This window comes from Corynebacterium sp. AOP40-4SA-5 (assembly GCF_052377355.1).
Taxonomy (GTDB): domain Bacteria; phylum Actinomycetota; class Actinomycetes; order Mycobacteriales; family Mycobacteriaceae; genus Corynebacterium.
Genome location: NZ_JBQSWS010000002.1, coordinates 57,672 through 112,008, shown reverse-complemented (window position 1 = coordinate 112,008; position 54,337 = coordinate 57,672). Strand labels below are relative to the sequence as shown.

The following is a 54,337-nucleotide window of genomic DNA, read 5'->3' as shown; positions in this document are numbered from 1 at the left end:
CTCCATCGACCACCCTGATTCCAGGACGAGCTGGCGGTGGGCCTCCGGGGCCCACAGGAAGGACAGTTCGTCGGCGAGCTCGTCGAGCTCCTGCTCGTTGGCGCGCCAGGACACCAGCCCCCTGCTGATGAAGGAGGTCGCGAGGGCACGGTAGTCGTCACGGCGGCGGGCGAGCAGCGTGCTCACCGACTCGGCGATCCTGTCGTCCGAGTTGGCGGCGCTGAGGAGTTCGCCCCACAGCATGCTCGTGCGCGCATTCGCCGCGGCGACGAAGGAGGCTACGGCCTCAAGGTACCTGCCCTGGTCGGGGACCGCGGCGATACGGGGTGCATCCTCGTTGTCTGCGGGGGACTGCTGTCCCTCGGTGCCGGCGTAGGCCTGTTGGAAGGCGGCCACCAGGAGTTCCCGCTTGCGGCCGACGGTCAGCACGGTGTCGATGGAGACCCTGGCCTCCCTGGCGATGTGCGTCAGGGTGGTTCCGGGGTAGCCGTTCGTGGCGTAGCAGCTCGCTGCGGCGTCGAGGATGCGCCGACGGACCCTGGCTACGCGGTTGGCGCGGAGGGCCGAGCCGTAGCTGTGGATGCTGGGGGACATGTCGATTCACCTCAATGGACAAGGCTGCGTGTGGTTACTTCAGGCGGAGTTCCATTCGACGCTAGCACCGTGAAGGCCGTCACCTCGCCGCTCATCCTTTCCGCTACCCCCTCAACCACGGCCCATCCACCGGGACGCAGTAGCCGGGGAGTTCTGCTGGTACCTCCTTCGACAGGGCCCCCACGACAGGCCGAAAGAGGCGTTTACTGGAGAGGGCACTTGAGTTTCCCGACACGACAGGAGCTGACATGACCGACAACACCGAGAACACCGAGAGCTCAGCGAACGCCGGCTGGACCGGCGGGCAGAACGCCTTCGGCGACTTCGCTCCCGGCATGGTGCACTACACCGACAAGGTGCTGTTCGACGAGGTCTGGGAGCGCGAGGGCCTGTCCAAGCGCGACCGCAGCCTGGTCACCATCTCCGCTCTGACCGCCCTGGGCAAGATGGACCAGCTGCAGTTCCACCTCGACTTCGCCCGGCAGAACGGGGTCACCGACGAGGAGCTCAAGGAGGCGTTGCTGCAGCTGTCGTTCTACGCGGGCTGGCCCAACGGCATGGGCGCGACGGGCGTGCTGAAGAACATCGTCGAAGGGGACAGCTGACCGCGCCGCCGTGTTTCCGCGGGGTTAAAATTCGGCGGCCCCGTCCCCGCCGACGGCCCTCCGCCGCTACCGTTGGGTGGGCACGCAGCACGCACAAACCCCCGCACAAAAACCCCGCACAAACCCCAAGGACGCACCGTGGATCTCACCCCCCGGGAGCAGGACAAGCTCCTCATCTTCACCGCCGCCGAGGTCGCCCGCAGGCGCCGGGGCCGGGGGCTCACTCTCAACGTCCCGGAGGCGACGGCGCTGATCAGTGAGGCCGTCATCGAGGCCGCGCGCGACGGTCGGACCGTCGCCGAGGCGATGGAGGTCGGTACGCAGGTGCTCGGCCACGGGGACGTGCAGGACGGGGTGCGTGAGCGGCTGTCGTTGATCCAGGTCGAGGCCACGTTCCCGGACGGGACGAAGCTGGTCAGCGTCCACGACCCGATCGGCCTGTGAGCGTGGGGATGCAGTCTGTCACCGTCCTCTACGCCGGCGCCGAGGCACCGTCCCCGGCCGCCCTGCAGGACGCCACGGGCGTGCCGGTGGTCACCGGTCCGCGCGAGCTCGCGCGTCATGCCGAGCACGCCAAGACGCAGGACGCTGCGCTGGTCGTCGTCCCCGCGGGGACGGGCCGGGCGCTGACGTCGGTGACGCAGGCGGCGCAGGCGTTGGCGTGGGAACGGCGTTCCGGCACGACGGTGGTGCTCGGTCCGTCGTTGATCGACGGCACGCGGGCGATCGCGGAGATGCGCCGTCACCTGCGCGGGTCGGCAAAGGATCACGACGCGGTGCTGTTCATCGCCTCCACGGTCGACCCCTTCGCCGACGCCGAGCTGCTGCGCCGGGTGCGTCTGGCCCAGCAGTTCTCCGAGGACCTGCTGGTGGAGGTCGCCTTCGAGGGGTCGTGGCCGTCGGTGGACACCGCCCGTGAACGGCTGCGGCTGCTCGGGGCGACACGGGTGGCGCAGGTACGCGCTGACCTGGGGCAGGACGACGTGGCCATGCCGCTGTTCCGCCCCTCGTCGTTGGCCACGGCGGCGTCGCGGGCCTCGCACGCCGCGCTGCACCAGCTGGTCGACCACCACGACGACGGTGTCGCCGCCGGTCTGCTCGCCGACCACGCCACCGGTTTCGCCCACTCCCACGGCGACGAGGACGGCCATTCGCACGGCCATGACCACTCGCACGGCCACCATCACCACCACTAGGAGACCCACATGTCCGGATCCGCCAGCTACGGCCTGGCCCCCGACCAGCCGGCCACCGTCGAGCTGAACGCGGGGCGCCGCACGACCACCCTGCGGGTGTCCAACACCGGCGACCGGGCGGTGCAGGTCGGCTCGCACTACCATTTCCTCGAGGTCAACCCGGCCCTCGAGTTCGACAGGGAGGCCGCCTGGGGCATGCACCTGGCCGTACCGTCCGGCCTGGCGGTGCGTTTCGAGCCGGGCGACACCCGCGAGGTCGAGCTCGTCGACTTCGGCGGCCGGCGCGTCCTGCACGGTTTCGCCGGACTCGTCGAGGGACCGCTGGACGACCCGGCGGTGAAGGCCCGTGCCCTGGCGGACCTGCCGGGGTTCCTCGCCACCAACGACGAGCTGGAGACACACCCATGAGCAGCATCGACCGGTCCCGCTACACCGAGATCTACGGTCCCACCACAGGCGACACCGTGACCCTGGCGGACACCTGCCTCACCGTGCGCATCGAGCACGACCACCTGGCCGGCGCCTACGGCGACGAGTCGGTCTACGGCGGCGGCAAGGCCGTGCGCGACGGCATGGCGCAGGACCCCACCGCCACGGCGGCGTCCGGCGCACTCGACACCGTGATCACCGGCACCATCGTGCTGGACGCCGTCGCCGGGGTGGTCAAGGGCGACGTCGGCATCCGCGACGGCCGTATCGTGAAGATCGGCAAGGCCGGCAACCCGAACACCCAGGACGGGGTGGACCCGGAGCTGGTCATCGGCCCGGGCACCGAGGTCATCGCCGGCGAGCACCGCATCCTCACCGCCGGCGGGGTGGACACCCACATCCACTACATCACCCCGCAGCAGGCCGAGCACGGTCTGGCCAACGGCGTCACCACCTTCTTCGGCGGAGGCACCGGCCCGGCCGAGGGAACCCTGGGGACCACGTGCACGCCCGGGCCGTCCGGCGTGCAGTTCATGCTGCGTGCCGCCGAGGGGATGCCGGTCAACACCGGTTTCCTGGGCAAGGGGTCAGGCTCGCTGCCGGAGGCCCTGGCCGAGCAGGTCCGCGGCGGGGCGGCGGGCCTGAAGATTCACGAGGACTGGGGTGCGACCCCGGCGACGATCCGCAACGCCATGGACGTCTGCGACGAGTTCGACGTGCAGCTCGCCATCCACACCGACACCCTCAACGAGGGCGGCTTCTTCGAGTCCACCGCCCGGGCCTTCAAGGGCCGCCCGGTGCACACCTTCCACTCCGAGGGCGCCGGAGGCGGGCACGCCCCCGACATCCTCCGGGTCACCGGCATGGCCCACGTGCTGCCGGCGTCGACCAACCCCACGCTGCCGTACACGGTGAACTCGGTGGAGGAGCTGCTGGACATGGTGATGGTCTGCCACCACCTGTCCCACGACATCCCGGAGGACGTCGCCTTCGCCGACTCGCGCGTGCGCGCCGAGACCATCGCCGCCGAGACCGTGCTGCACGACCTCGGCATCATCAGCATCTTCAGCTCGGACTCGCAGGCCATGGGCCGGGTGGGGGAGTCGTGGATCCGTGCCTTCCAGACCGCCCACCACTGCCGTGAGCAGCTCGGCGAGCTGGCGGAGGACGCCGGCAGCGGCGCGGACAACGCACGCGTCCTGCGCTACCTGGCGAAGATGACCCTGAACCCGGCCATCGCCCAAGGGATCGGCCAGCACGTCGGCAGCATCGAACCGGGCAAGCTCGCCGACCTGGTGCTGTGGCCGGTGGACTCCTTCGCGGCAAAACCCCGCCTGGTGCTGCGGCAGGGACGTATCGCCTACGCGCAGATGGGTGACCCGAACGCCTCGCTGGCCACCCCGCAGCCGGTGGTCTACCGCCACCAGTTCGCCAACTACGGCACCGCCCTGCAGGCCAGCCGGGTGACGTTCATGTCCGCCGCCGCCATCGAGGCCGGCGTGCCCGAACAGCTCGGCCTGACCTCCACCGTCCTGCCGGTCGCGGGCACCCGCGACATCGGCAAGAAGGACATGGTGCGCAACGACCGGCTCGCCGACATCGCCGTGGACCCGGACACCTACGAGGTCACTGTGGACGGCGAGCCCGCCACGATCGCCCCGGCGACCGAGCTGCCGCTGGCGCAGCGGTTCTTCCTGTTCTGATGGTCGCGGTGCACCCGTTCCTGCAGGCGTTGACCTACGCCGACTCCGCCTACCCGTCGGGACGCTACACCCTGTCCCACGGGCTGGAGGGCCTGGTACAGGCCGGACGCGTCCGTGGGACGGCCCAGGTCACCGACGTGCTGGCCGAGCACCTGCGCCACACCGCCGCCCCGGGCGACGGGGTCGCCACCGCGGTGGCGGTGCTCACCGACGACCTGCCCACCCTGCTCACCGTCGACCGCGAGCTCTCCGCGACGAAGGTCACCGGCGAGCTGCGGCGGGCGTCCACCCGCGTGGGACGCCAGCTGCTGCTGGTCACCGGCCAGGTCGAGGAGCAGCTCGGTGGGGCGCAGCCGGACGTCCTGCGCGCCTACGCCGCGGCCGTCACGGCGAAGGAGACGCCCGGCAACCAGGCCGTCGCCGCCGGCGTGGTACATGCGTCCCACGGCATGGACGCGGTCACCGCCGTGGCCACCGAACTCACCGGTCTGGCGGTGGGGTGGGCCGGTGCCGCCCTGCGTTTGCGCCAGTGCGACCACGTGGGCGCGCAGGTCGCGATCACCGCCGCGCACCCGGTGATCGCCGAGCTCAGCGCACGCTGTGCCGACACCGCCGCCGAGCTGCTGGCGTCCGGTGACTGGCGGCTGCTGGGGCGCGCGAGCCCCGGCGGCGACCTCGCCTCCGCCGCGCACGAGTCCGCCCCCGCCCGACTGTTCATGAGTTAGAGAGGACCCCCTAATGAGTACACCAGACCCCGTCACCGGATCCGGTTCACCGCTGCGTATCGGCATCGGTGGCCCCGTCGGCTCCGGCAAGACCGCCCTGATCGAGGCGCTCGTCCCACGGTTCGTGGCGGCGGGGCGCAACGTCGGGGTGATCACCAACGACATCTACACCCAGGAGGACGCGATGCACGTCCGCCGGGAGCTGGCGGGCGTGATCGACCCGGACGTGGTCGTCGGCGTGGAGACCGGCTCCTGCCCGCACACCGCGGTGCGCGACGACCCGACGATGAACCTGATGACCGCCGCGGACCTGCTCGACGAGCACCCGGAGATCGACACCCTGTTCTTCGAGTCCGGCGGCGACAACCTCACGCTCACCTTCTCCCCGGCGCTGGTGGACGTGTTCGTGTTCGTGCTCGACACCGCCGAGGGGCAGAAGATGCCGAAGAAGCGTGGCCCGGGCATCACCGAGTCCGACATCCTGGTGATCAACAAGACCGACATCGCCCAGTACGTGCGCTGCGACCTGACGGTGATGAACGCCGACGCCGTCGACGTGCGCGACGGCAACCCCGTGGTGCTCACCGACTGCTTCTCCGGGCAGGGTGTGGAGGAACTCCAGCAGAAGCTCGAGGGCTTCAGGGCGTGACACGGGGCGTGAACAGGTCGCTGGACCCGGCCGACCTGACTCCTCCGGTGCCACACGAGGTGGCGGCGGTCGCCGGGGAGGTCAGCTCCGGCGGCGTGATGCCGGTGGGTCGCCCCGGAAAGGTCGGTGTGCTCGACGTGACCTTCGGCGTGCGGGGCGGCGGCGACTGTGTCACCGGCCTGACCTCACGGTTCGTCAAGGCGCCGATGCAGGTCACCCGCCCGCTCCACATCGACCCGCGCGACCCCGGTGAGGCGTTCCTCTACGTTCGTACCACCGGTGGTGGGCTGGCCCAGAACGACCGGATCCGACAGACCTTCCGGCTCGAACCCGGCGCCCGGGCCACGGTGACGACGCAGGCGGGCACGCCGGTGCACCGCATGAACGCCGGCATGGCGTCGCAGTGGGTCAGCCTGCACGTGGCCGACGGTGCAGTGTGCGAGTACCTGCCGGGCCAGACGATCCTCTTCGGCGGCTCCCGCCTGCTGCAGGTCACCGATGCCGACGTGGCGCCAGGGGGCACACTGCTGGCCGCGGAGGTGATGCTCACCGGACGCCTGGCGCGCGGCGAGCGCGACGGTTTCGACGTCCTCGCCCAGGGTTTCCGGGTGACGCGGGACGCCCGGCCGCTGCTCTCTGACACGTTGTGCACCACCGGCGCGACCGCGCGCTCGGAGATGCTGCTGTCACGCTGGCCGGTGTGGGGCACGGTGCTGGTGGTCCCGGCGCAGGGGGAGGACGTCGCGGGCCTGCTCGCGCAGATCCGCGACGACCTGCCGGCGGCCGGCGAGGAACTCACCGCCGCGGCGTCCACCATGGTCGGTGACGCGGGCATCACCGTGCGCGTGGCGGGGGAGGACCCCGTCAGCGTGCGTGCGCTGGTGGAGCGGGTGCACAGCCGGACGCGGGAGCGTCTGCTGGGGCGTCCGGCGGTGGACCTGCGACGGATGTGACGCCCGCCAGCGCCTCCAGCAGCGCGTCGATCTGGGCACCGGTGTGGGTGGCCATCACGGTGACGCGCAGGATCGCCTCGCCACGCGGGACGGTGGGGTAGCGGATCGCCGGTATGTGGAAACCCGCCTGCCGCAGCTCCGCCGCCACGGCCATGGCCGCCCGTTCGTCACCGACCGGCACCGGCACGATCGGTGTCCCCGGATGTCCGACGAGGCCGAGCCCGTCGGTGAGGCGTCGGACGTTGTCCTGCAGCCGCCGCACGAGCGACTCGTCGGCACGCACCAGGCGCACCGCCGCCAGCGCGGCGGCGACCGTCGGGACGGGGGAGGACGTGGAGTAGATGAACGGGCGGGCCTGGTTACGCAGCAGGTCGCAGGTGTCGCGGTCGGCGCAGATGAACCCGCCCTCCGCGCCGAGCGCCTTGCTCAGCGTGCCGACCAGCACGTCCGGAGCGTCCTGCGCACCCGGTGCGGCGCAGCCGCGCCCGTCGCCGACGGTGCCGATGCCGTGGGCATCGTCCACCATGACCGCGCATCCGTTGTCGTGGGCCAGGGAGACGATCTCGGCCACGGGTGCCAGGGTGCCGCCCATCGAGAACACCCCGTCGGTGACGACGAGTCCGTGTTCGGTGGTGCGCCGCTCCAGCAGCCGGGCCAGGGCGTCGGTGTCGCGGTGCGGGTAGACCTGCAGCCGGGCGCCGTTGGTGCGCGCGGCACGGCAGCCGTCGATGATGCTGGCGTGGTTGTGGGCGTCGGAGAACACCGTCACCGAAGCGTCCGCCAGTACCGTGAGCGCGGCGAGGTTCGCGGCGAACCCTGTGTTCAGCAGCACGCAGTCCGGGTAACCGAGCCAGTCGGCGAGCTCCTCCTCGAGTGCGCGGTGCACGGGTGTGGACCCGGTGGTGAGTCGGGACCCGCCCGAGCCGGTGCCGTAGGTGAACGTGGCCTCGACCGCGGCCTCCACCACGGCGGGGTGGTGGGACAGGCCGAGGTAGTTGCTGGAGGAGAAGAGCAGCCGCGCGCCGCCGTCGGTCTCGATCACGGGGTGCTGTCCGGTGGCGATGTCGGTGGTGTGGCGGCCGAGCCCGGCGTCGCGCCAGACCTGCAGGCGGGTGGCGGTGGGCAGGTACGGTGCGCTCACGGTTGTCCCTTCATTGAACGGTGTATAGCCTGGTGTGATGACTATCCTAGAGCACTCCCCGGACGTGTGGGACGCCAACCGGGTGGCCGACGCCGACCGTCGGCACGTGTGGCACCCCTACGCCCCACGCCACGGCGCGACCGGGAACCTCGTGGTCGAGTCTGCGTCCGGCACACGCCTGCGGCTGGCCGACGGGGACCGTGAGGTCATCGACGGCATGAGCTCCTGGTGGGCGGCGTGCCACGGCCACGGTCACCCGGCGCTGCGCGAGGCCGCCCACCGCCAGGTCGACCGGATGAGCCACGTGATGTTCGGCGGGCTCACCCACCGCCCCGCCGCGGAACTGGCCGAACGCCTCCTCGGCCTGATCAATAGCCCAGACCTCGCCGGCGATCCGCTGACCTCGGTGTTCTTCTCCGACTCCGGCTCGGTGTCGGTGGAGGTCGCGTTGAAGGCCGCGCTGCAGTACCAGCGGGGTGTGGGCCACCCGGAGCGCACCCGCTTCCTCACCTGGCGCGGCGGCTACCACGGGGACACGCAGGGGCCGATGGGGGTGTGCGACCCCGACGGCGGCATGCACTCGCTGTGGACCGGTGTGCTCACCCCGCAGGTCTTCGTGCCCGCCCCACCGCCGCGCGGCAGCACCCCGGAGGTGCTGGAGCGCTACCTCGCCGAACTGCGCGCGGCGGTGGAGTACAACGACGTGGCCGCCGTGATCGTGGAACCGGTGGTGCAGGGTGCCGGCGGCATGCGCTTCCACGACCACGCCCTGGTCACCGGGCTGCGTGAGGTCTGCGACGAGACCGGAGCGTTGCTCATCCTCGACGAGATCGCCACCGGCTTCGGACGCACCGGTGACGTGCTCGTCGGCGCCGCCGCCGGGGTCATACCCGACATCCTCTGCCTGGGAAAGGCCCTGACCGGCGGGTTCATGAGCTTCGCCGCCACGGTGACCACCGACCGTGTCGCCGCGGCCGTGGACTCGCCGGACGGCGGAGGGGCCTTGATGCACGGGCCCACGTTCATGGGCAACCCGCTGGCCTTCGCGGTGTCCCTGGCCGCACTGGACCTGGTGGAGTCCGGCTACTGGCGTCCGCGTGTGGCCCGCACCGAACAGCTGCTGCGCGAGGGGCTGGAACCCCTGCGCGGGCACCCCGGAGTGGCGGACGTGCGGGTGCTCGGCGCGATCGGCGTGGTCGAGACCGTCGTGCCGCTGGACTCCCCGGTGGTCACCGCGGCCCTGGTGGAGCGCGGCGTGTGGCTGCGCCCCTTCGGCCGGCTGCTCTACACCATGCCACCGTTCACCTGCACCGACGAGGAGATCGTGCGCATCACCGACGCGATGGTCGCGGCGGTGGACGCATGATCCTGATCGTCACCGGCACCGGCACGGACGTGGGCAAGACCGTCGCCACCGCGGCCTTGGCGGTGAACGGGCAGGGCACAGGACGTCATGTCACCGTGGTCAAACCCGTGCAGACCGGCGAAGAGCCCGGCAACGGCGACCTGCGTACGGTCACCGCCCTCACCGGCGTCACTGACACCCACTGCTTCACCTACTGCCCCGAACCCCTGGCACCGGTCGCCGCCGCACGGCGCGCGGGCATCGTCCTGCCCGGTCTGCAGGAGGCGGCCCGCCGGATCCTGGCGCTGGACGCCCCGGACCGTCTCGTGCTCGTCGAGGGCGCCGGCGGTGTACTCGTCGACCTCGGCGGATTCACCGTCGCCGACCTCGCCCGGCGCACCGACGCCCCGGTGGTCGTGGTGACCACCACCGGACTGGGCAGCCTCAACCACCACGACCTCACCCTCGAGGCGCTGGCCCACCGGGGCGTGACCTGCGCCGGTGTCATCGGCGGCTCTGTGCCGGTCGCGCCGGTCGTGCCGGACGCCGCGACGTCCACCACGCTCGACGTCCTGCGGGGCGGTCCCCGCTGGCTGGGTGGCATCCCGGCCGGCGCGGGTACCCTCGACACCGCTGCGTTCCGCGCCGCGGCGGGGCGCTGGATCGGCATGCCGCAACCGTAACCTCGACGAAACGCCACGGGGAGGGTGCCGGAAAAACGGCGACCGTAGCGTCCTGTCCCATGACCCAGACAGTGACCACACCCACCACCGCGGAGGCACCCGCCTCCCAGTCGGTACAGACCCCGTCGAGCCCCGTCGGCACCGAGGACTTCTCGCTGCGCTTCGCCCCGCGGCACTACCGCAAGTGGACGCCGGCCGCCGTCGCCGCCAGCGCCCTGGGCGGCATCGCCTACCTCGCGGACTTCTCCATCGGTGCCGCCATCGGCGTGGAGCACGGCACCACCAACGCCGTCGGCGGCATCCTCATCGCCGCCGTGCTGATCTTCGTGTCCAGCTTCCCGCTGGCCTACTACGCCGCGCGCTACAACGTGGACCTCGACCTGATCACCCGCGGCTCCGGCTTCGGCTACAAGGGTTCGATCATCACCAACCTCATCTTCGTGTCCTTCACCTTCATCCTCTTCGCCACCGAGGGCGCGATCATGGCGCAGGGACTCAAGGTCGGCCTCGGCATCCCGCTGTGGGCCGGCTACGCGGTCAGCTCGCTGATGATCATCCCGCTGGTCATCTTCGGCATGAAGCTGCTGTCCAAGCTGCACTCCTGGACCAACCCGCTCTGGCTGGTGATGATGTTCGTGCCGCTGGTGGTGCTCATCGTGCAGGAGCCCTCGTCGGTGGGCACCTTCCTGGAGTACACCGGTGAGAACGACTCGCCGGTGTCCTTCGCCGCGATGATGCTCGCCGCGGCCGTCTGCCTGTCGCTGACCGCGCAGATCGCCGAGAACATCGACTACCTGCGGTTCATGCCGCCGAAGACGGACGCCAACCGCCGCTCCTGGTGGGCCGCGGTGATCTGCGGCGGGCCCGGCTGGGTGGTGCTCGGTGCGACGAAGCAGATCATCGGCGTCTTCCTCGCTGTCTACATGATCTCGGTGGTGGGGCAGGGCTCCGACATCGCCGTGGAGCCGGTGAACCAGTTCATGACCGAGTACCGCCAGATGATGCCCGGTTGGCTCGCCGTGACCCTCGCGGTGGTGCTCGTGGTGATCTCGCAGATCAAGATCAACACCACCAACGCCTACTGCGGCTCCCTGGCCTGGACGAACATCTACTCGCGCACCACCAAGCGTTACCCGGGCCGGGTGTGGTTCGTGGTGCTCAACGTGTCGATCTCCCTGGCGTTGATGGAGTTCGACATGTTCAGCGTGCTCAGCTTCGTGCTGAGCTTCTACTCCAACCTCGCCATCGCCTGGATCTTCACCGTGGCCGCCGACATCGTGGTCAACAAGTACCTGCTGGGGATCTCGCCGAAGCGCCCGGAGTTCCGCCGCGGCATGCTCTTCGACTACAACCCGGTGGGCATCGTGTCGGTGCTGCTGTCCGGTGGGGTGTCGATCGCCATGTTCTTCGGTGCGTTCGGCGACGCCGTCGCCCCGTTCTCCCCGCTTTTCGCCGCGGTCATCGCCGTGGTCACCACCCCGCTCATGGCGGTCCTCACGAAGGGACGCTGGTACCTGCGCCGCGACTCCGACGGCATCGACCTGCCCATGGAGGACGCCGACGGCAACCCCTCGGACGCCCGGCTGACCTGTGCGGTCACCGGCGAGTCCTGTGAGCGTCCGGACATGCTCGCCTCCGCGGTGCCCGGCCCGGCCGGACGCACGCAGTACATCTCGTCGCTGGCGCTCACCCTGGACGCCTCCGGAGAACACGTCCTACCCTTGGAGCATGAGCCTGGCACAGACCGTCCGTGACGCCCGACGCATCGAGGTCTTCACCGGTGCCGGCATGAGTGCGGACTCCGGACTGGACACCTTCCGCGACGCCACCACCGGGCTGTGGAGCCACGTCGACCCGCAGGCCATGGCCAGTGTGGACTCCTGGTCGCGCGACCCGGACCCCATGTGGGCGTGGTACCTGTGGCGGGCGGCGAAGGCCCGCGCCGCCGCCCCGAACGCCGGACACCGGGCGGTGGCCGCCTGGCAGGACGTCCCGGGCGTGCACGTGCACGTCACCACCCAGAACATCGACGACCTGCACGAACGCGCCGGCAGCCGGGACGTCTCCCACCTGCACGGCAGCCTCGTCGACTTCCGCTGCGCCGGCTGCGGTGCCCCGGCCCCCGAGCCGGAACTGCCGTCACTTCAGGAAACCTCCACCGACCCCGCCACCCGCCTGCACCCGCCGCACTGCGCCACCTGCGGTGCCCTCGTGCGTCCCGGCGTCGTCTGGTTCGGCGAGGCACTGCCGCAGGACGCCTTCGCCGCCGCCGAGGAGTCCATGGAGGCCTGTGACCTCCTGGTCATCGTCGGCACCAGCGGGGTGGTCTACCCCGCGGCCGGACTGCCGCACATCGCCGCGGCACGCGGCGTACCCGTCGTCGAGATCAGCCCGGCGGACACCGACCTGACTCCGTTGGCCACCCGGTCGGTGCGCACCACCGCGGCGGTCGGGCTACCGGAGCTGCTGAGTCCGCTCAGCTGAAGCGCACCTCGTCGATGTCGACCGCCTGCCCCGGCGCCGCCTGGCCACGGGCGATCTCCACGTAGTGCCCGGCGTGGGTGACCAGGCCGGCGCGCTCCTCGTCGGTGAGCTCGCGGCGCACCTTCGCCGGCAGCCCGGCGGCGAGCACGCCGTCCGGCACGTCCTGCCCCTCCAGGACGGTCGCCCCGGCGCCGATCAGCGTTCCCGCACCCACCGTCGATCCGCTGAGCAGGGAGGACGACATTCCGATCAGGGTGCCGTCGCCCACGCTGGCGCCGTGCACCAGCGCCTGGTGGCCCACGGTGACGTCGTCGCCGAGCACGTTGGAGACCCCCGTGTCCACGTGCAGCACGGAGTTGTCCTGGATGTTCGTGCGCTCGCCGATGTGGATCGACCCGACGTCGCCGCGGATGACCACGCCGTAGAACACCGAGGAGTCTGCGCCGATCTCCACGTCGCCGATGATCACCGCCGTCGGTGCCACGTAGGCGGAGGCGTGGATGCGCGGCACCCGGCCGTTGAAGGGGAGGATCAGTGGTGAGTTCATGTTCCCCACTGTAATCAGTCGATCAGCCCCACGGTGCGTAACCAGCCCAGCACCATCCGGCGCGAGGGCTCGACCAGACCCGGGCCCTCCTGCGCCGTTGCCCTGCGCAGGTCGTCGACGTCCACGCCCTGTTCCTGCAGGTCGCCGTGGTGGCCGATGAGCCACCGCTCGAAGGTGTCCGGGTCGACCTCCGGGTGGAACTGCAGGCCGAGGGCGTGGTTGGAGCGGAAGGCCTGCACCGGGGTGTCCTCGTCGTGGGCGAGACGTTCCACGCCGGCCGCCACGGCCGCCCGCCCGACGGGAAGTTCGATGCGGTCGCCGTGCCAGTGCAGGACGGGGCGTCCCTCCAGGGCGCGCAACGGGCCGGACGCGCCGGCGTCGGTGAGCGTCACCGACGACCAGCCGATCTGCATCGGCACGCCCGCCGGGGCGGGGACGACCCGCCCGCCGAGCGCCAGCGCCAGCAGTTGCGCGCCGAGGCAGACGCCCAGCACGGGGCGTCCGGCGGCGTGACGGGCGCGGATGAGCTCGATCTCGTCGGCGAGGTACGGGTAGTCGGGGTCCTCGGCGTTGACCGGCCCGCCCATGACGACCAGCAGGTCGGCCTCCAGCGGGCCCGGCGGGAAGTCCACGCCGGCGTCGACGTGGCGGGGCTGCAGCAGCTCCTCCCACGTGCCGGCGTCCTCGAAGGAGACGTGCCGCAGGACCACGGTGCTCAGGGTGTCGTCTGTCGTGCCTGTCATGTCCCCGAGGATACGTGCATCATGGGGTCCATGGCCTACCTTCTGATCGTGCACCACAGTCCGACCGGGAAGCTGCGCACCATCGCCGACACCGTGCTCGCCGCCGCACGCGCGGCGGCGCGCGAGGCGTCCGGCGAACTCGACGAGGCGCTGGAGGTGCGCGAACGCGAGGCGCTGGAACCGGACGCCGGCGAACTCCACGACGCCGCCGCGGTGATCCTGGGCACCAGCGCCAACTTCGGCTACATCTCCGGCGCGCTGAAGCACTACCTCGACTCCACGTTCCTGGAGAACCAGGACCGCGAGAAGCCCTTCTCCTACTGGATCCGCGGCGGCTACGACACCACCGGTGCGGAGAACGCACTGGAGAAGATCGCCACCGGTTTCGGCTGGGCCACGGCCGCCGACCCGGTGACCTTCACCGGCGACGTGGAACCGTACCTCGACGAGCTACGCGCCCTCGCCGAGAACACGGTGGGTGCCTACTTGCTGTCCGACAGCAGGTAGGACGCACCGGCGACGCCGGCGGTGACGGTGAGCACGGCCGGCCAGGAGCCCATCTTCTTGGCCAGCGGGTGCGACAGGCCGAAGCCGGCGACGTAGGCGGTGCTCAGCCCGGCGGTCAGCGCGGGACCGCCCTTGGCCAGCCAGGTACGTCCGGCGTACACGCCTGCCGCGGCGAGCAGCACGCCGCCGAGCGGGCGGACACCTGTCTCGCGCGCGCTGACCCAGCCCCCGATCAGGCCGAGGGTGGTGACGGCGGCGGTGTTGACGTCCTTGGCGTTCTTCAGTGTCATGTCCATGGCCGCCAGGCTACCCTGGAGGGACCAACGCGACGTAAGGAAGGACCACCGTGACACAGCTACCGCACACGCTGCTGACCCGACTGTGGGGCATCGACCTGCCGGTCATCGGCGCACCCATGGCAGGACGTGCCGGTGGTGAGTTGGCTGCCGCCGTGAGCCGGGCCGGCGGGCTCGGCATGATCGGGGTGGGAGCCTCGACGTCGCCGGAGTGGATCCTGGAGCAGGCCGAGATCGCCGGGGAGGGCGGCAACTTCGGCATCGGCCTGATGGTGTGGGCGCTGACCGACGAGGTCTTCGACGCCGCGGTGGAGGCCAACCCCACCGTGATCTCCCTGGCCTTCGGCGACCCGTCGCCGTGGGTGGCGCGGGCGCACGCAGCGGGGATCAGCGTGGTCGCGCCGGTCAACGACATGCCGCAGGTGCGCCAGGCCCTGGAGTCCGAGGTGGACGTGCTCTGCGTGCAGGGCACCGACGCCGGCGGACACACCGGGCGCATCGGCACGATGCCGCTGATGCAGCAGGTGCTCAACCACACCGCCTCGCACGCCCCAGGCGTGCCCGTCGTCGTCGCCGGCGGGATCGGCACCGGACGCGGCCTGGCCGCCGTGCTCGCCGCGGGTGCGGACGCCGCCTGGATCGGCACGGCGCTGCTGGCGTCCCCCGAGTCGATGGGTTCGACGGACCTCAAGGCGGCCGCCGTGGCGGCCTCGGCGCGCAACACCGTGCTGACCGGCATCTACGACCGCGCCGAGCAGGTCGGCTGGGACACCACGACCTGGCCCACGCGCACCGTGCGCAACGACTTCGTCGACCGCTACGCCGACGACCGGACGGTGGACGACGCCGAACTCGTCGCCGCCCGCGCCCCGGGCGGGCGCCACGCCGACGACCTGAAGCTCCACGCGGGGCAGGCCGTGGGCCTGGTCCGGCAGCAGGAACCGGCGGGCGAGGTCATCGCCCGCATGGCGCAGGAAGCCTACGACCTGCTGAAACGGTTCTAGCCTGTTCTAGCCTGGCAGGTCGGCGACCATCGCGGCGACGGTGGCGCGCGCGGCGTCCTCGGTGACACGTCCGGCCATCAGCAGCGAGCCGAGGCCGTGGCCGAGGGCCATCGCCGTGTCGACGATGCTGCCGGCGGTGTCCTCCCCGAGCTCCGGGATGGCGGTCAGGCAGGCGTCGGTGAACTCCGTGCCCGTGGCCGCGAGGTGACGGCGGTACGCCGATGCCGCCGGTTCGGTGCCGGTCACGGCCATGAGCTCCATCGACACACTGATGCGGTGGAAGGCGCAGGTCTCCTCGTCGACGGGCAGGGTGGCGGCGAAGTAGCCCTCGATGACCGCGCGCAGGGAGTCGTCCGGGTGGCGTCGCTCGCGCCACCGTCGGATGCTGCGGTCGGAGAGACGCTGCAGGGAGGCGGCGACCAGTGTGTTCTTGTCGGTGCCGTAGTACTGCACCAGGCGCAGGGACACGCCGGCCTCGGCGGCCACGGTGCGCATGCTCACCGCCGTGATCCCCTCCCGGCCGATGAGCCGGTCCACGGCGTCGAAGATCTGGTCCCGGCGGGTCGTCGTACGCATGTACCAGATCGTATCCTGTGACTGGTGGGACGGGAGAGCAGGGTTGGCGTAGGGTGGAGGTTGTCATGACTGCTGCACCTGAGCACGCGCCCTGCCTCGACGTCGACCTGACCGCCACACCGTGGCTGTACCCCGGACCCTGGCCCACCACCTCCGGGACGCTGACCGCCGAGGGCTACTTCCCCGGTGAGGTCGGCATGGTCGGCATCGCCGACGACCTGGGACTCACCCCCGTGGTGGCGGTGGGGTCGAACGCCTCGCCGGGGGTGATGCTCACGAAACTGGAGTCGCACGGCGTCTCGCCGATGGTGCCCTTCATCCGGGCGTGCGTGCCGGACACCACCACCGCCTTCACCGCGCACGTCAGCCCGCGCGGCTACATCGCCGCCGCACCGTATCGGCAGCCCGGGGCGCAGACCACGATGTGGGTGAGCTTCCTCGACGAGGAGCAGCTCGCGTGCGTGGACGGGACGGAGTCGCCGAACTACGACCGGATCCACGTGGGCGACACGGTGACCCTCGACAACGGGGAGGAGCTCGAGGGCTACGACATCTACCGCAGCTGCTGGGGGCTGATCCCGGACGTGCAGCACCACACCGGGCGCGACGTGGAGCCGGTGCCGTTCGTGCACCGTGAGGCACAGTGCCGGGTGTTCCGCCATGTCCGCGAGGGACTCGTCGGCGGGGTGCCGTCACTGCCGGACGGCGACAGCGAGTCCGTGGTCCGGATGATGTGGGAGGACCGGAACCTGGCGGGGCGCGTGTCGGAGGAGTTGCACGACATCGCCATGGCCGATGGGTTCTCGGGGTAGCTCTTCGCTGCTCTCCGGGCCCGCGCGTCCGGCCCCTGCACCTTGGTGGTGCGGGGGTTTTCGTGTGCGCGGGGGTCAGTCCTCGTCGGCAGGGTCCTCAGTGTCGGCGTCTGTGTCGTCTGCGTCGTCGAAGCTGGGGGCAGGGCCGGTGTCCTTGACTTCCGGGCCGTAGACCTGGGCCAACGGGCCGGTCGCATGCGTGGTGTAGCGCACCCCGCCGGGGCCCTGCCAGTGGATCGTGAACCCACCATCAGGGGAGGAGCACCGCCAGGACCCCTCGGTCTTCAGCCGGTGGTGTGGACGGCACAGTTTCTGCCCATTGCTCGGGTGCGTCACCCCGTCACTGGTGGCGTCAGTATGCTGGGAGTTGATGATGTGGTCGTTGTCGCAGAGTGTGGCCGGCACGTCACAGTTGGGGAACCGGCAGGTCGCGTCCCGGCCCTCCAGGTAGGTGCGCTGCCCCAGCAGGAACGGATACCCCGGCGACTCGGGGTAAGCCTGCGGATCGATGGGGATCTCCTTGACCTTGCTCGGGTCACACGCGCCCTCGAAGCGCTGCGCGGTGGCGGGGTTGACCCACCCAACTCTGGCGACGTAGCCCGCCCCGGTGCCATGCACCCCGTCGATCGTCGCGCGGTAGAGATGCACCCGGATTTCCATCGAGGCCGGGTTGTCGCCGAGTTGTTCGAGCATGACCTGTGCTTTGAGTTGGGAGCGGGTCGGTAGCTCGGTGCGTTCGTCTTCGGGGAGGTTTTCTTGAAGGCGGCGGGCGTCGGCGAGCAGGACGCGGGCCTTCTTGTCGAGGTTGTCGTCGATGGCCGCCAGGGTGACGATGTCGCCGCCGGTGAGGATCATCTTGTTGCCCCGGCGCTTGAGGGTGACGGTGTCCTCCCGGGCCTGGGCGGTGTTGTCGGCCAGCACCGGTGCGACATCCAGGATCGCCGCGCGCACCCGGTCGCCGAGTTCGCGCAGGGTGACCAGGCGGGTGGTGTCACGCAGCCACGGGGTGACGTGGGTGTTGACTGCCGCATCCAGGCAGGCGGTGATCTCGTCGTGGCGACCTTTGGGCACGGTGGACAGTTGGGCGTGGATCATCCGGCGGATCAGGGCGAGGTGGTCGGCGGCGAGGATGCCGGTGGTCACCACGGCGCAGAACAGTTCGAGGTTGCGTGCGGCGAGTTCGCCTGCGTGAGCGAAGCGGGTCGCGTCGTTGCGGGAGCGTCCGCGTAGGGCCAGTGCTGCGCCGAGGCGGTCGGTGGTCGAGAGTTGGCGTAGGTGGATGATCAGGCCCATCTCGACGATGTTGATGTGGCGTTGCAGGGCGTCGATGTCGACGGTGGCTGGTTCGTCGGTGGTGGTCATGTCCCCGGTTCCCCCTTTTACGTTTGTACGGTGAAGTGTACACTGGGGTCCGGGCACGAGTCAACAGCATGTTCGAATGGGATGGCGGATGATGGGCAGAATCGAGATAGCCAGGGTCTACGACGTGCAGGGGGACGCGCCGCGTTTCCTTGTCGACCGGCTCTGGCCGCGCGGGGTGTCGAAGGACAGCCTCGGGCTCACCGGCTGGCCGAAGGAACTCACTCCGTCGACGCAGCTGCGCAAGGACTTCCACGACGGCACCCTGGGCTGGGAAAAGTTCAGTGACGCCTACCGTGCCGAACTCGATGACGCCGACAATGCAGACAACGGGGAAACAGAAACCGCCGTCGCTTCCATCGGCGAGGCGCTGGCACAGGGCGACGTCGTGCTCCTCTTCGCCGGCAAGGACACCGAGCACACCCACGCCGCCGTGCTGCGGGACTGGCTGGAGGAGCGGCTGGAGGAAAAGTTCAGCGCGACGGAAGGCGGGTGAGCAGGTCCGCCGCCACACTGACCGCGATCTCCGCGGGGTGGCTCCCGCCCAGGTCAGGTAGGCCTACGGGGCACTGGATCGCCGCGACCGACTCCGGGGAGTGACCGGCCTCGGCGAGCTTCGAGCGGAACCTGGCCCACTTCGCCGATGAACCGATCAGACCCACCGAACCCAGGTCGTCGCGGGCGAGCGCGGCGTCGCACAGGTGAAGGTCCTCGGCATGGTCGTGGGTCATCACCAGCACGTGCGCACCGGCCGGCAGCTCGTCGACCACCGCCTCGCCCAGCACCGCCAGGCGGGTGGTCACCGTCGCCGGAGCGTCCTGCGTCACGGTCTCCGCCTCGGTCAGCTGTGCCGGACGCGAGTCGCACAACCACAGGTCCAGGTCTTGGCGCGACAGGATCCGCGCCAACTCCAGACCCACGTGCCCGCACCCGAACACCGCCACGCACGGCGGCACGTCCAGCATCTCCAGCAGCACCGTCACCTCGCCGCCGCAGCACTGCCGCCCGTGCTCGTAGGGGACCTTGTCGTTCAGCGCGAAGTCCATCGTCTCCGGGGAGGACGCACCGGCGGCCAACATCTCGCGGGCGCGCCGCACCGCCCCGGCCTCCAGGTTTCCGCCGCCGACGGAGCCGGACGTGGCGTCGGCGGTGACCAGCATCTTCGCGCCCGCCTCCCGCGGGGCGTGGCCGCGACGTGCCACGACCGTCACCAGCACCGACGGCACACGACGGGCGCGAAGGTCCGCGGCGTCCGACAACCAGCTCATACCCGAACCCGGGACCGGGCCCGCTCGACCGCCCAGTACACCGCCTCCGGCGTCGCCGGGGACGGCAGCTCCACCTGCTCGGACAGGCCCGCGCCGAAGGCGGCGACAGCCTGGCGTAACGCCTCGCGCACGCTGAAGGCCAGCATGAACGGCGGCTCGCCCACCGCCTTCGAGCCGTACACCGCACCGGACTCGTGCGCCTTGTCCAGCAGCTCCACCCGGAAGTCGCCGGGCAGCTCGGAGAGCGAGGGCAGCTTGTACGTGGACGCCCCGGCCGTGGCCAGGCGTCCGGTGCCGCGGTCGCCGGGGCGCTCACCGGTGTCCCAGCGCAGGTCCTCCAGGGTCAGCCAGCCCAGGCCCTGCACGAACCCGCCCTCGATCTGGCCCAGGTCGATCAGTGGTGAGAGGGAGTCGCCCACGTCGTGGACGATGTCGACCCGGCGCACCTCGTAGGAGCCGTCGAAGCGGCTGACCTCGACCTCGGCGGCGGCGACCCCGTAGGCGAAGTACTTGAACGGCTCGCCCTGCATCACCGAGGCGTCCCAGTGCAGGCCCTCGGTGCGGTAGAAACCGCTGGCGGAGAGCTGCACGCGCTGCATGTACGCCGTGGACACCAGGGACTGCCAGGTCACGGACTCCTCGCTGCCGAGGGCGGTGACCAGGCCGCGGCTGAAGCGCACGTCGTCGGCGCTGACCCCCAGCACGGAGGCGGCGACGACGCGCAGGCGCGACACGATCTGCTCGCAGGCGTCCTTCACCGCACCGCCGTTGAGGTCCGCCCCGGAACTCGCCGCGGTGGCGGAGGTGTTCGGCACCTTGTCGGTGCGGGTGGGGGACTGACGGACCAGCGTCATCGGCACGCCCAGCGTGGTCGCGGCGACCTGCATCATCTTGGTGTGCAGGCCCTGGCCCATCTCCGTGCCACCGTGGTTGACCAGCACGGAACCGTCTTTGTACACCAGTACCAACGCCCCGCCCTGGTTGAAGGCGGTGAGGTTGAAGGAGATGCCGAACTTCACCGGCGTCATCGCCAGCGCCCGCCGGCGCGAGGGGTGCGTGGCGTTGAAGGAGGCGATCTCGGCCTCGCGGGCCTCCACGTCACCGTGTTCGAGCACCTGGTCCCACGCGGCGACGGCGCGCTCGGGGTGGCGCACCGGCATGGCGTAGGGCGTGGACTGCCCGGCGGAGTAGAAGTTGCGTCGGCGCACCTCACGGGCCGGCAGGCCCAGCACCTGGGCGATACGTCCCAGGATGTCCTCGATCACGAGCATGCCCTGCGGCCCGCCGAAACCGCGGAAGGCGGTCTGCGAGGTGCGGTGGCACTGCGCGATGCGCCCGTGCACGGCGATGTGCGGGATCCAGTAGGCGTTGTCCACGTGGCACACCGCGCGCGCCAGCACCGGCTCGGAGAGGTCCAGCGACCAGCCGCCGTCCGCGGTGAGGGTGGTGTCCAGCCCGGTGACCAGGCCCTCGTCGGTGAATCCGACGGTCCAGGTGGAGTGGAAGCCGTGTCGTTTGCCGGTCATCGTCATGTCCTGGGTGCGGTTGAGCCGGACGCGCACCGGACGCCCTGTCAGCGTGGCACCCAGGGCGGCGACCGCAGCGTAGCCGTGCGGTTGCATCTCCTTGCCGCCGAACCCGCCGCCCATGCGCAGCGACTGCACGGTGACCTCGTGCGCGGGCACGCCGAGGACGTGGGACACGATGTCCTGGGTCTCGGTGGGGTGCTGGGTGGAGCAGTGGACGAGCAGCTGGCCGTTCTCGTCGAGCAGCGCCAACGACGCCTGCGTCTCCAGGTAGAAGTGCTCCTGCCCGCCGAACTCGAAGGTGCCCTCGAGCACGTGCTCGGCGTCGGCCAGGGCCGCGGCGGCGTCGCCACGCAGCATCGTCGGTTGCGCGCCGTGGAAACTGCCGGCCCCGATGGCGTCGGTGAGGCTGAGCACGGCGGGCAGTTCCTCGTACTCCACCTCCACCGCGGCCGCGCCCAGCCGGGCGGCCTCGTGCGACTCGCCGAGCACCCAGCACACCGCGTGGCCGTGGAACATCACCTCGCCGCCGGACGCCTCGGGGAACAGCGGCTCGTCGTGCTTGGTGCCTGCGTCGTTGACGCCGGGCACGTCGGCGGAGGTGAGCACGCGCACCACACCGTCGAGCGCCAGGGCGGCCGTGGCGTCCAGCGAGACGATGCGTGCGTGCGCGTGCGGCGACTGCACCGGCTCGGCGTGCAGGACGCCGGGGTACCGGTTGACCAGGTCGTCGGTGTACAGGGCGGTGCCGGTGACGTGCAGGGACGCCGACTCGTGCGGGTGGGACTCGCCGACCACGGGGTCGGCGGGACGCTGCGAGAGGACACTCATCGCGACACCTCCGCTGTTTCTGCGTGCTCTTCGTAAAAGCGTTCCAGCGAGGTCGCCAGCATCGCCGAACGGTAGTCCGCACTCGCGCGGTGGTCGGACATCGGCGTGCCTTCGGCGCGCAGGACGTCCGACGCGGCGGCGACGGTCTGCGCTGTCCACGGCGCGCCGACCAACGCGTCCTCCGTCGCCAGCGCGCGCAGCGGGGTGGCCGCCACCCCGCCCAGGCCGATGCGGGCGCGCGTGACCGCACCGTCCTCCACGGTGAGCGCGAAGGCGACGGCGACGGAGGAGATGTCGTCGAAGCGTCGTTTCGCGATCTTGTGGAAGGCCGTCAGCGGTGCCAGCGGCAGCGGGATCCGCACGCGCGTGATCAGCTCACCGGGCCGGCGCACGGACTGGCGGTAGCCGGTGAAGTAGTCCGCCAACGCCACCTCGCGCACGCCGTCCGCACTGGTCAGGACCAGTGAGGCGTCGAGGGCGAGCAGGGCGGGTGCGGCGTCGCCGATGGGGGAGCCGGTGCCGAGGTTGCCGCCGAGGGTTGCGCTGTTGCGGATCAGGCGGGAGGCGAACTGCGGCAGCAGCTGGCCGAGCAGCGGCACCTCGTCACCGACCTGGCGTTCGATCTCGGTGAGTGTCTGCGCCGCGCCGATGTCCACGCAGGTGTCGGTGCGCAGAATGCCGCGCATCTCCGGAACGCGGTCCACGGCGATGACGTCCGCCGGACGCTCCCCGCGCAGGTTCACGCCCACTCCGTGGTCGGTGGAACCGGCGACGACGGTGATCGACGGATCCTCGGCGAGGATGCGACAGGCCTGATCCAGGGACTCCGGACGCCGGAAACGCGCCGTGCCGCCGGTGAGGTCGGTGCGCGCCGCGCAGGGCGCGGGGGTGTCGCGGCGCTGCGCGAGAGCGTCGGCGGAGCCGGGGGAGTCAGGCGTGCCGAGCGCGAGGGCGGCGTCGCGGATCGGACGGTAGCCGGTGCAACGGCACAGGTTGCCGGACAGCGAGTGCAGGTCGAAGGGCCTGTCGGACTCCGGGCGGTAGTACTCCGCGGTCATCGAGCAGATGAAGCCGGGCGTGCAGTAGCCGCACTGCGAACCGCCGCGCACCGCCATCTCGTGCTGGACGGGGTGCAGGTCACCGGCGGTGCCGATGCCCTCGGCGGTGACGACCTCCTGCCCGTCGAGGGCGGCCGCGGGCAGCAGGCAGGCGTTCACCGGCGTCCAGCGGGTGGTCCCGTCGGTGGCGGTGTCAGGGCGGGCGACCATCACCGCGCAGGCGCCGCACTCGCCCTCGGCGCAGCCCTCCTTGCAGCCGGTCAGACCGTTGTCGCGCAGCAGGTCGAGGAGGTTGACGTGGGGGTCGGTGCCGTGGAGAGTCGCTCCGTTCACCGTCACCGATATGGGTGCTGAAGTCTGGGCTGAAGTCACTGGTGGATCTCCTGGTGACTCGCGGTGGGCAGGTCGCCTGGGTCCGGACGCCCCGTCACGGGGCCGTATAGCGACCGGCTGTCCACCTGTTGTCGCACAGATTATTGCACCGGGAGATTTCGCGCAGGTTTCACGGATTCTCCGGCCACGGATGTTTCGGGTAGCGCCCCCGCATCTCGGCACGGACCTGCGCGTACGCCCCGGACCAGAAGCCGCCGGGGTCGTCGGTCACCGCCACGGGGCGTCCGGCCGGCGAAAGCAGTTCGAAGCGGACGCGACGTCCGGCGACCTCGGGGGAGACGTGCAGGCCGAAGCAGTCCTGCAGCCGGGTCGACACCACCGGCGGGGTGTCGGCGGCGTCGTCGACCTGCGGGTAGGTCAGCCGCACGGTGCGCCCGGACGGCAGGGTCAGCGTGGTCGGCGCGTACGTGTCGACGGGACGGTCCCAGGGGATCAGCCCGCGCAGCAGCCCGGCGAGGTCCGGGCGCCGGCCCGCCGCCAGGTCCGGCACCACGAAGTCGAGCAATTCACTCTCCCCGCCGCGCACGTCCGGGTAGCCGTCGATCCCGTTGACGTGCAGGTACTGGATGCGTTGGCGCAGACTGCGCGCATTGTCCGACCAGGTCAGCACGTCCATGCCGTGGGACGCCAGGCCACGTCGCACCGCCGCGGCACGGGTGGCCTCGGAAAGGTCCGCGGTGGCCACCGGGGTGGACGACAACTCGATCGCCCCGAGACCGCGCACGCGCCGGGCCTGCAGCTTCCCGGCGGGGCCACCGGGGGTCCAGGTGCAGGTCAGCTCGTCGGTGAGCAGCGGGGAGGCGGCCTGGAGGGCGAGCTCGCGCGACAACGGCACCGCCGTGTGCACCAGCGCCTCGGTACTGCTCGTGTTGCCGCTGTTGCGTCCCAGGTCGGCGATGGCGATCCACGCCGACGAGTGAGCCTTCGCGTCGCGCCACACCACCCCGGTGCCGGACGCGGTGAGGTAGCGGTTGGAGTCGCCCACCCGGTGCGCCACCAGGCCCGGGAACGCGCAGGCCACGGTGTACGCCACCGCGTCCTCACCACGCAGGTCCGGGGAGGACGTCCCGGCGTCCAGCAGCCGTTCGAGCCGGCGCGCGCCCTGGGAGCCACGCGCCTGACGCACCGCCGCCGGCAGGTCGCTCACGCGTGACCCCTCGTCGACGACGTGCAGCACCGCGGCGACGGTGCGCACGTCGACCCGTCGGGACGCCACCGTCGCCCCGCGCGCGAGCCGCGGGTCCGTCGGCACCGCGGCGAGGCGGCGTCCGACGTCGGTCACCCGGCCGTCGGCGTCCACCGCACCCAGGGAACGCAACGTGGCCTCGGCGGCGTCGGAGGCGGGGCCCGGGAAGGCGTCCGGCAACGGCAGGTCCGCCCCGCGCGGCGAACCCCAGCACGCCACGTCCAGCATCGCCGAGGTCAGGTCGCTCGTCGTCACCGCCGGCGGGGCGAACGCGGGGGCCTTCGCGAACTGCTCGGCGGTGATGCAGCGGTACACCGTGCCCGGCCCCTCACGTCCGGCACGTCCGCCGCGCTGCGTGCAGGACGCCTGGCTCGCCACCTCCGTCACCAGCACGGACAAGTCGCGGGAGGTGTCACGCCGGGCGGTGCGCGCCAGGCAGGAGTCCACCACGACCCGCACGCCGGGCACCGTCAGGGAGGACTCCGCGACGTCCGTGGCCACGACCACGCGCCGGGTGTCACCGCCGCCGCGCACCACGGCCGCCTGCTCGGCGGTGGACAACCGGCCGTGCAGTGCGAACGCCTCAACCCCGTCACCTGCCAGCCTGTCGGCCAGGGTTGTGGTGTCGCGGATCGTCGGCACGAAGACCAGCACGTCGCCGTGCGTCTCCGCCAGCGCCCGACGCACCGTGGCCAGCACCACGTCCTGCACGGCGGTGCGCGACCGCCGGTCCCGGTTCACCATCGAGGCGGCCGAGTCGGCGTAGCGCACGTCGAGGGCGTGGATGGGGGAGGGGACGTCCACCACCGGTGCCGGCGGGTCGGCGAGCAGCCCGGCGAAGCGGGCGCCGTCCACCGTCGCCGACATCGCCACGACCACCAGGTCATCGCGCAGTTCGCGCAGCTGGGCCAGCATCGCGAACACCAGGTCGGACTCCAGCGCACGCTCGTGCACCTCGTCGACGACGACCGCCGCCACCCCGTCGAGGTCCGGGTCGCGCAGCATCCGGCGCAGCAGCACCCCCGGCGTCACCATCTCGATCAGGGTCGACGCCCCGGCCCTCCGGTCCCCGCGCACCGTGTAGCCGACCTCGTCGCCGAGCCGGACGCCGCGTAGTTCGGCGACACGCGTCGCCGCCGCGCGGGCCGCCACCCGCCGCGGCTGGGTCACCACGACCTTGCCTGTGCTCCCCTGCGTCCCCTGCACCGCCTCGGCGACGTACTGCGGCGCCAACGTGGTCTTGCCGGTGCCCGGCGGGGCCTGGACCACGGCGGTGCCGCGGGTGCGTACCGCGTGGATCAGGGCGTCGCGTCCGGCGGCGAAGGGGAGGTCGGTCACCTCACCACCGTAACCCCTCGCGCAGTCCCTCCTGCAGGGTCACCGCCAGGTACGGCACCGCGACGGCGAGGTAGCAGACCGCGGACACCGCCGCGCCGGACAGCCACGTCCACGCGTCGCCGGCGGTGTCGGCATCCTGACCGGTGTGCAGCCTGTTCAGGCCGATGGCCGCCTGCACCAGCGCGCACAGCAGCAGCACGACCTGTACGAGGACCACGTAGCCGCGCGCCGACGGGGCGCGGGGTCCGTCGTCCAGCCACTCCGGTCGCACCAGGTGCGGACGCGAGCGCGTGGCGAACAGGAACACCAGGATGATCTGCCCGACGAGCGGGATGAAGCCGTACAGCAGGCATGCCGCGGGATAGCCCGCGTCGTGCAGGCGCCGACAGCTCAACGCCAGCACCGGGATCACCAGGAGCAGCCAGGTGAGGCCGGCGACGGTGGAGTAGACCTCGTCCGGCGGTGTCCGGAGGTTTTCGCGCAGCAGGCGGTAGGCCAGCGTGACCAGGACGTACGCCAGCATGATCCACCAGAAGCCGCTCCGGGAGGTCAGCCCGCTGAAGCGGTTCCAGCGCACGAAGAAGTCGACGAGAGCCTGAAGGAGGGTGTGGGGGTGGGACCGGTGAGGGAGGGGTTCCTGAGTCTTATCTTGGAGAGAGGAAGTCGAGGATGTCACGGTCGTCCATGCTAGGTCACGACCCCCGGGGCACGGCAGGGTTCCCACAGGAGGGCTACAGTGGCCTCCTATGGGACTGAAGGAGAAAGCGGTCTCCGTCGCCGGCAGGATCACCGACGCGGTACGCATAGGAAACGGACTTGACCAGCGAGACCTCGCCCCGGTGGGGTGGTTCGCCCACGAGCAGGCGGTGCAACGCCTGAAGGACAGCTTCGACGCCGTCCCACCCGGCAGCCGGGTACGGCTGGCGAAGAAGACGTCCAACCTCTTCCGGGGACGCTCCAGCGACGCCGTCGGGCTGGACGTCTCGGGCCTGCACGGCGTGATCGCCGTGGATCCGGTGGCGTGCACCGCCGACGTGCAGGGCATGTGCACCTACGAGGACCTCGTCGACGTGCTGCTGCCCTACGGGCTCGCACCGACGGTGGTGCCGCAGCTCAAGACCATCACCCTCGGCGGGGCGGTCACCGGCATGGGCGTGGAGTCCACGTCCTTCCGCAACGGGCTGCCGCACGAGGCCGTCCTGGAGATGGACGTGCTCACCGGCACCGGCGAGATCCTCACCTGCTCGCCCACGCAGAACACCGACCTGTACCGCGGCTTCCCCAACTCCTACGGGTCCCTGGGCTACAGCGTGCGGCTCACCGTGCGGTGCGAGCGGGTGGAACCCTACGTGGACCTGCGGCACGTGCGCTTCGACGACGTGACGTCGCTGACCGAGGCGCTCGACCGCATCGTGACCGACAAGGAGTACGACGGCGAGCGCGTCGACTACCTCGACGGCGTGGTCTTCAGCCTTCAGGAGAGCTACCTGGTGCTGGGCCGCGCCACCGACGAGCCCGGTCCGACCAGTGACTACACCCGGGAGCGCAGCTACTACCGCTCGCTGCAGCACCCGGCCGGCGTGCTGCGCGACAAGCTGACCGTGCGCGACTACCTGTGGCGCTGGGACGTCGACTGGTTCTGGTGCAACCGGGCCTTCGGTGCGCAGAACCCCACGGTCCGCACCCTGTGGCCCCGCGACCTGCTGCGCTCCAGCTTCTACTGGAAGATCATCGGCTGGGACCGTCGTTTCGATCTGGCCGACCGTATCGAGGCACACAACGGGCGTCCGCCGCGTGAGCGGGTGGTGCAGGACATCGAGGTCACCCCGGAAAACCTGCCGGAGTTCCTGACCTGGTTCTTCACCACCTGCGAGATCCAGCCGGTGTGGCTGTGCCCGATCCGCCTGTCGGACGATGCCTCCTGGCCGCTGTACCCCCTGTCACCGGGGGAGACGTGGGTGAACGTGGGTTTCTGGAGTTCGGTGCCGGCCGACCAGATGGGGCCGGACGCCCCGGAGGGCGCCTTCAACCGCGAGATCGAGCGCGTGGTCTCCGACCTTGGCGGGCACAAGTCCCTGTACTCCGAGGCGTTCTACACCGAGGAGAAGTTCGCCGAGCTGTACGGCGGTGAGCGTCCCGGGGAGCTCAAGGCGGTCTTCGACCCCGACGGGCGGTTCCCGGGACTGTACGAGAAGACCGTGCGCGGCGTGTGAGCGGCACGGAAGACAGATACACGAAGACGAAGAAGACGCAGATGACGCAGAGGACACAGAGGAGAGAAATGAACAGGGGTTTCACGCCGCTGACGGTGGGAGAGATCGTCGACAAGGTCATCACGCCGCCGGCGCCGTTCCGGGTGACCGCCTTCGACGGGTCGACTGCCGGGCCGGCGGACGCGGAGCTGGTGCTGGAGATCACCTCGCCGGACGCGTTGGCCTACATCGTCACCGCCCCCGGTGACCTGGGCCTGGCCCGGGCCTACATCACCGGCAGCCTGCGCATCAGCGGGGACGAGCCGGGACACCCGTACCTCGTCTTCGACCACCTCCAGCACCTCTACGACCAGATCCGCCGCCCCTCGGCGAAGGAACTGCTGGACATCGGCCGGTCGCTCAAGGCGATGGGTGCGATCAAGCTGCAGCCCGCCCCGGAGCAGGAGACGCTGCCCGGCTGGAAGCGCGCCATGCTGGAGGGGCTCTCCCGGCACTCCCCGGAGCGGGACAAGGAGGTCGTGAGCCGCCACTACGACGTGGGCAACGACTTCTACGAGCTCTTCCTCGGCGACTCCATGGCCTACACCTGCGCCTACTACCCGGAGTTCGAGGGCGAGGACCAGGTCACCGGCCCCGACGGCGGCTGGGGTTACGCCCAGTGGGAGAAGGGCGCTGTGGCCAACGGGCCGCTGACCCAGGCCCAGGACAACAAGCACCGGCTGGTCTTCGACAAGCTGCGGCTCAACCCGGGCGACCGGCTGCTGGACGTGGGCTGCGGCTGGGGCGGCATGGTCCGTCACGCCGCGCGCAACGGTGTGAAGGCCGTGGGCGTGACCCTCTCGCGCGAGCAGTACGAGTGGGGCAAGGCCAAGATCGAGGAGGAGGGCCTGCAGGACCTCGCCGAGGTGCGCTGCATGGACTACCGCGACGTGCCGGAGTCCGACTTCGACGCGGTCAGCGCGATCGGCATCCTGGAGCACATCGGTGTGCCCAACTACGAGGACTACTTCTCGCGCCTGTACGCCAAGCTGCGCCCGGGCGGCCGGATGCTCAACCACTGCATCACCCGCCCGCACAACCGGAAGACCAAGACCGGCCAGTTCATCGACCGCTACATCTTCCCCGACGGCGAGCTCACCGGCTCCGGCCGGATCATCACGATCATGCAGGACACCGGCTTCGACGTGGTCCACGAGGAGAACCTGCGCCCGCACTACCAGCGCACCCTGCACGACTGGTGCGAGCTGCTGGCGTTGAACTGGGACGACGCCGTCCACCTCGTCGGCGAGGAGACGGCCCGCCTGTTCGGCCTGTACATGGCCGGTTCGGAGTGGGGTTTCGAGCACAACGTGATCCAGCTCCACCAGGTCCTGGCGGTGCGCCCGGATGAGTCCGGCCACACCGGGGTGCCGGTCCGCCAGTGGTGGAGGTCCTGACGGTAACCTCGTCACGATGAGAACGATCACGCGAGGTGCCGTCCGGGCGGGTGCTGCGGTGGTGCTGTGCACGCCGCTGCTGCTGGGGGCCTGCACCATCGGAGACCCGGAGCCCGACGACGACGCCCCCGGCGGGTCCGTGGGCACCGAACCGCCGCCGGACAAGCCCGTTCCCGAGTCCGACGCCGCCGGCGAGGAGGACGGCGCAGAGGACGGCGACGAAGACGCCGTGCCGGACGACGAGGACCCGGACCAGCCGGACGTGGACCCGGTGGAGACCGACCCGGGCTCCCGGGGCGCCCGCGGTCTGGCCATCGGCGACTGCGTGGCGGACATGGGGCAGCTCGAGGGCACCGGCGACATCGACCTGGTCGACTGCGCCGAGCCCCACGCCGGTGAGGTGTTCGCGCAGGCGGACATCGCCGGCAAGACCCTCTTCCCCGGCAACGAGCAGCTCGGCGAGGAGGCCGGCGGCATCTGCGGCGGTGACGCCTTCACCACCTACGTCGGGGTGGGGTACGCGGACTCCGCGCTGGACGTGGTCACCATGATGCCGTCGAAGGAGAGCTGGGCGCAGGAGGACAGGACGGTGACCTGTGTGGTCACCGACCCGAACATGGACGGGATCGACGGCAGCCTGGAGCAGAGCTGGCGCTAGCGGGGACGAGGGAACAGAACCCGGGTACTGCAGATTTCGCACCTCATAAGCATCTGACTCTTGCAAAAGGCCAGGTCAGATTTAAAGAGGCTTCTTATGGGGTGCGAAATCTGCTGTGGGACGGGTGCTGTCGGGGGGCACCCCGTCCAGGAAAGCGCCCCTACCGCTCCAGTAGGGTCACCAGTTTCTGACGGTTGGACTCCACCAGGTGCGCGACGGTGAGCTCCCACGCCTGCGTGGACGGCAGCCGCAGCCGCCGCTCGACGTCCTCGAGGAGGGCGTCCACCAGGGCGGGGACGGCCGGGGCGGTCGTGCCATCCTGCGCGGGGATCATGGTCACCGCCTCCGGTGAGCCCCACACCGCCGGGTCGGCGATGAAGAGGTGGCCCTGCGCCGCGGCGTAGCCGAGGGCGGCGTCGCGCAGGTCGGAGAGCTGGTCGTCGGTGATCTCACCGGCCGTCCAGGCGTCCTCCACCAGCGGGACGCGGTCGACCGGCTGGTGGGCGTCCACGATGCCCTCGACGAGCTGCGTGGGCAGGGTGACCAGGGCGCGGGAGGCGGCGGAGTAGACGTCCGCGGCGTCGAGGTAGGGCCGTCCGACCACGATGGTGCGGGCCAGCTCGCGGCTGGCGGTCATGAAGGACAGCAGGGTGGTCAGCTGCTCCGCCGGGGCGGAGTTGAAGCTGCGGACGTCGCGCACGGCCGGCGAGGACGCCGGGCGGGTGGCGAACAACGGGGAGAAGGATGGCGTGTACATGACCCCATGCTGGACGCCCGGTGTTTCCGTGTAGTTACCGTTCCGGGAAGAACTCGGACGCCAGGGCGTCCAACGCCTGGACGACCACGTCGGTCTCCGCCTCGTCGGTGATCGTGATGCGCACGCCCTCCCCGTCGAAGCAGCGCACCGCCACGCCGAACTCACCGATGGCTTCCTCGAATGCGGCGGCACGGTCGTGCAGGTCCAGCCACACGAAGTTGCCCTGGGAGGGGATCCGCCAGGCCTCGGGGATGTGCTCCAGCACGCGCGTGCGCTGGGTCACCGTCTCCTCCGTGCGCTGGAGCAGCTCGTCCCGGGCGGCGATGCTCGCCACCGCGGCGGCCTGGGCGACGGCGCTGACGCTGAAGGGGATGCAGACCTTGTTGACCGCCTCGATGAACTCCGGGCGCCCCACCAGGTAGCCCACCCGCAGGCCGGCCAGCCCGTAGGCCTTGGAGAAGGTCCGCGCGATCGCCAGGTTCGGGAAGTCCGCGAGCAGGCCCAGGCCGTCGGGGAAGTCGTCCTCGCGGACGTACTCGATGTACGCCTCGTCCAGCAGCACCTGGACGTCCTCCGGCACCGCGCGCAGGAACGTGATGAGCTCCTCGCGCGACACCGTGGTGCCGGAGGGGTTGTTCGGGTTGCACACGATGACCAGCCGGGTGTGCTCGTTGATGGCCGCGGCCATCGCCGGCAGGTCGTTGCCGTGCCCGGCGGTGAGCGGCACCTCGACCGGCGTCGCGCCGGCGACGCGCACCAGGATCGGGTACGCCTCGAAGCTGCGCCACGGGTAGACGACCTCGTCCCCGGCGTCGCCGCCACGGCACGTCGCCAGCACGGCCTGCTCGATCAGGGAGGACGACCCGGCGCCGACGGCGACGTTGTCGGCGTCCAGCAGCAGCGAGGACGGCCCGGCGAGCCACTCGGAGATGGTGGTGCGCAGCTCGTGGGAGACGATGTCCGGGTACCTGTTGGCCGTGGCCAGTGCCTCGGCGGCGGCCCTGGTCACCCCGGGGAGCGGGCCCTGGGAGGACTCGTTGCTCGAGAGCTTCACGGGGTGGCCGTGGAGACTGCCGGGGACGTACGTGGGGAGGGAGGTGAGGTCGGCGCGGATCATGCGGTCAAGAATAGTCTCCGGCAGGTTTTGATCTGGTGCGGGGGGCTGATGTATGGTTCGAGTCGTCCGTCACGCACGTGGCGGCATGGAGGCGTGCCAGAGCGGCCGAATGGGACTCACTGCTAATGAGTTGTCTGCTTAACGGCGGACCGGAGGTTCAAATCCTCTCGCCTCCGCCACTTCAGTTTCCTCAGGCTTTTCGTGAGGACGTGTCGTCAGCCGTCCGGTTCTTGTGGTGAGTTACCGGACATTCAGGGCGTGGTCCCGCTATATGGGGTGTGTGGTGTACCCCGGGATCGCGTGACACGTCCCGTCTGGTGGTGTGCCGAGGAATCTGGAGTCGCTGGAAACAGCGTCGCGCCCGTAGCTCAACGGATAGAGCATCTGACTACGGATCAGAAGGTTGGGGGTTCGAATCCCTCCGGGCGCACGCTTTTCTTGGGTGAGCCCCCGCTCACGGTGTTCTTCACCGTCGGCGGGTGCTCACTCGTTTCCGCCATAAGAGTCGTGACGTGCTGATACGGTCGGCTCATGACCTTCACCACACTCATCACCGGCGCGAGCTCAGGCCTCGGCGCCGAACTCGCCCGCCAGTCCGCCGCCGCCGGCCACGACCTCGCGCTCTGCGCCCGCCGGACGGAGCGCCTGGCCGCCCTCGCCGCGGAGATCGCGGCGTCCTGCCCCGCGGTCACCGTGCGCACCTACGCGCTGGACGTGACCGACCCCGACGCGGTGCGCGAGGTCTTCCAACGCGCGGACGCCGAGGCGCCGCTGGACCGCGTGGTGGTCAACGCGGGGCTGGGCAAGGGGCGCAAGGTCGGTTCCGGCAAGCCGGAGGCCAACCGCGAGACCGCCACCACCAACGTGCTCGGCGCGCTGGCGCAGGCGGAGGCGGGCATGGAGATCTTCCGGGCCCGCGGTGCCGGGCACCTGGTGCTGGTGTCCTCGGTGACGGCGCTGCGCGGCAACCGCAAGGCGATGACCACCTACGGTGCCACCAAGGCCTTCGTGGCGAGCCTGGGAGAGGGGCTGCAGTCGGAGCTGATGGTGTCGGGGGCTGGTGGTATTGACGTGACGGTGCTGCTGCCCGGCTACATCCGCTCGGAGATGAACGAGAAGGTCGAGCAGAAGACCCGGTTCATGGTCGACACCGAGACCGGGGTCCGCTCGATGATGGCGGCGATCGAGGCGCGGAAGCGACGGGCGCTGGTGCCCGGGTGGCCGTGGCGGCTCATCGGCCCGCTGCTGAAGGTGCTGCCGTTGAAGGTGGTTTCGAAGCTGGTGTGATCGGCGATCTACCAGGCGCTTTGCTGCTTTCCGGGGTGGCGTGTAGGCTATGGTCTCGTTGCAGAGATGCAACGGCGCGCCCGTAGCTCAACGGATAGAGCATCTGACTACGGATCAGAAGGTTGGGGGTTCGAATCCCTCCGGGCGCACCATTCAAACGGCCCCGTCATCTTCCCGGATGGCGGGGTTTCGTGCTGCGCGGGTGATCCCGCGTCGCGTGCCGGATTCGTCCCGTCGTTGACAGGGGGTCGGACGGGGCGCGGGGTTCGCGGGAGTCGCGACAGGATGGCCCGCCGGGACCTCACCGCCGGAACTTGGCCGCGGTGTGGATGAACGCGCCGATCATGTCCGGCCAGCGCGCCACGTCCTGCGGGGAGTAGGCCGTGGCCAGCTGGGAGCCCGGCAGCAGCGAGTGCAGTTCCTCGGCCACCGCCACCGGGTGCGCGGGGTCGCCGACCCAGGCCAGGATCAGCGTGGGGATCCGGCGTTCCCCGAGGGCGGCGATACGCTCCCGGGAGGGCAGGTCGTTGCCCGCCGCCCCGCGGAACACCGTGGGCAGCAGATCCTCCGCCACGTCCGGCATGGTGAACGGCACCTCGGTGCTGCGCGCCGGCGGCGCGGGCTCCGCACGGGTCGTCTCGGCGAAGGCGGCCAGGCCGTGCTCCTCGACGAACTGTGCGGAACGCTCGTACATACCCGCCCGGTCCCCGCGCAGCTCCCAGGCCGTCGGCGGGATGCACAACGTCATGGACGCGTAGTCGTGCCCGGCCGCCGCGGAGGTCAGGATCGTCGCCGCCCCCATCGACTGGCCGACCACGTGCACCGGCGCGTCCGGGGAGAACTCGGTCGCAACGTCCTCCAGGTCGCGGGCCAGGGAGGTCCATCGGTAGGCCGCCGGGTGCTCGGGCCCGGACGACCGGCCGTGGCCACGGGCGTCGTAGCGAAGCACGCGCAGTGCGTCCTGACCTGCGGTGAGGTCGAGGCCGAGGGCCACGTCGCGGGCACGGCTGGAGGTCAGCCCGTGCAGCTGGACGACCGGGGTGCCGTCCACGGGACCCCAGATGTCGTGAGCGAGGGAGGAGAGGGCGTCTGTCTTGTCAGGTGTGCGACTCATGCAGGAAATCCGTGTGTAATCCCACGGCCCTATCGTCCGTGGGTATGAGACTGACAACTGTAGCCCGTATGGAGCTCGCCGCAGGACAGGTACACGTCTTCGACCAGACGGTGTCCCCTGTGTCTGCTGCGTCTCCCGGTGCGCCCGGCCACGCCCCGTCCTTCGACCAGGCGCGCCACGCCGCCGCGGGCTCGCGCCCGGGCAGCTGGATGGCTGTCGCCTTCGCCGTCCCGTCCGTCGGACGCGGACGCCTCGCCGCGGCGTGGGACCGGGTCGTGGCCCGTCACGGCACGCTGCGCACCGTGCTCACGCAGGACGCAGGACGCATCCGCGTGCAGGACGTGCAGGTCACGGGCGGCCGTTGGCGCCGTGCGGGCGATCGCACGCAGGATCCGCGCGCCGTGCTGCGCGGGGTCTTCGACGAGGCGTGCGAGCCCTTCGGCTCCCCGTCGCACCGGCTCAGCGTGGTCGACCACGGCGACGGCACGTGCACCGCCGTCATCGGCCTGGACCACAGTCACACCGACGCATGGTCGCTGCTGGTGCTGGTGCGCGACATGCTCGCCGCACTGGAAGATGCTCCACTCCCGCCTGTGCCCTCCTTCGGTGATCACGTCCGCGCGCTTGCGGGCCGCGACGCCGCCCCGGCGCACGTGCGTGAGCGGTGGTGCCGGATCATGGAGGAGGGCGACGGCGACATGCCGGTGTTCCCCCTCGACCTGGGCGACGTCTCCGAACCCCGCGACGAGGTCGTCGAGGTGCTCGACGTGCTGGACGCCGCGGGCGTGGCGCGTCTGGAACGCGCCGCCGAGGCCCGCGACGTCCGGTTGCTGCCGTTGGCGGTGAGCGTGCTCACCCAGGTCAACCGGGACATGGGGGCGGGGCGGTTGCGCGCGGTGTTCCCCGTGCACTCCCGGCGCGGACCGGCCGACGACCCGGCGCGGTGGGCGGACTCGGTGGGCTGGTTCATCACCAACTCCGTGCTGGACTGCGACTCGGTCGACCCGTCCGCGTGCGCCACCGCGGTGCGCGACGCGATCACCCTGGGGTCCTACCCGTTGGAGCCGTTGCTGCGCCCGTGGGGCGGGATGCCGAACACGCCGGGCATGTTCGCCCTGTCGTGGCTGGACAACCGTCGGCTGCCGGTGCAGGTGCCGGACGCCGCACACCCGCAGCACGTCTCGGCGTGGATCCGCACCGACGGGGTGATGGCGTGGTTCGTCCTCAACGACGACGGCATGCACCTGCGGGTGCGCTACCCCGGCACGCCGGAGGCAGTGGCGACGGTGGGGCAGTGGGCGCGGCGGGTCGCCGACGGGCTGCGCGCGCTCGGCTCAGACGACCCCGTTCTCGTAGGCGAAGACCACGACCTGAGCCCGGTCGCGTAGGCGCAGTTTCTGCAGCACCTTGCGCACGTGGGTCTTCACCGTCTCCTCCGAGATGAACAGCACCTCGGCGATCTCGGCGTTGGAGCGACCCGTGGCGATCTGTTCGACGGTCTCGCGCTCCCGCGGCGTCAGCGAGGCCAGTTCGGTGGACGCCCGGCGTGGGGCGGAGCGCGGGGAACGAGCCACCGCGTCGGCGATGAGGCGTCGGGTGACGGTGGGGGCGAGCAGCGCCTCGCCGGTGACGGACAGGCGCACGGCGCGGGCGAGCTCGTCGGCCGGGGCGTCCTTCAGAAGGAACCCGGAGCAGCCGATGCGCAGCGCCTCGTAGACGTAGTCGTCGAGGTCGAAGGTGGTGAGCATGATGATCCGTGGGGCGGGGTCCAGCCCGGAGGACAGGATGCGCCGGGCCGCCTCGAGCCCGTCCATCACCGGCATGCGCACGTCCATGAACACCACGTCCGGGTGCAGGCGGGTGGCCTGCTCCACGGCCTGGGCACCGTCGGCGGCGTCGCCGAGCACGGTGATGCCCTCGCGTGAGTTCAGCAGCGCGGCGAAGCCCTGGCGCACCATCGCCTGGTCGTCGACCACGAGCACGGTGGTGGGTGCCGGGTTGTCGGTCATGGGGGTCACGTTACCGGGTGGGTGCGGGCACGGCGGCGGTGACGGTGAAGCCGCCGTCGGCGGCGGGCAGGGCGGTGAACGTGCCGCCCACGGCGCGCACCCGGGCGGACATGCCCTGGATGCCGGCCCCGCCGCTGTGCTCCGGGGGGACGATGGCGTCCGGCGCGGCCGGGCCGTTGTCCACCGTCAGGGTGACCCAGACTTGGTCCCCGCCGTCACCGTCCAGCTCCAGCCCCACCAGCACCGCGGACCCCGGGGCGTGGCGTGAGGCGTTGGACAGCGACTCCTGCAGCACCCGGTGCAGCACCACGCCGGTGGTGTCGTCGAGGCGGGCGGACACCGCCGTGACGTCCTGCGGCGACCAGGACACGTCCACCCCGGCGCGCCGGGCGGCCTGCAGCGTGGGGCCGATCTGGTCGGTGCCCACCGGGGTGGTGGCCCCGTCCTCGGCGTCGCTGCGCAGCACCCCGAGCAGTTCGCGCACCTGGTTGAGGGCCTCGCGGGCGGTGTCGGAGAGGGAGTCGAACTCCGCGTGGATCGCCGGGGTCACCCCCTGCAGGCGGTAGGGGGCGGACTGCGACTGCACCACGATCATCGACATCTGGTGGGCGACGACGTCGTGCAGGTCGCGCACCAGACGGTTGCGTTCCTCGGCCATCACCCGCATCTCCGACTGCTCGCTGGTGCGGGTCTCCTCCAGGCGCAGGTCCCGGCGGGAGGCCAGCAGCCAGCGCACCAGCAGGAACAGCACCGTCCACACGGTCACGCCCACGACCCAGCCGACGCGGGCACCGTCCGGGTTGGTGAGCATCAGGACCCCGGTGGCGGCCACGGCGAGGATGACCGAGTTGCGTGGGGCGCGCACCACCACGACCGCCAGGGTGAACGCCAGCGCCAGGTGGAAGGGCACCGGCCAGCTGAGCATGTAGGTCTCCTCGGTGCGTAGCGGGGCGCTGATGAGGCAGGCCAGCACGACCGCCAGCCAGGACGGCACCGGGTGCCACAGGCTGGTCAGCACCGGCAGCGTACCGACGGCGGCGAGCAGCGGCACGATCGCGGCATTGAGTCCGTGGGTGACGAAGTAGGTCGGCCAGGCCACCGTGAACAGGACCGTGGTGAACAGCGCCACGAGCAGCAGCACCTGCGGGGTCACGCCGGCGCGCGAGGCGGGACCGGACACGGCGCGCACCGTCGAGTCGGTGGCACGCGCGATCGCGCCGCGAAACGGTCGGGTGGGCTGGTCGCTGCGTCTCATGCCTGTGACGCTAGTCGGCGGTGCGGCCACCCGGATCCCCCTGGAGAGTGAGATCCACAATCACCCTGCGGAGGGATCCACGCGGGGAAGGACGCTGCCTAGCGTTCCGGGGCATGTCACGTCGTAGAAGAGTCGCCGCCACCACCGTCCTGATGTCCGCCGCCGTCGTGCTCCTCACGGGGGCCACGTCCACCCCGACCGCCGGGTCCACGGCGGTGACCCCGCAGCCCGTGGGCGCGGTGGCCGCCGCCGAGACGCTCGCCGCGGGGGAGCCCGGGACGTCCTACCTCCCCGCCGAGCTGGTTGCGGAGCTCGGCTACCGGCCCGGGACACAGGAAGGTACGCAGGACAGCACGCAGGACAACGCCGGCTCCGCCACGAACCCCACCGGCGACTGTTCCTCGCCGGTGCCGTTGCCGGAGTCCTTTGAGCCGGCGTGCATGACCCACGACCTGGGCTACGACCTGCTGCGCGTGGCCTACCGCACCGGCGAGACCATCCCGGAGCACACCCGCGCCGCACTCGACCGGCAGATGGCCGCCCAGATGGCGGCGTCCTGCGACGGGGCGACCGCGTGCCGGGCGGTGGCGGGCGTCGCCTACGCCGGCGTGGCGGTCAACACCGTGCGCCAGCACAACGGCGCACCGGTGGAGGAGTGGTTCCCGTGGTGAACCGGGGCAGGACGCTGCTCACGGCGGCGGTGGTGCTGGCGGCGTTGTCGCAGTTTGTGGCCCCGGCCGCGGCGGCGACGTGGTGGGCCTTCGACCGGGGGCCGCTGGCCCAGCACCCGCGCGACGTGCTCACCGAGCCCGCCGCGTCCGGCGCGGTGCGTGTCTACGGCGACCACCCGGGGCAGGACGCCACGGCCGCCGCGCGCGACACCGTCGACGAACTCGTCGACGCCGGTGGTCTGGAGCGTGGCATCGTGCTGGTCACCCTGCCCACCGGTTCCGGGTGGGTGGACCCGGTGCAGGTGGAGGCCGTGGAGGACTGGGCCGACGGGGACGTGGCGAACGTCGCGGTGCGTTATGCGCGCACCCCTTCGGCCGTGGCGTACCTGATGCGCCCGGAGCTCGCCGAGCAGTCGGCGACGGCGCTGTTGCGCGAGGTCACCGAGCGCGTGGAGGAGCTGGACGCCGCGCGGCGTCCGGCGGTGGTGGTGCAGGGCCAGAGCCTCGGCGTCGGCGCGGGTCTGGCGGCGGTACGGCAGCTGGCGCAGGACGGTGCGGCCGCGCCGGCCGCCCAGCTGTGGCAGGGCCGTCCCGGTACCGTCGCCGCGCCGGCCGAGGACCGGTGCACCGTCGACGAGATCAACGACGACGACCCGGTGGCCGCCCTCGGCCCCGGTCTGTTGCTCGACCCCGTCGCCGCGGTCGGGGTGCTGGCGGACCTGCCCGGCTCGGCGTCGTCCACGGCCGGCACGCGGCACAGCTACCGTCCGGTGCTGCCGCCGCAGGGGTGCGTGGGGGATCAGTCCCCGGACACGTCCCCGGACACGTCCCCGAACACGTCGCCGAGGAAGGCGAGCTGGTCGGCGACGACGGCGTCGAAGTCCGCCCCGGAGTAGATGTCGAAGTGGCCGGCGTCGTATTCCTTGACCACACCCTGCGGCGCGCGGGCCACGTGGCGACGACTCGCCGCCACCGGGGCCACGGAGTCCGCCCGGCACAGGCAGAACAGGGCGGGCACGGTCAGCTTCCGGGCGTACCCGCCGGGCCGGGAGGTGAGGATGCCGGGCACGATCCGGGCGGCCACCTCGTTACGGAAGGTGGAGTCCGGTGGGACGAGGCCGAGGTAGCCGTCGATCACGTCGTCGGCGGTCATCAGGGCGGTGTCGCCGGCCCCGCCGGCGGTCGCCACCGTCACCGGGTCGCGGCCCAGCAGCGACGCGGCGATGTCGCGCACCGCCCGCAGCGTCAGCTTCGCCGAGACCACCGGCGGGATGCGCAGCACCGAGGCCACCCCGTCGGTGAACGGGCACTGCGCGATCACGGCGTCCACGGTGCCCGGCGAGCCCGGCTCCGCCGTGGCCCCGACGTGGATCGCGTGCCCGCCGGAGAAGGACGTCCCCCACGCGACCACGGGGGCCTCGCCGGGCAGGGTGTGGGCGAAGGCCACCGCCGCCGCCCAGTCCTCACGCTGACGCCGCACACTGAGCAGCTGACGGGGACGGCCGTCGCTGGCGCCGAAGTACCGGTAGTCGAACACCAGGCAGCGGTAGCCGTGCGCCACGAATCGCTGCGCGAAGGCGTCCAGCCCCATGTCCCGGACCGCGCCGAGCCCGTGGGCCATCACCAGCGTCGCCCGCGGTGGTGTGTCTGGTGCGGTGTCTGGTTCGTAGAGCCAGGCCGCACAGTTCACCTGGCCGGACAGGAAGGTCACGTCGGTGCGTTGTCCCATGAAACAAGGGTGCACGGCGCAGGCCGGATCCGCAACGGTGTTCTACACTCAATAACGGACAAGAGGATCATGTGAGGAGAGCTAATGACTGACAGTGACGGCTGGGGCCGCGGGCCCGGTGACCGGGACCAGACGCCGCAGTGGGGACAGGCCGCCGGTGGTCAACCTGACTGGGGACAGTCGTTCCAGCAGCAGCCGCCCCAGTACTCTCAGCCGCCGCAGGAGCCGCAGGGTCCGCAGGGTTCCGGCGCGGGACGCATCCTCCTGGTCGTCATCCCGGTGTTGATCATCGTCCTCGTCGCCGCGTTGCTGGTCTGGAAGTGGGACGACCTCTTCGGCGGTGGAGGCGACGACTCCGCCCAGTCACCGACGATCAGCCGGCAGACCACGCAGGCCGACGAGACCTCTTCCTCAGCCCCCTCGAGTTCCTCGGCGCCGTCGACGACGTCCAGTCAGAGCCGTCCCGACCGTGCGGACCTGCCCGCCGGTGCCGAGCCGGTCAACGCCGCCGCCCGCGCCGGCGAGCCCACCGGTGACTTCAACTCCGTGTACAAGTCCCCGCCGTCGGGCGACACCTACACCAGTGACGAGTTCGCCCAGGCCGTGCGCGACGCCTTCGTGGAGGCCTACCTCGACAACCGCGAGACCGACCAGGATCTCACCGTGACCAGCCCCGTCAACGGCACGTCCTACCGGATGAGCTGCACCGACGAGGGCAGCTACGTGCACTGCTCCGGCGGCAACGACGCGAATGTCTACATTGCGTAGCCGCGCCGGGGGCGTCAGGGGCGCCAGGGGCCTTGCCGCGGTCGTGCCCGTGACCGCGGCGCTGCTGCTCGGCGGCTGCGTGATCGGCGACGTCGACCGTGACGGGGAGACGGCCCAGGAGACGGCAGGGCAGAGCACCACCGCACGGACCCCGGACCCGACGACTGACCCGACCACGAGCCCGGCGCCGACGTCTTCGGCGTCATCCTCACCGCAGGCCGGCGCCCTCGAGGTCCCGGAGGGATCCGGCAGTGCCGGGGTGGCCCTGCTCGACGACGGTGACCTGCGCACCGGCGGTTCCCTGGCCGACCTCGCCGACGCCGCCTGGTCGACCAGCAAGGTCCCCGTGGCCGTCGCCGCACTCACCAACGCCGGTGCTGACGACCAGAACGGGCTCGACGGGCTGATGCGTCAGGCGATCACCGTCTCCGACAACGACGCCGCCGAGGCGCTCTGGGCCTCCCTCGGTGACGAGGCGGCCGCGGCCGCCGCCACGCAGGACGTCCTGCGCCAGGGCGGCGACACCACGACGACCGTCCCGGCGCAGAAACGCCGCGCGGAGTTCAGCACCTTCGGCCAGACCACCTGGGCGCTGGGCGACCAGGCCAGGTTCGCCGCCGGACTGCGCTGTGTCGCCGGCTCCGCCCCGGTGCTCGACGCGATGGGGCAGGTCGCCGCCGGCCAGGACTACGGTCTCGGCCGGCTCGACGGCGCCCGCTTCAAGGGCGGGTGGGGACCCGGCGAGGACGGCACCTACCTGGTCCGCCAGTTCGGGCTCATCCCCGCCGACGACGGCACGATGGTGCCCGTCGCCGTCGCCGCGACCGCCCCCGACGGCAGCTACGCCTCCGCCCAGGTGGTGCTCGACGAGGTCGCCGGGTCCCTGCGCGACACCGTCGCCGGTGCTCACGGTGTGCCCGCCGAGGGTGGTTGCTGACCGGTCCCGGCCGGTGCGTGGATCGTCAGCGAACCGACAGCTGGCGGACTGCGGGAATTGCAGACCCGTCGGCTAATGTCGGATGCTGTGGTACCCAGGTCAAGCAACGCAAGAGCAACCGGAACGCATCATCGCGCGTCGGGCGGCAACGCCGGGGGGCCAGGTGGTGGTGTCGGGAGGAAGGCGAACCAGTTCAGTCTCTGGATCGTCGGTGCCCTGCTGCTCAGCGTGTTGAGCGTGGCGGTGTTCCTCAACGGCCTCGCGGCCGACGACGGGGACGAGGCCGAGCGCGACCGCCGTGCGCTGGAGCAGGACGTCGCGGCGTCCTCCGAACCGACGGCGCAGCAGGAGGCCGACGACATCCGGGTGGAACTCGCCGCGGCCGTCGACGAGGTCTCCGCGGAGTTCGGCGTCACCGCCGGGGCGACGATGCGCGCCGGCGGCGGCATCGTGCACGTCGGTGACCTGCAGGACGGCCCGGGGCTGTCCTCGATCAAGGTGCCGGTGTCCATCGCCGCGGTGCAGGCCGCCCTGCGTGAGGGCACGCCCGTGGAGGACCTGACCGAGGACATCGACGCCGCGATCACCGTCTCCGACAACGACGCCGCCCTGCGGCTGTGGCAGTCCCTCGGCGACGACGACGAGGCCGCCACCGCGCTCGGCGCGGTGCTGGCCCAGGGCGGCGACCCCACGGACACGAACGTGGACCGCGACAGCGCCGACTACGAGGGCTTCGGCGACATCGGCTGGACCCTGGACAACCAGGCCATCTTCGCCAACCAGATGGCCTGCGTGCTGGGCTCCGAGCAGACCGTCGACGCGATGGGCCGGCTCGCCGAGGAGCACGCCGGAGGCCTCGGCCAGCTGGAGAACGCCCACGTCAAGGGTGGGTGGGGTGACACCGCCGAGGGCAGTTTCATCCTGCGCGAGTTCGGTCTCGTCGGCCCCGTCGGTGCACAGGTCCCGGTCTCCATCGGGGTCATCCCCGAGGACGGCAGCGAGCAGACCTCCCGCGCCGCCGTCGCCGAGCTGGCCCAGCGCATCGCCCCGCTGGTGGAGCAGTCCTCCACCACCGGCGGTGCCGCCGAGTGCCAGGTCGGACAGGAGTAGTCGGGCAGGAGCAGGGGTCTAGAGGATCCCGATCTGCGCGCCGAGGCTCTCGGCCTGGTGCAGTTGCTCGATCCAGCCCGGATCACCGGGGCGCACCCGGATGAACGGGCGGTTGGACGGTGCCTCGCGGGTGCGTCCGGCGCGCGCCTCGTAGCGCAGCCGGGCGTCGTACCCGTCACCGGTGAGCTGACCCAGGTCCCCGTCGGGGTCGCCGAGGGCCGCGCGGGCGGCGCCGAGCAGCTCCACCGTCTCGTCGAGGGCCGTGACCAGGGCGTCCCGGTTGTTCTCGCACATCGCCTGCACCAGCGGCGGGGCGGTGCCGGCCACGCGGGTGCCGTCGCGGAAGCTCGTCGCCGCCAACGACAACGCCAGCGCGCCACCACGGTCGGCGGTCACCGCCAGCGCCTCGGCGAGCACGTGCGGCAGGTGGGAGACCCGGGCCACCGCGTCGTCGTGGTTTCCGGTGCGTGCCGGCACCACCGCCGCGCCGGTGGCCGTGGCGGTCTCCACGACCCGTCGCCACGTGGTCACCCATGCGTCGTTCTCGCCCGCGTTGTCGTGGGTGACGACCCACACCGCGTCGTCGAAGAGGCCGGTCGTCGTTGCGTCCCACCCGGAGTCGGCGGTACCGGCCATCGGGTGGCCGCCCACGTAGCGCTCGGCCAGCCCGTGGGCGCGCACCAGCTCCAGAACCTCCGCCTTCACGCTGACCACGTCCGTCAGCCCGCAGTCCGGGGCGTGGACGGCGACCTCCTCCAGCAGCGAGGGCAGTGCCGGCACCGGCACGCCCAGCACGATCAGGGCGTCCTGCGCGGCGGCGCGGCGCAGCGTGGCGACGAGGTCGGCGGAGACGTCGAAACCGTCGGACGTCGCGGCGTCCACCGTGGCCTGCGACCGGTTCCATCCGAACGCGGGGCGTCCTGCGCCCTGCAGGTCACGCAGCAGGCTGCCGCCGATCAGGCCCAGCCCCAGCACACAGACCGGGAACGGGTCGGCGGGGGCGGGGGACGCTGCTGTGTAGTTCACCTTTCAAGTGTGGCACAGGGCGACTACGGTTAGCGAGCATGAGTGGATTCGTCGTCGCAGCCGAACTCGCCGAGGGTGACTCCGGCGGCGCGTCCTGGCACCTGCGTATCCTGGAACGAGACGTGCCCGACGGGCTGCGGCCGCTGCTGACCGAACTCGGGCGGCTGCGCGCGGCCGGCGTGCTGTTCGCCATGGTCTGCGTGGAGGACGACTGGTGCGCCCTGGTGCGACCCGGCCCGCGCGGCCCCCAGCTGCTGCTCAGCGACGCCTCCGTGGTCGTCGAGGACGACGACGAGCCCGGCATCGGCCTGGCCCGTGACATCCTCGACGAACTCGACGTGGACGGGCCCACCGACGACGACATCGACGACGCCGACGATCCCGACGCCCCCTGGCCCGAGGGCGACTTCGACATCCTCACCGACCTCGGTGTGAGCGACCAGGTGTTCTCCGTGATCCTCGACGACGGGGAGATGCTGGCCACCGAACAGCTCATGCGCCTGGCCGAGGAGCTGGGCTTCGACGACGACCTGGCCGACATCCTCGACACGCTCGGGTACAGCGGGTGGGAGTGACCGGTTCGGGTCTGCCGGCCACCGTGCGCGACAACCGGGACGACGCCCTGATGCGCCGCGCCCTCGCCGTCGCCGCCACCACGCCCGACGGTGACGTGCCCGTCGGTGCCGTCGTCGTCGACCCCGAGGGGCGGGAACTCGCCGCGGCGACGAACAGGCGGGAGGCCGACGCCGACCCGACCGCCCACGCCGAGGTCCTCGCCCTGCGCGCCGCCGCGGCCGCCCACGGCGACGCCTGGCGGCTGCAGGACTGCACCCTCGTGGTCACCCTGGAGCCCTGTGCGATGTGCGCCGGCGCCGCCGTCGGCGCCCGGGTGGGACGCATCCTCTTCGGCGCCCACGAACCACGCACCGGCGCATGCGGCTCCGTGGTGGACGTGGCACGCGACTCCCCGCTGCACACCGTCGCCGTGCGCGGCGGGGTGCGCACCACCGACTGCGAGGAACTTCTCTCCGGGTTCTTTCGCGACCGGCGCTGATTCTCTATCCTGGGGCGGGTCAGATGCAGTACCCCTTTCCAGAACTTTCACGGAGGTTGAACATCATGGATCTCGGAGGACTCGGCGACAAGGCCAAGAAGGCCGTGAACGACAACCGCGACCAGGTCGAGGACAAGGCCGGCGAGGCCATCGACAAGGTCACGGACGGAGACAAGGCGGACAAGGCCAAGGGCTCACTGAAGGACGGGCTGGACAAGCTCTCCGACAAGTGACCGGCCTGCCGCCCCGAGGGTTCGTCCGCGGGCATTTTGCCCGTGCGGGGCGGTTGCTGCTAACTTAGTCGGCGGTGGCGTGTCCGAGCGGCCGAAGGAACTCGCCTCGAAAGCGAGCGTCGTGTAACAGCGACCGGGGGTTCAAATCCCTCCGCCACCGCCGCAGAGAAACCCTCCCGGGAGACCGGGAGGGTTTCTCGCGTTGCGGGGTGGGATGGGGTGGGCTGGGCTAGGACCGGCGCTGTGGAGGTACGGGGGATGGAGTACATTTCGCACCTCATAAGCAGCCTGTGCGAATCTGACCTGGCCTTATGTGATGATCATCCTCTTATGGGGTGCGAATGTTGTCGGTTCACGCCGTGCGCTTACCCCGGCGACGCCTTGCGGGGGTTGCTTGCCCGGAGAGGTTCCGTCCACAGGTCGACGGGTTAGGATTGGCGTTCGCACTGTGCTCCTACGTGGAAGGCTGGCCTCTCCGTGGCTCTACTCCTGTTCCGGCTCGGCCGGTGGTCCTACCTGAGACGGTGGCTCGTCATCGGGATCTGGGCGGTCCTGCTCGCCGCCGTCGGTGGCGGTTCGCTGGTCATCCAGAAGGGCTACAACGACGTCTTCAGCATCGACGGGGTGCCGTCGCAGCACGCCACGCGCATGCTGATGGACGAGTTCCCGGGCACCGACAACCCGGCCATGGCCTCGGACGTGAACCTGGTGTTCCAGGCCCCGGAGGGAGAGAGCCTCGCCGACGAGAAGTACATGGGGGTGCTCGACGAGGTCGTCGACACCGTGCGCACCACCGTCGACGACTTCGGCGACGACTCGTCCTTCGGCAACCCGGTCACCTACAACGACGAGCAGACCGACCTGGTCATCAACACCTCGACGGAGATGGGGCTCTCGCGCGAGGTCGCCGAGGCGGACGCGGCCAACGTCGCCACGCTCAGCCCGGACGGGCGCACCGGCACCACGTCCTTCTCCTTCGACGTGGACCTGCCGGCGGACGTGACCACCGAGGACAAGGACGCCGTCAACGACGCCCTCGACATCGCCCGCGACGCCGGGCTGAAGGCCGAGGCCGGTGGCGCCGGTTTCGGCGACCCGATCGTGATCGAACCGATCAGCGAGGCCGTCGGCCTGCTGGCGGCGTTCATCATCCTGTTCATCACCTTCGGCTCGCTCATCGCCGCGGGCATGCCGCTGATCAGCGCGATCGTGGGCGTGGGCCTCGGCGCGCTCGGCATCACCGGTGCCACCGCCTTCGTGCCGCTGAACAACATCACCCCGGTGCTCGGCATCATGCTGGGCCTGGCCGTGGCCATCGACTACGCCCTGTTCATCATGAGCCGCTACCGCGACGAACTACGTCACGGCAGATCGCGGGCGGACGCCACGGGCCTGGCGGTGGGCACGGCCGGTTCGGCGGTGGTCTTCGCCGGCCTGACGGTGATCATCGCACTGGTCGGCCTACGCGTGGCGAACATCGAGTTCCTCTCCTACATGGGTTACGCCGCGGCGGCGACGGTGCTGCTGTCCGTCTTCGTGGCACTGACCCTGGTCCCCGCACTCTTCGGCGCCTTCGGCGACCGCGTCTTCCGGAAGGACGCCGCGACGGGTGCGCGCGTGCGCGAGGGCATGAGTATGGAGGAGGCGGACGCGGCCGTCGCCGCGTCGTTGGCGTCCGGCTCGCGAGGGAGACGCAGTAAGCGCAGCAAGCGCGGGAAACACGGCCAGCACGAGAAGCCGACCCGCGCAGCATCCGGCACGAAGTCCGGCAAGCCGCTCGGCACGCGCTGGGTGGAGCTGGTGCACCGCGCGCCCGGCGGGTTCCTGCTGCTGGTGGTCGTGTCGCTGGTGCTGCTGACCCTGCCGGCGATGAACCTGCAGCTGTCCCTGCCGTCGGACAAGACCTCCACGCTGGACACCACCCAGCGCCAGTCCGCCGAGATGCTGGAGGAGGGTTTCGGTGCCGGGCGTAACTCCCCGTTCCTCGTCATCGTCAACACCGACGATGTGGACCCGACCTCCTCGGCCCTGTCGCCTCTGGTGAGGGGTGGGGTTGAGCCTGCCCAGGCCGCGTTCGTCACGGTGAAGGACCGGTTGGCCAACAATGTCGGGGTGAAGCACTCCCAGCTCATCGCCGCCTCCGAGGACGGCTCGACCGCGCAGATCCTCGTCACCCCGGAGACCGGGCCCACCGACGAGCGCACCGCTCAGCTGATCCAGCAGCTCCGCGCCCAGCAGGAGGTCCTGGAGAACGAGACCGGCGTGGACATGGGCATCACCGGGCTCGTGCCGATCCAGCAGGACGTCACCGACCGCCTGGCCGACGCCATGCCGATCTACCTGGCGTTGGTCGTGGGGCTGGCGCTGGTCCTGCTGCTGATGGTCTTCCGCTCGCTGATGGTGCCGGTGATGGCGGCCGCGGGCTTCCTGCTGTCCGTCGGCGCGGCGTTCGGTGTGACCGTCCTGTTCTGGCAGGAGGGGTTGTGGGGTCTGATCAGTTCTCCGGGTCCGCTGATCAGCTTCATGCCGATCTTCCTCATCGGCGTGACCTTCGGCCTGGCGATGGACTACCAGGTGTTCATCGTGTCCCGGATGAGGGAACGGTTCACGCTGCACAGTCACGAGGCGGCGAAGACCAGCAAATACAACGCCGTGGAGGACTCGGTGATCGGCGGCTTCGGCCTGGGGGCGAAGGTGGTGACCGCGGCGGCGCTGATCATGATCTGCGTGTTCGCCTCGTTCATCGCCCAGCCGTTGCCGTTCATCCAGATCTTCGGCTTCGCCCTGGGTGTCGGTGTCCTGTTCGACGCCTTCTTCATCCGCATGACCCTGATCCCCGCGCTGATGTTCCTGTGCGGGCGCGCGACCTGGTACATGCCGCGCTGGCTGGACCGCATCCTGCCGTCGGTGGACGTCGAGGGCGCGAAGCTGGAGGAGGCCTACGCCTCCGGCAAGGTCGAGCGCATGGAGGACTGACCGGGCGACGTCCTGATCTTGCCGGGGTTCTGCTGGACCTGGATCCCGGTGACCGTGCCCGCGCCCCCGCCAGCCTCACCGGTCTCCAGGACCACGAGGCGGGTCATGTCCGGTGAAACCGCGTGGAACACCGGCCCGGCCACCGTGTCGACCACGGAGACCCGGGGCATCCCGTACTTGCCGACCAACCCGGCGAGGAACCGGGAGACCCGGTCGTGTCCGCGCACGGCGTTGCGGGCCGCCGAGGACAGCCCGCCGGAGTCCGTCCACAGGACGCAGCCCTCGGAGAGTTCGTCGACGAGGGTGCCCAGGTCGCCGTCGTTGAGGGCGGCGGCCAGGACGTCGAGGCGGTGGCGCTGCACGACGTGGGGGACAGGCACGTCGCCGGTGGACAACGACACCCGTGCCCGACGCAACCGCTGCCGCGTCGCCGACGGGGTCGTGCCGGTGACCGCCGCGATGTCGTGGTGGGACATGCCCGCGACCTCGGCGAGGACCACGATCACCCGGTCCACCGGACGCAAGGTCTGCAGCATCCGGAGGAACGCCAGGTCGACGCCCTCGCCGAGCACGGCGTGCTCGGCCGGGTCGTCCTGCACGGAGATCTCGGGCAGCCACGGCCCCACGTAGCTCTCGCGACGCTTCGCGGCGGACGTCGCGGCGTCCAGCGCCAGGCGCGCGACGACGACCGTCAGCCACGCCGGGACGTCCTGCGGCTCCTGCCCGGTGCCCGTCACGCGGTCCAGGCGCAGCCACGCCTCGGAGACGGTGTCCTCGGCGTCCTGCCAGGTGCCGAGCACCGTGTGGGCGAGGCCGAGCAGGCGGGGACGTTCGTGGGCCCAGGCGTGTGAGTCCGTCATTTCTGCGAGAGTACGCCCAGGCGGTTCCACATGTTGATCGCGGCGATCTCGCTGATCAGCGCGCCGGTGGTCTTCTCCCCGAACTCCGCGAGGACGCGTTCCTGCAGGTCGACGTCGAAGTCGGCGTCCTCGCTGAGGCGGGTGCCGGCCGTGGTGAAGGCCAGGACCAGGGCGTCGGACGCGCTGAACGGGGTGCCGGTGGCGTCCGGCGTCCAGTCGCGGATCGCGTCCACCCATGCCTGGCCGAAGTCGTGCTTGAGTGCCTCGTCGGAGTGCATGCCGATGCAGTAGGAGCAGTTGTTCAGGAAGGAGGCGCGCAGCTCCACGAGCAGGCGTGTGCGACGGTCCAGGCCGCTGCGCGCGGCGAGTTCGAAGGCTCCGGCGGCGGCGTAGGTGCGCTTGCGGATCTTCATCAGGTCGATGTGGGTCATGGTCGTACTCCTGCGGTCCGGTTGAGAACGGGGGACACAGGAGAGACGACGCTGCCCGGGTTACCGTGACAACGTGCAGGTCAGGGCTGGCGGCCGCGCAGCTCCGGGGGAGTGTCGGCGTAGTAGCGGCCGAGGAACTCGTCGCGGTACTCCTCGAAGCGTCCGTCCTCGATGGAGCGCCGGATGTTGTTCGTCAGCGTCACCATGAAGTGGATGTTGTGCAGTGTGCACAACGTGCCCGCCAGGTACTCCTTGGCGCGCAGCAGGTGGTGGATGTAGGCGCGCGTGTAGTTGTCGCACACGTAGCCGCCGACACCGGCGTCGATCGGGATGAAGTCGTGGCGGTGACGTCCCGCCATGAGGTTCAGGCGTCCGTCCAGCGTGTACACCCCGCCGCGACGGGCGAGGCGGGTCGGTGCCACGCAGTCGAAGGTGTCCGCACCTGCGGCGATGGCGGTGAACAGGTCGTCCGGCTCGGAGATCCCCAGCATGTGGCGGGGCTTGTCCTCCGGCAGCTCGTCGCACACCCAGCCGGTGATGGTGCCCAGGTTCTCCTTCTCCAGGGCACCGCCGATGCCGAAGCCGCCGAAGCCGCGGCGCCCCGCGTCCTCCGCCTCCTGCGACAGGTCCACGAGTCCGCGTGCGGCCTTGCGTCGCAGGTCCTCGTACTGCGCGCCCTGCACCACACCCCACAACGACTGCAGTGGACGGTGGCTGCGCTCGAGGGTGAGACGCTCGTGCTCGAGCAGGCAGCGTCGCGCCCACCGGTGCGTGCGTTCCACGGACTGCTCCTGGTAGACGCGGGTGTCGACCAGGGTGGTCAGCTCGTCGAAGGCGAACATGATGTCCGCCCCGAGGCTGTGCTGGATCTGCATCGACTTCTCCGGGGTGAACCGGTGCTTCGACCCGTCGATGACGCTGCGGAAGTCGACACCGTCCTCGTCGACCAGGGCCATGCGCTCCTTCTTCGCCGCGCGGATGTCACCCTCGGTGAGGTTGGCGACGTCCATCGCCAGCACCTTCTTGAAACCGACGCCCAGGCTCATGACCTGGAATCCGCCCGAGTCGGTGTAGGTCGGTCGGTGCCAGTTCTCGAATGCGGCGACGCCGCCGGCGGTGTCCACGATCTCCTCGCCGGGCTGCAGGTAGAGGTGGTAGGCGTTCGACAGTACCGCCTCCGCACCGGTGGAACGGACCTGCTCGGGGGTGAGCGTCTTCACCGTCGCCTTCGTACCGACGGGGATGAACGCCGGGGTGTGGACGTCCCCGTGCGGGGTGTGGATCACGCCGGTACGCCCGTGCGCCGGGGCCCCGTCCACGGTGCCGACGCGGCTGCCGAGCTCGAAGGTGGTGTCCGGTGCCACGTGGTCGGGCGTGGGGGAGTCAGTCATGGTGGATGAGTCTATCCGCCGACGGCGCGGATGCAGGTTTCGGCTACGCCGCACCGTAACGCTGGCGAGCGGCCTCCCCACTAGTTCCGAGTGCTTCACCGAGTTCGCGCCAGGAGACCTTGCTGCCGCGTGCGGTGTGGATTGCGTCGGCAAGGTCGCTCTCCGCGGCATCTCTGCGCCATGCGGCCAGCTTCACTGCCATGACAGGCGGAAGCTCGCGGCTGTCGTCGCCGGGGGCGGGATCGTAGTTCTCGAAGGCGTCGGCGAGCTCCTCGGCGTGGGACGTGATGTCGGCAAGTGTTCGTCGGGTCATTGGGTTATCCCCTCAGGTATTTTTTCCGGGCAGGGCGCATCGCGTGGACGACGGCGACTCCGTCGTGCCAAGCGACGAGCCCGATTTCAACAGGCGTGCCGTCCCAGCCAGGTCCGATGATCATGGTCATTCCGTCCTCCTGGACAAACTGGCTGATCGGGTATCGGAGTGCGTGTTTGATGATCTCGTCAGAGACTCCGTGGCGGTGGGCGGTTTCAAGGATCTGGAGATCGTCGTGCTCGGATCCCAGAATACCTCGTCGCAAGTAACCTTGTCGAGGGTTGAGATGGTTTTCATCACTGATGTCCTGCATGTTCCCCAATTCCCCTTTGTCCCCGTGTGTCGGTTCTTTCACTGTAGCCGGAAACCTGTGTGCCAACCTGTGTGCCGTTGCCAGGACCGGGGACTACCCTCGGTCCACGGAGAACCGAATTCCGACCCTTTTCTAGGAGACGCCTCAATGACCACCGCACGACAGATCGTCCTCGCCAGCCGCCCCACCGGCGCGCCGACCGCGGAGAACTTCCGCTTCGAGGAGGTCACGTTGCCGCAGGTGGAGGACGGGGAGCTGGAGCTCAAGGTGCAGTACCTCTCCCTCGACCCCTACATGCGCGGACGGATGAGTGCCGCCAAGTCCTACGCCGAGCCGGTCCCCGTCGACGGCGTGATGACGGGTGAGACCGTCGCCGAGGTGACCGTCTCACGCCACCCGGACTTCGAGGTCGGTGACCTCGTCCAGGCGCACACCGGCTGGTGCACCCACGCGGTGCTGCCCGCCACGCACGTGCGCACCCTGCAGACCCACGGTGCCCCCGCCACCGCCGCCCTCGGCGTGCTGGGCATGCCCGGGTTCACCGCCTACTCCGGCATGAAGGTCATCGGCCAGCCGAAGAAGGGCGAGACCGTGGCCGTCGCCGCGGCGTCCGGCCCCGTCGGCTCGATGGTCGGTCAGCTCGCCCAGCTCGCCGGTGCCCGCGCCGTCGGCATCGCCGGAGGTCCGGAGAAGTGCGCGTTCGTGAAGGACGAGCTCGGGTTCGACGCCGTGGTCGACCACCGCGACCCCGACTTCGCCGACAAGCTCGCCGAGGCCTGCCCGGACGGTGTGGACGTGTACTACGAGAACGTCGGCGGCGCGGTGTGGGACGCCGTCCTGCCGCTGCTCAACAAGTTCGCCCGCGTGCCGGTGTGCGGCCTGGTCGCCCAGTACAACAACGCCGGTGGCGGCGACACCGACCGGCTGCCCGTGGCGATGAGCACCGTGCTCTCCCAGAGCCTGCTGATCCGCGGTTTCATCCAGATCGAGTTCGCCGAGGAGTACTACCCGGAGTTCCTCGCCGAGATCGGGCCGAAGGTCGCCGACGGCACCATCAACTACCGTGAGCAGGTCGTGGAGGGTTTCGACAACATGCCCGAGGCCTTCGCCGGCATGCTCGAGGGGAAGAACTTCGGCAAGCTCGTGATCAAGGTCGACTGACATGTGTCAGCCGCCGCGGCCCCCGAACACCGCGTAGAGCAACGGGACCGCGGAGACCAGCATCATCGTGGTGCCGACGACCCCCGCCGCGCCGTCGGCCCCGCGCAGTACCGCGCCGCCGACGACCAGACCCACGAAGACGATCGCGGCGACGACCCGCACCGCGGCGCGTTCCAGGCGCTTGAGCTGGCGTTCCACCTGCGGTGTGTTCACCGACAGGTTGCCGCTCTCGATCATGGTGATCGCGTCGTCGAGCCGTCGGGGCAGGCGCCCCAGCACCCGGGCGGTGGCCAGCCCCGTCGTCATCGCACGACGCGCCACGTCCTTCGCCGAGGCGCCGGCACGCTCGCGCACCAGGCGGGCGGCGAAGGGCTCCACCGACTCCCAGATGTTGAACTTCGGGTCCAGGGTGGAGCACAGCCCGGACAGCATCGACACCGCCCGCATGATCAGCAGGAAGTTCTCCGGCAGCTGGAAGGGCAGCGAGCGGATCACGTCGCGGAAGCGCTTGGCGAAGTCCTCGAACTCGCGCGGGTCCACGTACTGCAGGTCCATCACACCCATCCCGCCGAAGCGGGCGAAGAGTTCGGTGACGGCGACCTCGAGTTCGTCGGTGTCGGCGGTGGGCAGCAGGACGCCGAGACGTTTCATCGCCGCGACCATGCCGGCCCCGTCCTGCAGGCCGACGGCGACGACGAGGTCCTGCAGGCGGGTCTTCAGGTCCTCGTCGACGGTGCCGGTCATGCCGAAGTCGATGAAGGTCAGGCTGAAATCCCCGCCCCCGCGCGGCGTGACGAAGATGTTCCCCGGGTGCGGGTCGGCGTGGAAGTGGCCGGTGTCGAAGAGCTGGGTGAACATCGACTCGGCCAACCGGTCGGCCACCTCGGAGGGGTCGACGCCGGCGGCGCGCAGCGCACGCACGTCGCTGATCTTGACCGCCGAGACGTCCTGCAACGTCAGGACGCGGCGGGCGGTGCGTTCCCAGACGACCGTCGGTGCGTCCTGCGCCGGGTGCGCGAGGTTGCGGAACTCCGCGCCGAAGGACTCGGCCTCGGCGCCCTCGTGCAGGTAGTCGATCTCCTCGGCGCTGGTGTGTGCGAACTCCTCGACCAGGGCCGGGACGTCCGCGCGCGCGGCGATGAAGCGGATGCGCGACAACCACCCGGCGATGCGCCGCAACGCGGCGAGGTCGACGTCCACGATCTCGCCGATGCCCGGGCGCTGCACCTTCACGACCACGTCGGTGAAGCCCACGTCCGTGGCGTCCTGCGGGGTCAGTTGCGCCTTATACGCCTGACCCAGGGAGGCCGCGGCCAACGGGACGGAGTCGAACGCGGCGAAGGCGCGGGACAACGGCATGCCGAGCTCGGACTCCGCCAGGGCGCGGATCTGCGCGAAGTCCTCGGCCGGCACCTTGTCCTGCAGGCCGGCGAGCTCGTCGGTGACCGCGGTGGGCAGCACGTCGATGCGGGTCGACATGAACTGGCCGACCTTGATCATCAGCCCGCCGAGGTCGGTGGCCAGCGCGCTGAACCGGGCGGCGGCGCGGACGATGCGTTGCTCCTGG

Annotated in this window: 56 protein-coding genes and 4 tRNA genes (2 of these 60 only partly in view); 35 read left to right on the top strand and 25 right to left on the bottom strand. The window is 70.8% G+C overall.

What is annotated here, in order from left to right; all coding sequences use genetic code 11:
• Positions 1-594 carry the 5' portion of a TetR/AcrR family transcriptional regulator gene (locus ACT3S3_RS01645; RefSeq protein ID WP_444626069.1) on the bottom strand. 48 nt of this gene lie to the left of the window's left edge, so only the first 594 of its 642 coding nucleotides appear in the window; its start codon is at positions 592-594; its stop codon lies off the left edge, out of view.
• A 248-nt stretch (positions 595-842) separates the two neighbouring features.
• Between ACT3S3_RS01645 and ACT3S3_RS01640 the strand changes: the two genes are divergently transcribed.
• The 8 genes from ACT3S3_RS01640 to ACT3S3_RS01605 all read left to right on the top strand — a co-directional run bounded on the left by ACT3S3_RS01640 (position 843) and on the right by ACT3S3_RS01605 (position 6,854).
• A complete protein-coding gene (locus ACT3S3_RS01640) occupies positions 843-1,199 on the top strand; it encodes a carboxymuconolactone decarboxylase family protein (protein ID WP_444626067.1) in 357 nt (118 codons plus the stop codon).
• Between the two features lie 138 nt (positions 1,200-1,337).
• Positions 1,338-1,643, top strand: a complete 306-nt coding sequence (locus ACT3S3_RS01635) for an urease subunit gamma (RefSeq protein WP_444626065.1) — start codon at positions 1,338-1,340, stop codon at positions 1,641-1,643.
• A gap of 8 nt (positions 1,644-1,651) precedes the next feature.
• The gene (locus tag ACT3S3_RS01630) at positions 1,652-2,395 is read left to right on the top strand and encodes a hypothetical protein (RefSeq protein ID WP_444626063.1); all 744 of its coding nucleotides are present in this window, start codon (positions 1,652-1,654) and stop codon (positions 2,393-2,395) included.
• Positions 2,396-2,404: 9 nt separating this feature from the next.
• Positions 2,405-2,803, top strand: coding sequence for an urease subunit beta (locus ACT3S3_RS01625; protein ID WP_441579043.1), 399 nt, complete (start codon positions 2,405-2,407; stop codon positions 2,801-2,803).
• Positions 2,800-4,527, top strand: a complete 1,728-nt coding sequence (ureC, locus tag ACT3S3_RS01620; protein ID WP_444626062.1) for an urease subunit alpha — start codon at positions 2,800-2,802, stop codon at positions 4,525-4,527. The genes ACT3S3_RS01625 and ureC overlap by 4 nt, the downstream gene beginning before the upstream one ends.
• Positions 4,527-5,252 (top strand): urease accessory protein UreF, encoded by a 726-nt coding sequence (locus tag ACT3S3_RS01615; RefSeq protein ID WP_444626060.1) that lies wholly within the window; start codon positions 4,527-4,529, stop codon positions 5,250-5,252. Before ureC ends, ACT3S3_RS01615 begins: the two co-directional genes overlap by 1 nt.
• 13 nt (positions 5,253-5,265) lie before the next feature.
• Complete coding sequence (gene ureG / locus ACT3S3_RS01610) at positions 5,266-5,901, top strand: urease accessory protein UreG (RefSeq protein WP_444614931.1); 636 nt, start codon at positions 5,266-5,268, stop codon at positions 5,899-5,901.
• Between the two features lie 8 nt (positions 5,902-5,909).
• Positions 5,910-6,854, top strand: coding sequence for an urease accessory protein UreD (locus ACT3S3_RS01605; protein WP_444626058.1), 945 nt, complete (start codon positions 5,910-5,912; stop codon positions 6,852-6,854).
• On the opposite strand, the gene ACT3S3_RS01600 is transcribed toward ACT3S3_RS01605, so the two are convergent.
• Positions 6,766-7,995 carry an aminotransferase class I/II-fold pyridoxal phosphate-dependent enzyme gene (locus ACT3S3_RS01600; protein WP_444626056.1) on the bottom strand — a complete coding sequence of 410 codons (1,230 nt, stop codon included), beginning with the start codon at positions 7,993-7,995 and terminating at the stop codon, positions 6,766-6,768. The genes ACT3S3_RS01605 and ACT3S3_RS01600 overlap by 89 nt on opposite strands.
• A 37-nt stretch (positions 7,996-8,032) precedes the next feature.
• Here ACT3S3_RS01600 and ACT3S3_RS01595 point away from each other — a divergent pair, with 37 nt between their 5' ends.
• The 4 genes from ACT3S3_RS01595 to ACT3S3_RS01580 are packed head-to-tail and all read left to right on the top strand — an operon-like array spanning position 8,033 to position 12,507.
• Positions 8,033-9,361 carry an adenosylmethionine--8-amino-7-oxononanoate transaminase gene (locus tag ACT3S3_RS01595; protein ID WP_444626054.1) on the top strand — a complete coding sequence of 443 codons (1,329 nt, stop codon included), beginning with the start codon at positions 8,033-8,035 and terminating at the stop codon, positions 9,359-9,361.
• Positions 9,358-10,023: a dethiobiotin synthase gene (gene bioD / locus ACT3S3_RS01590; RefSeq protein WP_444626053.1), complete on the top strand. Its 666-nt coding sequence runs from the start codon at positions 9,358-9,360 to the stop codon at positions 10,021-10,023. Before ACT3S3_RS01595 ends, bioD begins: the two co-directional genes overlap by 4 nt.
• Positions 10,024-10,082: 59 nt before the next feature.
• A complete protein-coding gene (locus ACT3S3_RS01585; RefSeq protein ID WP_444626052.1) occupies positions 10,083-11,777 on the top strand; it encodes a purine-cytosine permease family protein in 1,695 nt (564 codons plus the stop codon).
• Positions 11,752-12,507, top strand: coding sequence for an NAD-dependent deacylase (locus tag ACT3S3_RS01580; protein WP_444626050.1), 756 nt, complete (start codon positions 11,752-11,754; stop codon positions 12,505-12,507). The genes ACT3S3_RS01585 and ACT3S3_RS01580 overlap by 26 nt, the downstream gene beginning before the upstream one ends.
• Here ACT3S3_RS01580 and ACT3S3_RS01575 read toward each other — a convergent pair.
• Together ACT3S3_RS01575 and ACT3S3_RS01570 are read right to left on the bottom strand one after the other, a co-directional pair.
• Positions 12,500-13,054, bottom strand: coding sequence for a gamma carbonic anhydrase family protein (locus ACT3S3_RS01575; RefSeq protein WP_444626048.1), 555 nt, complete (start codon positions 13,052-13,054; stop codon positions 12,500-12,502). The genes ACT3S3_RS01580 and ACT3S3_RS01575 overlap by 8 nt on opposite strands.
• Before the next feature lie 14 nt (positions 13,055-13,068).
• On the bottom strand, positions 13,069-13,797 hold the full coding sequence (locus ACT3S3_RS01570) for a glutamine amidotransferase-related protein (protein ID WP_301443398.1): 729 nt from the start codon (positions 13,795-13,797) through the stop codon (positions 13,069-13,071).
• Positions 13,798-13,827: 30 nt separating this feature from the next.
• On the opposite strand from ACT3S3_RS01570, the gene ACT3S3_RS01565 reads away from it, so the two are divergent.
• Positions 13,828-14,304: a flavodoxin family protein gene (locus ACT3S3_RS01565; RefSeq protein WP_301443399.1), complete on the top strand. Its 477-nt coding sequence runs from the start codon at positions 13,828-13,830 to the stop codon at positions 14,302-14,304.
• Here the strand turns inward: ACT3S3_RS01565 and ACT3S3_RS01560 are convergent.
• Positions 14,280-14,600, bottom strand: a complete 321-nt coding sequence (locus tag ACT3S3_RS01560; RefSeq protein WP_301443400.1) for a hypothetical protein — start codon at positions 14,598-14,600, stop codon at positions 14,280-14,282. The genes ACT3S3_RS01565 and ACT3S3_RS01560 overlap by 25 nt on opposite strands.
• 50 nt (positions 14,601-14,650) lie before the next feature.
• Between ACT3S3_RS01560 and ACT3S3_RS01555 the strand changes: the two genes are divergently transcribed.
• On the top strand, positions 14,651-15,604 hold the full coding sequence (locus ACT3S3_RS01555) for an NAD(P)H-dependent flavin oxidoreductase (protein WP_444626045.1): 954 nt from the start codon (positions 14,651-14,653) through the stop codon (positions 15,602-15,604).
• Positions 15,605-15,610: 6 nt separating this feature from the next.
• On the opposite strand, the gene ACT3S3_RS01550 is transcribed toward ACT3S3_RS01555, so the two are convergent.
• The gene (locus ACT3S3_RS01550; protein WP_444626043.1) at positions 15,611-16,180 is read right to left on the bottom strand and encodes a TetR/AcrR family transcriptional regulator; all 570 of its coding nucleotides are present in this window, start codon (positions 16,178-16,180) and stop codon (positions 15,611-15,613) included.
• A 65-nt stretch (positions 16,181-16,245) separates the two neighbouring features.
• On the opposite strand from ACT3S3_RS01550, the gene ACT3S3_RS01545 reads away from it, so the two are divergent.
• Positions 16,246-16,992, top strand: coding sequence for a hypothetical protein (locus tag ACT3S3_RS01545; RefSeq protein ID WP_301444208.1), 747 nt, complete (start codon positions 16,246-16,248; stop codon positions 16,990-16,992).
• Positions 16,993-17,067: 75 nt separating this feature from the next.
• Here the strand turns inward: ACT3S3_RS01545 and ACT3S3_RS01540 are convergent, their stop codons facing one another.
• Entirely contained in the window at positions 17,068-18,354 is a 1,287-nt protein-coding gene (locus ACT3S3_RS01540) for an HNH endonuclease signature motif containing protein (protein WP_444626041.1), read from the bottom strand.
• A 91-nt stretch (positions 18,355-18,445) separates the two neighbouring features.
• On the opposite strand from ACT3S3_RS01540, the gene ACT3S3_RS01535 reads away from it, so the two are divergent.
• Positions 18,446-18,847 carry a DUF488 domain-containing protein gene (locus tag ACT3S3_RS01535; protein WP_444626039.1) on the top strand — a complete coding sequence of 134 codons (402 nt, stop codon included), beginning with the start codon at positions 18,446-18,448 and terminating at the stop codon, positions 18,845-18,847.
• On the opposite strand, the gene xdhC is transcribed toward ACT3S3_RS01535, so the two are convergent.
• The 5 genes from xdhC to ACT3S3_RS01510 all read right to left on the bottom strand — a co-directional run bounded on the left by xdhC (position 18,825) and on the right by ACT3S3_RS01510 (position 26,528).
• Positions 18,825-19,619: a xanthine dehydrogenase accessory protein XdhC gene (gene xdhC, locus ACT3S3_RS01530; RefSeq protein ID WP_444626037.1), complete on the bottom strand. Its 795-nt coding sequence runs from the start codon at positions 19,617-19,619 to the stop codon at positions 18,825-18,827. The two genes, ACT3S3_RS01535 and xdhC, sit on opposite strands and share 23 nt — an antisense overlap.
• A complete protein-coding gene (gene xdhB, locus ACT3S3_RS01525) occupies positions 19,616-21,976 on the bottom strand; it encodes a xanthine dehydrogenase molybdopterin binding subunit (protein WP_301442014.1) in 2,361 nt (786 codons plus the stop codon). The genes xdhC and xdhB overlap by 4 nt, the downstream gene beginning before the upstream one ends.
• Positions 21,973-23,367 (bottom strand): xanthine dehydrogenase small subunit, encoded by a 1,395-nt coding sequence (locus ACT3S3_RS01520; RefSeq protein WP_301442013.1) that lies wholly within the window; start codon positions 23,365-23,367, stop codon positions 21,973-21,975. The genes xdhB and ACT3S3_RS01520 overlap by 4 nt, the downstream gene beginning before the upstream one ends.
• A gap of 169 nt (positions 23,368-23,536) precedes the next feature.
• A complete protein-coding gene (locus ACT3S3_RS01515) occupies positions 23,537-25,951 on the bottom strand; it encodes an ATP-dependent RNA helicase (RefSeq protein ID WP_444626035.1) in 2,415 nt (804 codons plus the stop codon).
• A 1-nt stretch (position 25,952) separates the two neighbouring features.
• Positions 25,953-26,528 carry a DUF805 domain-containing protein gene (locus ACT3S3_RS01510; RefSeq protein ID WP_301442011.1) on the bottom strand — a complete coding sequence of 192 codons (576 nt, stop codon included), beginning with the start codon at positions 26,526-26,528 and terminating at the stop codon, positions 25,953-25,955.
• Positions 26,529-26,697: 169 nt separating this feature from the next.
• Between ACT3S3_RS01510 and ACT3S3_RS01505 the strand changes: the two genes are divergently transcribed.
• The 3 genes from ACT3S3_RS01505 (at position 26,698) to ACT3S3_RS01495 (ending at position 30,258) form a co-directional block, all read left to right on the top strand.
• Positions 26,698-28,164 (top strand): FAD-binding oxidoreductase, encoded by a 1,467-nt coding sequence (locus ACT3S3_RS01505; RefSeq protein ID WP_301442010.1) that lies wholly within the window; start codon positions 26,698-26,700, stop codon positions 28,162-28,164.
• Positions 28,165-28,232: 68 nt separating this feature from the next.
• Positions 28,233-29,600, top strand: a complete 1,368-nt coding sequence (locus ACT3S3_RS01500; RefSeq protein WP_301442009.1) for a class I SAM-dependent methyltransferase — start codon at positions 28,233-28,235, stop codon at positions 29,598-29,600.
• Positions 29,601-29,616: 16 nt separating this feature from the next.
• Positions 29,617-30,258: a septum formation family protein gene (locus tag ACT3S3_RS01495; RefSeq protein WP_301442008.1), complete on the top strand. Its 642-nt coding sequence runs from the start codon at positions 29,617-29,619 to the stop codon at positions 30,256-30,258.
• Between the two features lie 160 nt (positions 30,259-30,418).
• Here the strand turns inward: ACT3S3_RS01495 and ACT3S3_RS01490 are convergent, their stop codons facing one another.
• Both ACT3S3_RS01490 and ACT3S3_RS01485 read right to left on the bottom strand, forming a co-directional pair.
• Positions 30,419-31,015 carry a hypothetical protein gene (locus ACT3S3_RS01490; RefSeq protein WP_444626033.1) on the bottom strand — a complete coding sequence of 199 codons (597 nt, stop codon included), beginning with the start codon at positions 31,013-31,015 and terminating at the stop codon, positions 30,419-30,421.
• A gap of 34 nt (positions 31,016-31,049) precedes the next feature.
• A complete protein-coding gene (locus tag ACT3S3_RS01485) occupies positions 31,050-32,132 on the bottom strand; it encodes a histidinol-phosphate transaminase (protein WP_301442006.1) in 1,083 nt (360 codons plus the stop codon).
• An 87-nt stretch (positions 32,133-32,219) separates the two neighbouring features.
• Between ACT3S3_RS01485 and ACT3S3_RS01480 the strand changes: the two genes are divergently transcribed.
• From ACT3S3_RS01480 to ACT3S3_RS01465, 4 genes are all read left to right on the top strand, one after another.
• A tRNA-Ser gene (locus ACT3S3_RS01480) sits at positions 32,220-32,311 on the top strand.
• A 178-nt stretch (positions 32,312-32,489) separates the two neighbouring features.
• Positions 32,490-32,562, top strand: a tRNA-Arg gene (locus ACT3S3_RS01475).
• Positions 32,563-32,663: 101 nt separating this feature from the next.
• On the top strand, positions 32,664-33,419 hold the full coding sequence (locus tag ACT3S3_RS01470; RefSeq protein ID WP_444626031.1) for an SDR family oxidoreductase: 756 nt from the start codon (positions 32,664-32,666) through the stop codon (positions 33,417-33,419).
• 76 nt (positions 33,420-33,495) lie between these two features.
• Positions 33,496-33,571, top strand: a tRNA-Arg gene (locus ACT3S3_RS01465).
• Between the two features lie 149 nt (positions 33,572-33,720).
• Here the strand turns inward: ACT3S3_RS01465 and ACT3S3_RS01460 are convergent.
• A complete protein-coding gene (locus ACT3S3_RS01460) occupies positions 33,721-34,533 on the bottom strand; it encodes an alpha/beta fold hydrolase (RefSeq protein ID WP_301442004.1) in 813 nt (270 codons plus the stop codon).
• 44 nt (positions 34,534-34,577) lie between these two features.
• Here ACT3S3_RS01460 and ACT3S3_RS01455 point away from each other — a divergent pair, with 44 nt between their 5' ends.
• The gene (locus tag ACT3S3_RS01455) at positions 34,578-35,921 is read left to right on the top strand and encodes a hypothetical protein (protein ID WP_301442003.1); all 1,344 of its coding nucleotides are present in this window, start codon (positions 34,578-34,580) and stop codon (positions 35,919-35,921) included.
• Here the strand turns inward: ACT3S3_RS01455 and ACT3S3_RS01450 are convergent.
• Positions 35,868-36,542: a response regulator gene (locus ACT3S3_RS01450; RefSeq protein ID WP_301442002.1), complete on the bottom strand. Its 675-nt coding sequence runs from the start codon at positions 36,540-36,542 to the stop codon at positions 35,868-35,870. The genes ACT3S3_RS01455 and ACT3S3_RS01450 overlap by 54 nt on opposite strands.
• A gap of 10 nt (positions 36,543-36,552) precedes the next feature.
• The gene (locus tag ACT3S3_RS01445; RefSeq protein WP_301442001.1) at positions 36,553-37,797 is read right to left on the bottom strand and encodes a sensor histidine kinase; all 1,245 of its coding nucleotides are present in this window, start codon (positions 37,795-37,797) and stop codon (positions 36,553-36,555) included.
• Positions 37,798-37,910: 113 nt separating this feature from the next.
• Here ACT3S3_RS01445 and ACT3S3_RS01440 point away from each other — a divergent pair, with 113 nt between their 5' ends.
• Together ACT3S3_RS01440 and ACT3S3_RS01435 are read left to right on the top strand one after the other, a co-directional pair.
• On the top strand, positions 37,911-38,468 hold the full coding sequence (locus tag ACT3S3_RS01440) for a hypothetical protein (RefSeq protein ID WP_301442000.1): 558 nt from the start codon (positions 37,911-37,913) through the stop codon (positions 38,466-38,468).
• Entirely contained in the window at positions 38,462-39,364 is a 903-nt protein-coding gene (locus ACT3S3_RS01435; RefSeq protein WP_301441999.1) for an alpha/beta-hydrolase family protein, read from the top strand. The genes ACT3S3_RS01440 and ACT3S3_RS01435 overlap by 7 nt, the downstream gene beginning before the upstream one ends.
• Here ACT3S3_RS01435 and ACT3S3_RS01430 read toward each other — a convergent pair.
• Complete coding sequence (locus ACT3S3_RS01430) at positions 39,268-40,197, bottom strand: alpha/beta hydrolase (protein WP_301441998.1); 930 nt, start codon at positions 40,195-40,197, stop codon at positions 39,268-39,270. The genes ACT3S3_RS01435 and ACT3S3_RS01430 overlap by 97 nt on opposite strands.
• 84 nt (positions 40,198-40,281) lie before the next feature.
• Here ACT3S3_RS01430 and ACT3S3_RS01425 point away from each other — a divergent pair, with 84 nt between their 5' ends.
• The 3 genes from ACT3S3_RS01425 to ACT3S3_RS01415 all read left to right on the top strand — a co-directional run bounded on the left by ACT3S3_RS01425 (position 40,282) and on the right by ACT3S3_RS01415 (position 43,012).
• Positions 40,282-40,965 carry a hypothetical protein gene (locus ACT3S3_RS01425; protein ID WP_301441997.1) on the top strand — a complete coding sequence of 228 codons (684 nt, stop codon included), beginning with the start codon at positions 40,282-40,284 and terminating at the stop codon, positions 40,963-40,965.
• A complete protein-coding gene (locus ACT3S3_RS01420; protein WP_301441996.1) occupies positions 40,949-41,902 on the top strand; it encodes a hypothetical protein in 954 nt (317 codons plus the stop codon). The genes ACT3S3_RS01425 and ACT3S3_RS01420 overlap by 17 nt, the downstream gene beginning before the upstream one ends.
• A gap of 237 nt (positions 41,903-42,139) precedes the next feature.
• Positions 42,140-43,012: a hypothetical protein gene (locus tag ACT3S3_RS01415; RefSeq protein WP_301441995.1), complete on the top strand. Its 873-nt coding sequence runs from the start codon at positions 42,140-42,142 to the stop codon at positions 43,010-43,012.
• A gap of 18 nt (positions 43,013-43,030) precedes the next feature.
• On the opposite strand, the gene ACT3S3_RS01410 is transcribed toward ACT3S3_RS01415, so the two are convergent.
• Positions 43,031-44,038, bottom strand: coding sequence for a prephenate dehydrogenase (locus ACT3S3_RS01410; RefSeq protein ID WP_301441994.1), 1,008 nt, complete (start codon positions 44,036-44,038; stop codon positions 43,031-43,033).
• A gap of 38 nt (positions 44,039-44,076) precedes the next feature.
• Here ACT3S3_RS01410 and ACT3S3_RS01405 point away from each other — a divergent pair, with 38 nt between their 5' ends.
• The 5 genes from ACT3S3_RS01405 (at position 44,077) to ACT3S3_RS01385 (ending at position 48,301) form a co-directional block, all read left to right on the top strand.
• Positions 44,077-44,613, top strand: a complete 537-nt coding sequence (locus ACT3S3_RS01405) for a tRNA adenosine deaminase-associated protein (protein ID WP_301441993.1) — start codon at positions 44,077-44,079, stop codon at positions 44,611-44,613.
• Positions 44,614-44,663: 50 nt separating this feature from the next.
• Positions 44,664-45,092, top strand: a complete 429-nt coding sequence (locus tag ACT3S3_RS01400; protein ID WP_441579550.1) for a nucleoside deaminase — start codon at positions 44,664-44,666, stop codon at positions 45,090-45,092.
• A gap of 65 nt (positions 45,093-45,157) precedes the next feature.
• Entirely contained in the window at positions 45,158-45,325 is a 168-nt protein-coding gene (locus tag ACT3S3_RS01395) for a hypothetical protein (RefSeq protein WP_301441991.1), read from the top strand.
• A gap of 73 nt (positions 45,326-45,398) precedes the next feature.
• Positions 45,399-45,485, top strand: a tRNA-Ser gene (locus ACT3S3_RS01390).
• 317 nt (positions 45,486-45,802) lie between these two features.
• Positions 45,803-48,301, top strand: coding sequence for an MMPL family transporter (locus ACT3S3_RS01385; RefSeq protein ID WP_301441748.1), 2,499 nt, complete (start codon positions 45,803-45,805; stop codon positions 48,299-48,301).
• Here ACT3S3_RS01385 and ACT3S3_RS01380 read toward each other — a convergent pair.
• The 5 genes from ACT3S3_RS01380 to ACT3S3_RS01360 form a co-directional block, all read right to left on the bottom strand.
• Entirely contained in the window at positions 48,265-49,161 is an 897-nt protein-coding gene (locus tag ACT3S3_RS01380) for a sigma-70 family RNA polymerase sigma factor (protein WP_301441749.1), read from the bottom strand. The two genes, ACT3S3_RS01385 and ACT3S3_RS01380, sit on opposite strands and share 37 nt — an antisense overlap.
• On the bottom strand, positions 49,158-49,592 hold the full coding sequence (locus ACT3S3_RS01375; protein ID WP_301441750.1) for a carboxymuconolactone decarboxylase family protein: 435 nt from the start codon (positions 49,590-49,592) through the stop codon (positions 49,158-49,160). Before ACT3S3_RS01375 ends, ACT3S3_RS01380 begins: the two co-directional genes overlap by 4 nt.
• 80 nt (positions 49,593-49,672) lie before the next feature.
• Entirely contained in the window at positions 49,673-50,983 is a 1,311-nt protein-coding gene (tgt, locus tag ACT3S3_RS01370) for a tRNA guanosine(34) transglycosylase Tgt (protein ID WP_301441751.1), read from the bottom strand.
• Positions 50,984-51,026: 43 nt separating this feature from the next.
• Positions 51,027-51,296: a hypothetical protein gene (locus tag ACT3S3_RS01365; RefSeq protein ID WP_301441752.1), complete on the bottom strand. Its 270-nt coding sequence runs from the start codon at positions 51,294-51,296 to the stop codon at positions 51,027-51,029.
• Between the two features lie 4 nt (positions 51,297-51,300).
• Positions 51,301-51,609: a hypothetical protein gene (locus ACT3S3_RS01360; RefSeq protein WP_301441753.1), complete on the bottom strand. Its 309-nt coding sequence runs from the start codon at positions 51,607-51,609 to the stop codon at positions 51,301-51,303.
• Between the two features lie 147 nt (positions 51,610-51,756).
• On the opposite strand from ACT3S3_RS01360, the gene ACT3S3_RS01355 reads away from it, so the two are divergent.
• Positions 51,757-52,770, top strand: a complete 1,014-nt coding sequence (locus ACT3S3_RS01355; RefSeq protein WP_301441754.1) for an NADP-dependent oxidoreductase — start codon at positions 51,757-51,759, stop codon at positions 52,768-52,770.
• A gap of 6 nt (positions 52,771-52,776) precedes the next feature.
• Here ACT3S3_RS01355 and ACT3S3_RS01350 read toward each other — a convergent pair whose 3' ends face one another.
• Positions 52,777-54,337: the 3' portion of an ABC1 kinase family protein gene (locus ACT3S3_RS01350; RefSeq protein WP_301441755.1), read on the bottom strand. 131 nt of this gene lie beyond the right edge of the window; only the last 1,561 of its 1,692 coding nucleotides appear in the window; its start codon lies off the right edge, out of view; it ends in the stop codon at positions 52,777-52,779.

What these genes read in the sequence shown, in the direction of transcription:
- ACT3S3_RS01640 (WP_444626067.1), top strand. Translation starts at nt 843, where the DNA reads ATGACCGACAACACCGAGAACACCGAGAGCTCAGCGAACGCCGGCTGG.
- ACT3S3_RS01630 (WP_444626063.1), top strand. Translation starts at nt 1,652, where the DNA reads ATGCAGTCTGTCACCGTCCTCTACGCCGGCGCCGAGGCACCGTCCCCG.
- ACT3S3_RS01625 (WP_441579043.1), top strand. Translation starts at nt 2,405, where the DNA reads ATGTCCGGATCCGCCAGCTACGGCCTGGCCCCCGACCAGCCGGCCACC.
- ureC (WP_444626062.1), top strand. Translation starts at nt 2,800, where the DNA reads ATGAGCAGCATCGACCGGTCCCGCTACACCGAGATCTACGGTCCCACC.
- ACT3S3_RS01615 (WP_444626060.1), top strand. Translation starts at nt 4,527, where the DNA reads ATGGTCGCGGTGCACCCGTTCCTGCAGGCGTTGACCTACGCCGACTCC.
- ureG (WP_444614931.1), top strand. Translation starts at nt 5,266, where the DNA reads ATGAGTACACCAGACCCCGTCACCGGATCCGGTTCACCGCTGCGTATC.
- ACT3S3_RS01595 (WP_444626054.1), top strand. Translation starts at nt 8,033, where the DNA reads ATGACTATCCTAGAGCACTCCCCGGACGTGTGGGACGCCAACCGGGTG.
- bioD (WP_444626053.1), top strand. Translation starts at nt 9,358, where the DNA reads ATGATCCTGATCGTCACCGGCACCGGCACGGACGTGGGCAAGACCGTC.
- ACT3S3_RS01585 (WP_444626052.1), top strand. Translation starts at nt 10,083, where the DNA reads ATGACCCAGACAGTGACCACACCCACCACCGCGGAGGCACCCGCCTCC.
- ACT3S3_RS01580 (WP_444626050.1), top strand. Translation starts at nt 11,752, where the DNA reads ATGAGCCTGGCACAGACCGTCCGTGACGCCCGACGCATCGAGGTCTTC.
- ACT3S3_RS01575 (WP_444626048.1), bottom strand. Translation starts at nt 13,054, where the DNA reads ATGAACTCACCACTGATCCTCCCCTTCAACGGCCGGGTGCCGCGCATC.
- ACT3S3_RS01570 (WP_301443398.1), bottom strand. Translation starts at nt 13,797, where the DNA reads ATGACAGGCACGACAGACGACACCCTGAGCACCGTGGTCCTGCGGCAC.
- ACT3S3_RS01565 (WP_301443399.1), top strand. Translation starts at nt 13,828, where the DNA reads ATGGCCTACCTTCTGATCGTGCACCACAGTCCGACCGGGAAGCTGCGC.
- ACT3S3_RS01560 (WP_301443400.1), bottom strand. Translation starts at nt 14,600, where the DNA reads ATGGACATGACACTGAAGAACGCCAAGGACGTCAACACCGCCGCCGTC.
- ACT3S3_RS01550 (WP_444626043.1), bottom strand. Translation starts at nt 16,180, where the DNA reads ATGCGTACGACGACCCGCCGGGACCAGATCTTCGACGCCGTGGACCGG.
- ACT3S3_RS01545 (WP_301444208.1), top strand. Translation starts at nt 16,246, where the DNA reads ATGACTGCTGCACCTGAGCACGCGCCCTGCCTCGACGTCGACCTGACC.
- ACT3S3_RS01540 (WP_444626041.1), bottom strand. Translation starts at nt 18,354, where the DNA reads ATGACCACCACCGACGAACCAGCCACCGTCGACATCGACGCCCTGCAA.
- ACT3S3_RS01535 (WP_444626039.1), top strand. Translation starts at nt 18,446, where the DNA reads ATGGGCAGAATCGAGATAGCCAGGGTCTACGACGTGCAGGGGGACGCG.
- xdhC (WP_444626037.1), bottom strand. Translation starts at nt 19,619, where the DNA reads ATGAGCTGGTTGTCGGACGCCGCGGACCTTCGCGCCCGTCGTGTGCCG.
- xdhB (WP_301442014.1), bottom strand. Translation starts at nt 21,976, where the DNA reads ATGAGTGTCCTCTCGCAGCGTCCCGCCGACCCCGTGGTCGGCGAGTCC.
- ACT3S3_RS01505 (WP_301442010.1), top strand. Translation starts at nt 26,698, where the DNA reads ATGGGACTGAAGGAGAAAGCGGTCTCCGTCGCCGGCAGGATCACCGAC.
- ACT3S3_RS01500 (WP_301442009.1), top strand. Translation starts at nt 28,233, where the DNA reads ATGAACAGGGGTTTCACGCCGCTGACGGTGGGAGAGATCGTCGACAAG.
- ACT3S3_RS01495 (WP_301442008.1), top strand. Translation starts at nt 29,617, where the DNA reads ATGAGAACGATCACGCGAGGTGCCGTCCGGGCGGGTGCTGCGGTGGTG.
- ACT3S3_RS01490 (WP_444626033.1), bottom strand. Translation starts at nt 31,015, where the DNA reads ATGTACACGCCATCCTTCTCCCCGTTGTTCGCCACCCGCCCGGCGTCC.
- ACT3S3_RS01485 (WP_301442006.1), bottom strand. Translation starts at nt 32,132, where the DNA reads ATGATCCGCGCCGACCTCACCTCCCTCCCCACGTACGTCCCCGGCAGT.
- ACT3S3_RS01470 (WP_444626031.1), top strand. Translation starts at nt 32,664, where the DNA reads ATGACCTTCACCACACTCATCACCGGCGCGAGCTCAGGCCTCGGCGCC.
- ACT3S3_RS01460 (WP_301442004.1), bottom strand. Translation starts at nt 34,533, where the DNA reads ATGAGTCGCACACCTGACAAGACAGACGCCCTCTCCTCCCTCGCTCAC.
- ACT3S3_RS01455 (WP_301442003.1), top strand. Translation starts at nt 34,578, where the DNA reads ATGAGACTGACAACTGTAGCCCGTATGGAGCTCGCCGCAGGACAGGTA.
- ACT3S3_RS01450 (WP_301442002.1), bottom strand. Translation starts at nt 36,542, where the DNA reads ATGACCGACAACCCGGCACCCACCACCGTGCTCGTGGTCGACGACCAG.
- ACT3S3_RS01445 (WP_301442001.1), bottom strand. Translation starts at nt 37,797, where the DNA reads ATGAGACGCAGCGACCAGCCCACCCGACCGTTTCGCGGCGCGATCGCG.
- ACT3S3_RS01440 (WP_301442000.1), top strand. Translation starts at nt 37,911, where the DNA reads ATGTCACGTCGTAGAAGAGTCGCCGCCACCACCGTCCTGATGTCCGCC.
- ACT3S3_RS01430 (WP_301441998.1), bottom strand. Translation starts at nt 40,197, where the DNA reads ATGGGACAACGCACCGACGTGACCTTCCTGTCCGGCCAGGTGAACTGT.
- ACT3S3_RS01425 (WP_301441997.1), top strand. Translation starts at nt 40,282, where the DNA reads ATGACTGACAGTGACGGCTGGGGCCGCGGGCCCGGTGACCGGGACCAG.
- ACT3S3_RS01420 (WP_301441996.1), top strand. Translation starts at nt 40,949, where the DNA reads ATGTCTACATTGCGTAGCCGCGCCGGGGGCGTCAGGGGCGCCAGGGGC.
- ACT3S3_RS01405 (WP_301441993.1), top strand. Translation starts at nt 44,077, where the DNA reads ATGAGTGGATTCGTCGTCGCAGCCGAACTCGCCGAGGGTGACTCCGGC.
- ACT3S3_RS01400 (WP_441579550.1), top strand. Translation starts at nt 44,664, where the DNA reads ATGCGCCGCGCCCTCGCCGTCGCCGCCACCACGCCCGACGGTGACGTG.
- ACT3S3_RS01395 (WP_301441991.1), top strand. Translation starts at nt 45,158, where the DNA reads ATGGATCTCGGAGGACTCGGCGACAAGGCCAAGAAGGCCGTGAACGAC.
- ACT3S3_RS01380 (WP_301441749.1), bottom strand. Translation starts at nt 49,161, where the DNA reads ATGACGGACTCACACGCCTGGGCCCACGAACGTCCCCGCCTGCTCGGC.
- ACT3S3_RS01375 (WP_301441750.1), bottom strand. Translation starts at nt 49,592, where the DNA reads ATGACCCACATCGACCTGATGAAGATCCGCAAGCGCACCTACGCCGCC.
- tgt (WP_301441751.1), bottom strand. Translation starts at nt 50,983, where the DNA reads ATGACTGACTCCCCCACGCCCGACCACGTGGCACCGGACACCACCTTC.
- ACT3S3_RS01365 (WP_301441752.1), bottom strand. Translation starts at nt 51,296, where the DNA reads ATGACCCGACGAACACTTGCCGACATCACGTCCCACGCCGAGGAGCTC.
- ACT3S3_RS01360 (WP_301441753.1), bottom strand. Translation starts at nt 51,609, where the DNA reads ATGCAGGACATCAGTGATGAAAACCATCTCAACCCTCGACAAGGTTAC.
- ACT3S3_RS01355 (WP_301441754.1), top strand. Translation starts at nt 51,757, where the DNA reads ATGACCACCGCACGACAGATCGTCCTCGCCAGCCGCCCCACCGGCGCG.